The organism is Streptomyces sp. NPDC005181, from assembly GCF_040608395.1.
GTDB lineage: Bacteria > Actinomycetota > Actinomycetes > Streptomycetales > Streptomycetaceae > Streptomyces.
Window position 1 is genome coordinate 113,679 of record NZ_JBEXID010000007.1, and the last position, 57,242, is coordinate 170,920.

General features: G+C 70.4%; 53 protein-coding genes and 1 riboswitch (2 of these 54 cut by a window edge). Of the genes, 19 read left to right on the forward strand and 34 right to left on the reverse strand.

The window, feature by feature from the left end; translation table 11 throughout:
• The 3 genes in view from ABZV38_RS07430 to ABZV38_RS07440 are tightly spaced (at most 59 nt apart) and all read right to left on the reverse strand, a layout consistent with a single transcriptional unit that may run on beyond the window.
• Positions 1-310 carry the 5' portion of an RluA family pseudouridine synthase gene (locus ABZV38_RS07430; protein ID WP_356325506.1) on the reverse strand. Its footprint begins 632 nt before the window's first position, so the window shows 310 of its 942 coding nt (coding positions 1-310); it begins with the start codon at positions 308-310; its stop codon lies beyond the left edge, outside the window.
• A gap of 23 nt (positions 311-333) precedes the next feature.
• Positions 334-918 (reverse strand): signal peptidase II, encoded by a 585-nt coding sequence (gene lspA / locus ABZV38_RS07435; RefSeq protein WP_356325508.1) that lies wholly within the window; start codon positions 916-918, stop codon positions 334-336.
• A 59-nt stretch (positions 919-977) separates the two neighbouring features.
• Positions 978-1,754 carry a TraR/DksA C4-type zinc finger protein gene (locus tag ABZV38_RS07440; protein ID WP_356325510.1) on the reverse strand — a complete coding sequence of 259 codons (777 nt, stop codon included), beginning with the start codon at positions 1,752-1,754 and terminating at the stop codon, positions 978-980.
• A gap of 538 nt (positions 1,755-2,292) precedes the next feature.
• Here ABZV38_RS07440 and ileS point away from each other — a divergent pair.
• A complete protein-coding gene (gene ileS, locus ABZV38_RS07445) occupies positions 2,293-5,442 on the forward strand; it encodes an isoleucine--tRNA ligase (RefSeq protein WP_356325513.1) in 3,150 nt (1,049 codons plus the stop codon).
• Positions 5,443-5,717: 275 nt separating this feature from the next.
• Here the strand turns inward: ileS and ABZV38_RS07450 are convergent, their stop codons facing one another.
• From ABZV38_RS07450 to rsmH, 16 genes are all read right to left on the reverse strand, one after another.
• Positions 5,718-6,869, reverse strand: a complete 1,152-nt coding sequence (locus ABZV38_RS07450) for a DivIVA domain-containing protein (protein WP_356325515.1) — start codon at positions 6,867-6,869, stop codon at positions 5,718-5,720.
• Positions 6,870-6,918: 49 nt separating this feature from the next.
• Entirely contained in the window at positions 6,919-7,203 is a 285-nt protein-coding gene (locus tag ABZV38_RS07455; RefSeq protein ID WP_037697102.1) for a YggT family protein, read from the reverse strand.
• 71 nt (positions 7,204-7,274) lie between these two features.
• Complete coding sequence (gene sepF / locus ABZV38_RS07460; protein ID WP_356325517.1) at positions 7,275-7,892, reverse strand: cell division protein SepF; 618 nt, start codon at positions 7,890-7,892, stop codon at positions 7,275-7,277.
• Between the two features lie 125 nt (positions 7,893-8,017).
• Positions 8,018-8,737 (reverse strand): YggS family pyridoxal phosphate-dependent enzyme, encoded by a 720-nt coding sequence (locus tag ABZV38_RS07465; RefSeq protein WP_356325519.1) that lies wholly within the window; start codon positions 8,735-8,737, stop codon positions 8,018-8,020.
• Between the two features lie 6 nt (positions 8,738-8,743).
• Positions 8,744-9,481, reverse strand: a complete 738-nt coding sequence (gene pgeF / locus ABZV38_RS07470; RefSeq protein ID WP_356325521.1) for a peptidoglycan editing factor PgeF — start codon at positions 9,479-9,481, stop codon at positions 8,744-8,746.
• A 17-nt stretch (positions 9,482-9,498) separates the two neighbouring features.
• Positions 9,499-10,716, reverse strand: coding sequence for a cell division protein FtsZ (gene ftsZ, locus ABZV38_RS07475; protein ID WP_356325523.1), 1,218 nt, complete (start codon positions 10,714-10,716; stop codon positions 9,499-9,501).
• Positions 10,717-10,992: 276 nt separating this feature from the next.
• Positions 10,993-11,781, reverse strand: coding sequence for an FtsQ-type POTRA domain-containing protein (locus tag ABZV38_RS07480; RefSeq protein WP_356325525.1), 789 nt, complete (start codon positions 11,779-11,781; stop codon positions 10,993-10,995).
• Between the two features lie 50 nt (positions 11,782-11,831).
• Complete coding sequence (gene murG / locus ABZV38_RS07485) at positions 11,832-12,926, reverse strand: undecaprenyldiphospho-muramoylpentapeptide beta-N-acetylglucosaminyltransferase (protein WP_356325527.1); 1,095 nt, start codon at positions 12,924-12,926, stop codon at positions 11,832-11,834.
• Positions 12,927-12,932: 6 nt separating this feature from the next.
• The gene (gene ftsW, locus ABZV38_RS07490) at positions 12,933-14,393 is read right to left on the reverse strand and encodes a putative lipid II flippase FtsW (protein ID WP_356325530.1); all 1,461 of its coding nucleotides are present in this window, start codon (positions 14,391-14,393) and stop codon (positions 12,933-12,935) included.
• A 113-nt stretch (positions 14,394-14,506) separates the two neighbouring features.
• Entirely contained in the window at positions 14,507-15,934 is a 1,428-nt protein-coding gene (murD, locus tag ABZV38_RS07495) for a UDP-N-acetylmuramoyl-L-alanine--D-glutamate ligase (RefSeq protein WP_356325532.1), read from the reverse strand.
• Entirely contained in the window at positions 15,931-17,001 is a 1,071-nt protein-coding gene (gene mraY / locus ABZV38_RS07500) for a phospho-N-acetylmuramoyl-pentapeptide-transferase (protein WP_355759250.1), read from the reverse strand. Before mraY ends, murD begins: the two co-directional genes overlap by 4 nt.
• A complete protein-coding gene (gene murF / locus ABZV38_RS07505; protein WP_356325534.1) occupies positions 16,998-18,404 on the reverse strand; it encodes a UDP-N-acetylmuramoyl-tripeptide--D-alanyl-D-alanine ligase in 1,407 nt (468 codons plus the stop codon). Before murF ends, mraY begins: the two co-directional genes overlap by 4 nt.
• 4 nt (positions 18,405-18,408) lie before the next feature.
• Positions 18,409-20,001 (reverse strand): UDP-N-acetylmuramoyl-L-alanyl-D-glutamate--2,6-diaminopimelate ligase, encoded by a 1,593-nt coding sequence (locus tag ABZV38_RS07510; RefSeq protein WP_356325656.1) that lies wholly within the window; start codon positions 19,999-20,001, stop codon positions 18,409-18,411.
• Between the two features lie 164 nt (positions 20,002-20,165).
• Positions 20,166-22,151, reverse strand: coding sequence for a penicillin-binding transpeptidase domain-containing protein (locus ABZV38_RS07515; RefSeq protein WP_356325536.1), 1,986 nt, complete (start codon positions 22,149-22,151; stop codon positions 20,166-20,168).
• A 4-nt stretch (positions 22,152-22,155) separates the two neighbouring features.
• Positions 22,156-22,716, reverse strand: a complete 561-nt coding sequence (locus tag ABZV38_RS07520) for a septum formation initiator (RefSeq protein ID WP_356325538.1) — start codon at positions 22,714-22,716, stop codon at positions 22,156-22,158.
• Positions 22,717-22,765: 49 nt separating this feature from the next.
• Positions 22,766-23,731, reverse strand: a complete 966-nt coding sequence (gene rsmH, locus ABZV38_RS07525) for a 16S rRNA (cytosine(1402)-N(4))-methyltransferase RsmH (RefSeq protein WP_356325540.1) — start codon at positions 23,729-23,731, stop codon at positions 22,766-22,768.
• A gap of 381 nt (positions 23,732-24,112) precedes the next feature.
• On the opposite strand from rsmH, the gene ABZV38_RS07530 reads away from it, so the two are divergent.
• The 4 genes from ABZV38_RS07530 to ABZV38_RS07545 all read left to right on the forward strand — a co-directional run bounded on the left by ABZV38_RS07530 (position 24,113) and on the right by ABZV38_RS07545 (position 29,758).
• Positions 24,113-24,676 (forward strand): carbonic anhydrase, encoded by a 564-nt coding sequence (locus ABZV38_RS07530; RefSeq protein WP_356325542.1) that lies wholly within the window; start codon positions 24,113-24,115, stop codon positions 24,674-24,676.
• A gap of 240 nt (positions 24,677-24,916) precedes the next feature.
• Positions 24,917-25,969, forward strand: coding sequence for a MoxR family ATPase (locus ABZV38_RS07535; RefSeq protein WP_356325544.1), 1,053 nt, complete (start codon positions 24,917-24,919; stop codon positions 25,967-25,969).
• Positions 25,969-27,342 (forward strand): DUF58 domain-containing protein, encoded by a 1,374-nt coding sequence (locus ABZV38_RS07540; RefSeq protein WP_356325546.1) that lies wholly within the window; start codon positions 25,969-25,971, stop codon positions 27,340-27,342. Before ABZV38_RS07535 ends, ABZV38_RS07540 begins: the two co-directional genes overlap by 1 nt.
• Positions 27,343-27,352: 10 nt before the next feature.
• Positions 27,353-29,758 carry a DUF3488 and transglutaminase-like domain-containing protein gene (locus ABZV38_RS07545; RefSeq protein WP_356325548.1) on the forward strand — a complete coding sequence of 802 codons (2,406 nt, stop codon included), beginning with the start codon at positions 27,353-27,355 and terminating at the stop codon, positions 29,756-29,758.
• A 257-nt stretch (positions 29,759-30,015) separates the two neighbouring features.
• Here ABZV38_RS07545 and ABZV38_RS07550 read toward each other — a convergent pair whose 3' ends face one another.
• From ABZV38_RS07550 to ABZV38_RS07560, 3 genes are all read right to left on the reverse strand, one after another.
• Positions 30,016-30,408: a DUF3040 domain-containing protein gene (locus tag ABZV38_RS07550; protein ID WP_356325550.1), complete on the reverse strand. Its 393-nt coding sequence runs from the start codon at positions 30,406-30,408 to the stop codon at positions 30,016-30,018.
• Positions 30,409-30,724: 316 nt separating this feature from the next.
• Positions 30,725-31,483, reverse strand: coding sequence for a methyltransferase (locus ABZV38_RS07555; protein ID WP_356325552.1), 759 nt, complete (start codon positions 31,481-31,483; stop codon positions 30,725-30,727).
• 102 nt (positions 31,484-31,585) lie between these two features.
• On the reverse strand, positions 31,586-32,131 hold the full coding sequence (locus tag ABZV38_RS07560) for an SAV_6107 family HEPN domain-containing protein (protein ID WP_356325554.1): 546 nt from the start codon (positions 32,129-32,131) through the stop codon (positions 31,586-31,588).
• Positions 32,132-32,297: 166 nt separating this feature from the next.
• On the opposite strand from ABZV38_RS07560, the gene ABZV38_RS07565 reads away from it, so the two are divergent.
• From ABZV38_RS07565 to ABZV38_RS07585, 5 genes are all read left to right on the forward strand, one after another.
• Complete coding sequence (locus ABZV38_RS07565) at positions 32,298-33,167, forward strand: ATP-binding cassette domain-containing protein (protein ID WP_356325556.1); 870 nt, start codon at positions 32,298-32,300, stop codon at positions 33,165-33,167.
• Positions 33,139-35,226, forward strand: coding sequence for a YhgE/Pip domain-containing protein (locus ABZV38_RS07570; RefSeq protein WP_356325558.1), 2,088 nt, complete (start codon positions 33,139-33,141; stop codon positions 35,224-35,226). The genes ABZV38_RS07565 and ABZV38_RS07570 overlap by 29 nt, the downstream gene beginning before the upstream one ends.
• 29 nt (positions 35,227-35,255) lie before the next feature.
• Complete coding sequence (locus ABZV38_RS07575) at positions 35,256-35,867, forward strand: TetR/AcrR family transcriptional regulator (RefSeq protein WP_356325560.1); 612 nt, start codon at positions 35,256-35,258, stop codon at positions 35,865-35,867.
• Between the two features lie 367 nt (positions 35,868-36,234).
• The gene (locus ABZV38_RS07580) at positions 36,235-36,852 is read left to right on the forward strand and encodes a DUF4126 domain-containing protein (RefSeq protein WP_356325562.1); all 618 of its coding nucleotides are present in this window, start codon (positions 36,235-36,237) and stop codon (positions 36,850-36,852) included.
• A gap of 31 nt (positions 36,853-36,883) precedes the next feature.
• On the forward strand, positions 36,884-38,404 hold the full coding sequence (locus ABZV38_RS07585) for an NAD(P)/FAD-dependent oxidoreductase (protein WP_356325563.1): 1,521 nt from the start codon (positions 36,884-36,886) through the stop codon (positions 38,402-38,404).
• 124 nt (positions 38,405-38,528) lie between these two features.
• On the opposite strand, the gene ABZV38_RS07590 is transcribed toward ABZV38_RS07585, so the two are convergent.
• From ABZV38_RS07590 to ABZV38_RS07615, 6 genes are all read right to left on the reverse strand, one after another.
• Positions 38,529-39,497, reverse strand: coding sequence for a hypothetical protein (locus tag ABZV38_RS07590; RefSeq protein WP_356325565.1), 969 nt, complete (start codon positions 39,495-39,497; stop codon positions 38,529-38,531).
• A 52-nt stretch (positions 39,498-39,549) separates the two neighbouring features.
• Positions 39,550-40,467: a methylenetetrahydrofolate reductase [NAD(P)H] gene (metF, locus tag ABZV38_RS07595; protein WP_356325658.1), complete on the reverse strand. Its 918-nt coding sequence runs from the start codon at positions 40,465-40,467 to the stop codon at positions 39,550-39,552.
• Between the two features lie 135 nt (positions 40,468-40,602).
• On the reverse strand, positions 40,603-41,256 hold the full coding sequence (gene thiE / locus ABZV38_RS07600) for a thiamine phosphate synthase (RefSeq protein WP_356325568.1): 654 nt from the start codon (positions 41,254-41,256) through the stop codon (positions 40,603-40,605).
• 157 nt (positions 41,257-41,413) lie between these two features.
• Positions 41,414-41,779, reverse strand: a complete 366-nt coding sequence (locus ABZV38_RS07605; protein WP_356325570.1) for an Rv2175c family DNA-binding protein — start codon at positions 41,777-41,779, stop codon at positions 41,414-41,416.
• A 104-nt stretch (positions 41,780-41,883) separates the two neighbouring features.
• Positions 41,884-43,143 carry an FAD-dependent oxidoreductase gene (locus ABZV38_RS07610; protein ID WP_356325572.1) on the reverse strand — a complete coding sequence of 420 codons (1,260 nt, stop codon included), beginning with the start codon at positions 43,141-43,143 and terminating at the stop codon, positions 41,884-41,886.
• A 28-nt stretch (positions 43,144-43,171) separates the two neighbouring features.
• On the reverse strand, positions 43,172-43,513 hold the full coding sequence (locus ABZV38_RS07615) for a hypothetical protein (protein WP_356325574.1): 342 nt from the start codon (positions 43,511-43,513) through the stop codon (positions 43,172-43,174).
• A 51-nt stretch (positions 43,514-43,564) separates the two neighbouring features.
• A riboswitch (TPP riboswitch) is annotated at positions 43,565-43,677 on the forward strand.
• Here ABZV38_RS07615 and thiO point away from each other — a divergent pair.
• The 6 genes from thiO to ABZV38_RS07645 all read left to right on the forward strand — a co-directional run bounded on the left by thiO (position 43,675) and on the right by ABZV38_RS07645 (position 49,508).
• Positions 43,675-44,895, forward strand: coding sequence for a glycine oxidase ThiO (thiO, locus tag ABZV38_RS07620; protein WP_356325576.1), 1,221 nt, complete (start codon positions 43,675-43,677; stop codon positions 44,893-44,895). (Overlaps the previous riboswitch by 3 nt.)
• Complete coding sequence (gene thiS / locus ABZV38_RS07625; protein WP_356325578.1) at positions 44,892-45,110, forward strand: sulfur carrier protein ThiS; 219 nt, start codon at positions 44,892-44,894, stop codon at positions 45,108-45,110. Before thiO ends, thiS begins: the two co-directional genes overlap by 4 nt.
• Before the next feature lie 2 nt (positions 45,111-45,112).
• Positions 45,113-45,907, forward strand: a complete 795-nt coding sequence (locus tag ABZV38_RS07630; protein WP_356325579.1) for a thiazole synthase — start codon at positions 45,113-45,115, stop codon at positions 45,905-45,907.
• 46 nt (positions 45,908-45,953) lie between these two features.
• The gene (pknB, locus tag ABZV38_RS07635; protein ID WP_356325660.1) at positions 45,954-47,984 is read left to right on the forward strand and encodes a Stk1 family PASTA domain-containing Ser/Thr kinase; all 2,031 of its coding nucleotides are present in this window, start codon (positions 45,954-45,956) and stop codon (positions 47,982-47,984) included.
• Between the two features lie 6 nt (positions 47,985-47,990).
• Positions 47,991-48,848: a deoxyribonuclease IV gene (locus tag ABZV38_RS07640; protein ID WP_356325582.1), complete on the forward strand. Its 858-nt coding sequence runs from the start codon at positions 47,991-47,993 to the stop codon at positions 48,846-48,848.
• Positions 48,849-48,932: 84 nt separating this feature from the next.
• Positions 48,933-49,508, forward strand: coding sequence for a DUF4396 domain-containing protein (locus ABZV38_RS07645; RefSeq protein ID WP_356325662.1), 576 nt, complete (start codon positions 48,933-48,935; stop codon positions 49,506-49,508).
• A gap of 30 nt (positions 49,509-49,538) precedes the next feature.
• Here the strand turns inward: ABZV38_RS07645 and ABZV38_RS07650 are convergent, their stop codons facing one another.
• The gene (locus ABZV38_RS07650) at positions 49,539-50,171 is read right to left on the reverse strand and encodes a sulfite oxidase-like oxidoreductase (RefSeq protein ID WP_356325584.1); all 633 of its coding nucleotides are present in this window, start codon (positions 50,169-50,171) and stop codon (positions 49,539-49,541) included.
• Between the two features lie 154 nt (positions 50,172-50,325).
• Between ABZV38_RS07650 and bfr the strand changes: the two genes are divergently transcribed.
• Positions 50,326-50,805 (forward strand): bacterioferritin, encoded by a 480-nt coding sequence (gene bfr, locus ABZV38_RS07655; RefSeq protein WP_356325586.1) that lies wholly within the window; start codon positions 50,326-50,328, stop codon positions 50,803-50,805.
• A 17-nt stretch (positions 50,806-50,822) separates the two neighbouring features.
• On the opposite strand, the gene ABZV38_RS07660 is transcribed toward bfr, so the two are convergent.
• Both ABZV38_RS07660 and ABZV38_RS07665 read right to left on the reverse strand, forming a co-directional pair.
• On the reverse strand, positions 50,823-51,137 hold the full coding sequence (locus tag ABZV38_RS07660) for a (2Fe-2S)-binding protein (protein WP_356325588.1): 315 nt from the start codon (positions 51,135-51,137) through the stop codon (positions 50,823-50,825).
• A gap of 170 nt (positions 51,138-51,307) precedes the next feature.
• Positions 51,308-52,654, reverse strand: a complete 1,347-nt coding sequence (locus tag ABZV38_RS07665; protein WP_356325590.1) for a class II 3-deoxy-7-phosphoheptulonate synthase — start codon at positions 52,652-52,654, stop codon at positions 51,308-51,310.
• A 102-nt stretch (positions 52,655-52,756) separates the two neighbouring features.
• On the opposite strand from ABZV38_RS07665, the gene ABZV38_RS07670 reads away from it, so the two are divergent.
• Together ABZV38_RS07670 and ABZV38_RS07675 are read left to right on the forward strand one after the other, a co-directional pair.
• Positions 52,757-52,813: a trp operon leader peptide gene (locus ABZV38_RS07670; RefSeq protein WP_356325664.1), complete on the forward strand. Its 57-nt coding sequence runs from the start codon at positions 52,757-52,759 to the stop codon at positions 52,811-52,813.
• A 90-nt stretch (positions 52,814-52,903) separates the two neighbouring features.
• On the forward strand, positions 52,904-54,790 hold the full coding sequence (locus ABZV38_RS07675; RefSeq protein WP_356325592.1) for an anthranilate synthase family protein: 1,887 nt from the start codon (positions 52,904-52,906) through the stop codon (positions 54,788-54,790).
• A gap of 37 nt (positions 54,791-54,827) precedes the next feature.
• Here the strand turns inward: ABZV38_RS07675 and ABZV38_RS07680 are convergent, their stop codons facing one another.
• The 3 genes from ABZV38_RS07680 to ABZV38_RS07690 form a co-directional block, all read right to left on the reverse strand.
• A complete protein-coding gene (locus ABZV38_RS07680) occupies positions 54,828-55,832 on the reverse strand; it encodes a 2-hydroxyacid dehydrogenase (protein WP_356325594.1) in 1,005 nt (334 codons plus the stop codon).
• A 67-nt stretch (positions 55,833-55,899) separates the two neighbouring features.
• A complete protein-coding gene (locus ABZV38_RS07685) occupies positions 55,900-56,928 on the reverse strand; it encodes a 6-phosphofructokinase (RefSeq protein ID WP_356325596.1) in 1,029 nt (342 codons plus the stop codon).
• Between the two features lie 153 nt (positions 56,929-57,081).
• Positions 57,082-57,242 carry the 3' end of a response regulator transcription factor gene (locus tag ABZV38_RS07690; protein WP_356325666.1) on the reverse strand. It continues 484 nt past the right edge of the window, so only the last 161 of its 645 coding nucleotides appear in the window; the start codon falls outside the window, past its right edge; the stop codon is at positions 57,082-57,084.

Below are 57,242 nucleotides of genomic sequence, written 5' to 3' on the forward strand. Positions count from 1 at the left end.
CCACCCCGACCGGCTTCATGATCACAACGATGTCGTCGTCGTCGTGCACGATCTCCATGCCCTCGACGGGCTCGGCGACGATCTGCACCGGCGCGGGTGCCTGCGGCATCTCCACTTCCAGCCAGGCGCCACCCTGCACGCGTTCGGACTTCCCGACCAGGGCGCCGTCCACCTGCACCTTCCCGGCAGCGGCCAGCTCGGCGGCCTTGGTGCGGGAGAAACCGAACATCCGGGAAATGGCGGCGTCGACACGCTCGCCTTCCAGGCCATCCGGTACGGGCAGGGTGCGGACCTCGGGATACGTACTCACCTGTCGAGTATGCCTTGCGCCCGCTAGTCCTTGTGCACGGTGCCGTCGGGGTCCAGACCCTTGAAGGAAAGGATCACGATCAGGATGCCGCCGCAGACGATGGCGGAGTCCGCGAGGTTGAAGACGGCGAAATGCGCGGGGGCGATGAAGTCCACCACCGCGCCCTTGAAGAGGCCGGGCGAGCGGAAGATCCGGTCGGTGAGGTTGCCGAGCGCTCCGCCGAGCAGCAGGCCGAGCGCGATGGCCCACGGCAGGCTGTAGAGCTTGCGGGCGAGCCGGGCAATGACCACGATCACAGTCGCCGCGATGACGGTGAAGATCACCGTGAACGCCTCGCCGATGCCGAACGCGGCGCCCGCATTCCGGATCGCGTCGAACCGCAGCCAGTCGCCGAGGACCTCGATGGGCTCGTGGTGCTCCAGCTTCGCGACCACGATCATCTTGCTGATCAGGTCGAGCAGATAGGCGAAGACGGCCACGGCGAAGAGCACCATGACCTTCCGCTTGCCCTTGCCCCGGACCTCGTCCTGCCCCTTGTCCCCGGCCCCCTCGGTCCCCTCAGCTTCAGGGATGTCCGGCGTACCGATGATGCGCTCCGCCTCTGCCACGTGAGTCCCTCAACCTAGGTTCCTGACCGAAGACGAGGGTACGACACGCCCGCCGCGGATCAACCTCGGCGCTCCTGCTTCTGTTTGTCCTCGACACAGAGAGTGGCCCGGGGAAACGCCTGCATCCGCGCCTTGCCGATCGGCTGGCCGCAGATCTCGCACAGTCCGTACGTCCCCGCGTCGAGCCGGGCCAGCGCCCGCTCGGTCTGCTCCAGCATCTCCGTGGCATTGGCGGCGAGCGCCATCTCGTGCTCGCGGGTGATGTTCTTCGTGCCGGTGTCGGCCTCGTCGTCACCGGCCCCATTGCCGGAGTCCCGCATCAGCCCGGCGAGCGCGACCCCTGAGGCCTCCAGCTCGCTGCGCAGCCGCATGATCTCGCTCGTCAGCTCGGCCCGCGCCTCCGAGACCTCCTCCGGCGTCCAGGGGTCCTCGCCGGGCCGTACGGCCAGCTCCCCGGGCGCTGTCGCGGCGGCCCGGGCGGGCGGTACGGGCGCCGCGCCCTTGCCGGCCGTGCGGGTCCGGGCTGCGCTCTTCTTGGCTACCACCGTGTGGGCTCCCGTCTCCTCGGCGGCCTCGGCCGCCCCCGTGTCCGCCGCAGCGGCCTTCTTCGAAGCCTTCTTGACCGCGCTCTTCTTCGCAGTGGCCTTCTTGGCCGGGGCCTTCCCCACGGCCTTCTTCGCTGCCGCTTTCTTCGTCGCCGTGCTCTTCGCCGCGGCCTTCCTCGGACGCGGCTCCGCAGCGGTCTGCGAGCCCGCCCCTTCGGTCGTCACCTCGGCCGCCGCGCCCGTGGATCTCGCTGACGCCGACTTCTGTTCGGCGGTCTTCTTCGCCACCATGGCCGCGGCCCCTTCACATATTGTGATCTTGCACGCGAATCGTGCTGGGACGATAAATCGACCCCAGCCCGGCGGCAACGGGGCACGCCGCCGAATCGCCCCTCCCCGTGCCGGATCACCGCGCGCCTGAGACCGTTGTGCCCAGCTCCCCGCCCGGTAATCCGCCTCCCGGCCCCCGCCAGGACTGCGTACGCCCCGTCGCGCCATTCGGGTCACGGTCGCACCCACCGGATAAACCGGTCGGCCGTCGCCCGTACGGGCCCGTACACTGGCCCCAGCGAGAGGCATGGATGGGACGAGTAGCGTCGTAGGCAGCCAGGAGCGACCCGGGGACGGTGAGAGCCCGGGGGCGAGCGCGTCGTGAAAATCACCCGGAGCCGTCGGAAGAACGCCGCAAGGCAAGTAGAACCGGCATCGCGACCCCAATGAGGGGGCCACGGGCGCACACTCGGGGCCAAGGAGGGTGGTACCGCGGGAGCCGGCACGGTTCTCGTCCCTCCGACGGAAGTGGAAAACGTCCGCCGGAGGAATCTCGCCCATGACATCGCCGCAGTACCGCCAGGTACCCGCCCAGGTCGACCTTCCCGCGCTGGAGCACGCCGTGCTCGACTTCTGGCGCGAGAGCAAGGTCTTCGCCAAGAGCCTCGAACAGTCCGAGGGCCGCCCCGAGTGGGTCTTCTACGAGGGCCCGCCGACCGCCAACGGGATGCCCGGCGCCCACCACATCGAGGCCCGCGTCTTCAAGGACGTCTTCCCCCGCTTCCGCACCATGCAGGGCTACCACGTGGGCCGCAAGGCCGGCTGGGACTGCCACGGACTGCCGGTCGAGCTCGCGGTCGAGAAGGAGCTGGGCTTCAACGGCAAGAAGGACATCGAGGCGTACGGCATCGCCGAGTTCAATGCCAGGTGCCGCGAGTCCGTGACCCGCCACACCGACGCGTTCACCGAGCTCACGACCCGGATGGGCTACTGGGTCGACCTGGACGACGCGTACCGCACGATGGACCCGTCGTACGTCGACTCCGTCTGGTGGTCCCTGAAGGAGATCTTCAACAAGGACCTGCTGGTCCAGGACCACCGCGTCGCGCCCTGGTGCCCGCGGTGCGGCACCGGCCTCTCGGACCACGAGCTGGCACAGGGTTACGAGACGGTCGTCGACCCCTCGGTCTTCGTACGCTTCCCGCTCACCTCCGGCCCGCTGGTGGGCGAGGCCGCGCTGCTGGTCTGGACGACCACCCCGTGGACGCTGGTCTCCAACACCGCGGTCGCCGCGCACCCCGACGTCACGTACGTCGTCGCGACCAACGGCGAGGAGAAGCTCGTCGTCGCCCAGCCCCTCCTGGAGAAGGCACTCGGCGAGGGCTGGGAGCTCACCGGCCAGTCGTTCACCGGCCGCGAGATGGAGCGCTGGACGTACGAGCGCCCGTTCGCCCTCGTGGACTTCCCGGCCCCGGCGCACTACGTCGTCAACGCCGAGTACGTGACGACCGAGGACGGTACGGGTCTGGTCCACCAGTCCCCCGCGTTCGGTGAGGACGACCTCAAGGTCTGCCGCGCCTACGGTCTGCCGGTCGTGAACCCGGTCCGCCCCGACGGCACCTTCGAGGAGAACCTGCCGCTGGTCGGCGGTGTCTTCTTCAAGAAGGCCGACGAGGCGCTCACCGAGGACCTGGCCGCCCGCGGCAAGCTCTTCCGCCACGTCCCGTACGAGCACAGCTACCCGCACTGCTGGCGCTGCCACACCGCGCTGCTCTACTACGCGCAGCCGTCCTGGTACATCCGGACGACCGCCGTCAAGGACCGGCTCCTCGAAGAGAACGAGAAGACCAACTGGTTCCCGGAATCGGTCAAGAACGGCCGCTTCGGCGACTGGCTGAACAACAACGTCGACTGGGCGCTGTCCCGCAACCGCTACTGGGGCACCCCGCTGCCGATCTGGCGCTGCGAGGACAACCACCTCACCTGCGTCGGCTCCCGCGCCGAGCTGACCGAGCTCACCGGCGCCGACCAGTCGGACCTGGACCCGCACCGTCCGTTCATCGACGCGATCACGTTCACCTGCACGCAGGAGAACTGCCAGCTGGAGGCGTACCGCGTCCCGGAGGTCATCGATGCCTGGTACGACTCGGGTTCGATGCCGTTCGCTCAGTGGGGCTACCCGTACAAGAACAAGGAGCTCTTCGAGAGCCGCTACCCGGCACAGTTCATCTCCGAGGCCATCGACCAGACCCGCGGCTGGTTCTACACGCTGATGGCCGTCGGCACACTGGTCTTCGACAAGTCGTCGTACGAGAACGTGGTCTGCCTGGGCCACATCCTCGCCGAGGACGGCCGGAAGATGTCCAAGCACCTGGGCAACATCCTCCAGCCGATCCCGCTCATGGACCAGCACGGCGCGGACGCGGTCCGCTGGTTCATGGCGGCGGGCGGCTCCCCCTGGGCGGCGCGGCGCGTAGGCCACGGCACGATCCAGGAGGTCGTGCGCAAGACCCTCCTCACGTACTGGAACACGGTCGCCTTCCAGGCCCTGTACGCCCGTACGTCGAACTGGGCGCCGTCCGCGGCCGACCTGGCCCCGGCGGACCGCACGGTCCTGGACCGCTGGCTGCTCAGCGAGCTGAACGCGCTGGTGGACCAGGTCACGCAGGCACTGGAGGGCTACGACACCCAGCGCGCCGGCAAGCTCCTCTCCGCCTTCGTGGACGACCTGTCCAACTGGTACGTACGCCGTTCCCGCCGCCGCTTCTGGCAGGGCGACAAGGCGGCGCTGCGCACCCTGCACGAGGTCGTCGAGACGGTCACCCGGCTGATGGCGCCGCTGACCCCGTTCCTCACCGAGCGGGTCTGGCAGGACCTGGTCGTCCCGGTCACCGCGGACGCCCCCGAGTCGGTCCACCTCTCCACCTGGCCGAAGGCGGACCTCACGGCCATCGACCCGGCCCTCTCCAGCCAGATGGCGCTGGTACGCCGCCTGGTCGAGCTCGGCCGCGCCACGCGCGCGGAGTCGGGCGTCAAGACCCGTCAGCCGCTCTCCCGGGCGCTGGTCGCGGCGTCGGGCTTCGACACGCTCTCCCCCGATCTGCACGCCCAGATCACGGAGGAGCTGAACGTCTCCTCGCTGGCCTCCCTCTCCGAGGTCGGCGGCTCGCTGGTCGACACGACGGCGAAGGCGAACTTCCGGGCGCTGGGCAAGCGGTTCGGCAAGGGCGTCCAGGCGGTCGCGAAGGCCGTCGCGAACGCCGACGCGGCTGCGCTCTCGCTGGCCCTGCGCGAGGGCACGGCGTCGGTCGAGGTGGACGGCCAGGAGGTCACCCTCTCCCCCGACGAGGTGATCATCACCGAGACGCCGCGCGAGGGCTGGTCGGTGGCGTCCGACTCGGGCGCGACGGTCGCCCTGGATCTGGAGATCACCCCGGAGCTGCGACGTGCGGGGCTGGCCCGTGACGCGATCAGGCTGATCCAGGAGGCCCGCAAGAACAGCGGCCTGGACGTCGCGGACCGCATCGCCGTCCGCTGGACGTCCACGTCGCCCGCGACGGTGGAGGCGCTGACCGAGCACTCGGCGCTGATCGCGGACGAGGTGCTGGCACTGGACTACGCGGAGGGCGAGGCGGACGAGGCGTACGGCGCACCGTTCACGGACGAGGGCCTGGCGCTGACGTTCCGCCTGCGCAAGACAGAGCAGTAACCCACACCACGAGGGGCCCGGCCGGACACGTTCCGGCCGGGCCCTTTCGCTGTTCCCGGGACCGGGGGCGGTGCGCGGCACCATCGAGCCCGCCCGGCGATGGAGGGCATCGTTCAGCCCGTCGAGGGGGTTCTCATGCCTTCAGGGCTGCGGGGGAGTGAGGGCACCCCCGCCGCAGACGCATCCGCCCACGGCAAAGGGCCGGGCCCCGGGGAAAACCCCGGGGCCCGGCCCTCAGCCTGCCGACGGCTACGCGCTCAGCGCGCGCAGGCCGCTCAGTTGTCGTCCTCGTCGATAAGGAAGCCACGCATCGGCGAAGGCGCCTGCTGCATCGGCTGCGGCGCCTGCGGCCGCACCGGTGCCATCGGCTGCGTCATGGCCGGCGACATCTGCTGCTGGCCACCGTACGTCGGTCCACCCATGGACTGGTTGCCGCCCATCTGCGGGCCACCGTGACCACCGTGGTTGCCACCCATGGTGTGTCCCATGGCACTCGCACCGGCCGGAGCCAGCGAGGGCGACGGCGGCAGCGAAGGGGCAGCCGGGGTCCGCGGCGGGGCAAGCGAGTCGTCGGCCTGGGTCTCCAGCTGACGCAGCTGGCTCTCCAGGTAGGACTTCAGCCTGGTCCGGTACTCGCGCTCGAAGCCACGCAGGTCCTCGACCTTGCGCTCCAGCGTCGCGCGGGCCGACTCCAGCGAGCCCATCGCCACGCGGTGCTTCTCCTGCGCGTCCCGCTCCAGCGCGTCCGCCTTGGCACGCGCATCGCGCTCCAGGCCCTCGGCACGGCTCCGCGCCTCGCCGACGATCTTGTTGGCCTCGGAACGGGCCTCCGCGATCGCCTGGTCGGCGGTCTGCTGTGCGAGGGAGAGGACACGGGCGGCGCTGTCGCCACCGGGGCCCTGACCGGGCTGCTGCATCTGCTGCATCTGCGGCGGCTGCATCTGCTGCATCTGCGGCGGCTGCATCTGCTGCATCTGCTGCGGCGCGTGACCCATGGGACCGCCCATGGGACCGCCCTGCATCGGGCCGGGGCCGTGCTGGCCCTGCGGACCGGGACCGTGCTGACCCTGGGGACCAGGACCGTGACCGCTGGGACCGGCGGGCAGCTGCGGAGCACCACCGGGCAGCTGGGGGGGACCCATCTGCGGGGGCTGCTGCTGGACCGGCGGACCCGATATGGCGGCGGGCACGGGTGCCCCGGGCCGGTCCTGCGGCTCCGGCTTCCGCATGCCCTGCTGCTGGTTCTGCGCGGCGGCACGCGTGGCGGCGGCCAGCTTGGCGCGCAGGTCCTCGTTTTCACGGAGCAGGCGGGTCAGCTCGGATTCGACCTCGTCGAGGAAGGCATCGACCTCGTCCTCGTCATAGCCTTCTCGGAGGCGGACGGTCGTGAACTGCTTGTTCCGCACGTCCTCGGGGGTCAGCGGCATCTCTTCTTCACCTCTACGTAGTCGTCGGCAGTCGGCAAGACCGTATCGTTCACAGCCTGGTCACAATCGAGATCAGGATGTAGACGATGATCATCAGAACGAAGAAGGACAGGTCGAGTGCCACGCCCCCGAGACGCAGCGGCGGAATGAACCGCCGCAGAAGCTTGAGCGGTGGATCGGTGACAGTGTAGGTGGCCTCAAGAAGCACCACCATCGGCTTGCCGGGCTGCCATGAACGTGCGAACTGGAAGACGTAGTCCATGACCAGCCGGAAGATCAGCACGATGAGGAAACACATCAGCGCGATATAGACAACCTGCAGTGCGACGCCCATTTCGCGCTTCCCTCTCCCCTGGCTCTCGTAGCTCCGGCCTCGCGGCCGGGGTTGTTCCCGGTGTCGTGTTCTCAGCTCTGGTTGAAGAATCCGCCCTCAGCGATGCGGGCCTTGTCCTCCGCCGTGACATCGACGTTAGCAGGCGACAACAGGAACACCTTCTGCGTCACCCGTTCAATGCTGCCATGGAGACCGAAGACGAGTCCTGCGGCAAAGTCGACAAGTCGCTTCGCGTCCGTATCGTCCATCTCCGTGAGATTCATGATCACCGGAGTGCCCTCACGGAAGTGTTCCCCGATGGTACGGGCCTCGTTGTAGGTCCGGGGGTGCAGCGTGGTGATCCGGTAGGGCTCCCGCTCGGACACGACCTTGGGCATGATCACCGGTGCGTTCTTCTCCATGTTGGGGCGTTCAGGTGTGATGGATGCCACGGGTGCGATTCGGGCGGGTCGCGCGCTCTCGGCCGGGATCTGGACGGGCTCCCGCTGCGCGGGCGGCTGCACCACTCGTACCGGTTCGTCCCGCTCGCGATCCCGCTCCACCTGATGCGCGGGCTGGTGCCGCCGCCGGTCACGCTCCGGCTCCGGCTCGGGTTCGAATTCGTCGTCGGGGTCGAACCCCGGACCGTCGTACCCATCGTCCTCCACGAGGCCGAGGTAGACCGCCATCTTGCGCATCGCGCCGGCCATGCTCTGAGTCCTCCGCTCTGTGGTGGATCGGAACCTGTCACCAAGTGCCCGCGATCCACTCAGGCCTGCCCGCCAAAGGCGGGAATGACCATATTTTCTGCTGTGGTCCGACTTGCTTGGCGACGTTACCCGAGCCCGGGTCGGACTCCGAGTACCGCAGTACCGACGCGCACATGTGTCGCTCCGGCCGCAACCGCTTCCTCGAGGTCCGCGCTCATCCCTGCGGAGACCATGTTCGCAGCCGGATGGTTCCCGCGCAGGCGGGATGAGAATTCCATCAGCCGGTCGAATGCCGCGCGTTGCCGCCCGGCGTACGGTCCGGCGAGTGGCGCCACGGTCATCAGACCGTCGAGCCGGAGCCCCGGCGCAGCGGCCACCGCGGCGGCCAACTCCTCGATCCCGTCCGGCGCGACGCCTCCCCGGTCACCGCGTTCGCCGCTCTCCGCGTCGAGCGCGACCTGGATGAGACACCCGAGTTCGCGCCCGCCGCGCACAGCGGCCGCCGAGAGAGCCGTGACCAACTTGGTCCGGTCAACCGACTGCACGACATCGGCATAACTCGCCACGGAACGAACCTTGTTCGTCTGCAGTTGTCCGACAAAGTGCCATGTGAGCGACAGATCGGCGCAAGCGGCTGCCTTCGGTGCCGCGTCCTGGTCACGATTCTCCGCGACATGACGCACACCGAGTTCATGCAGGATCCGCACATCGCTCGCGGGATAGGTCTTCGTGACCACGATGAGGGTCACTTCTTCCCTTTTGCGACCGGCGGCGGCACAGGCCGAAGCAATGCGTTCCTCCACCTGTGCCAGATTTTCGGCGAGTTGAGTTCTACGGTCCGTCATGCCCTATCAGTCCAACCAGACATATCCGGCGAGCCGCCCGGTCGTGCGGTCGCGGCGGTACGAGAAGTGGTCGCCGGATTCCAGGGTGCAGGCAGGCGACTTGTGCCGGTCCCGGACCCCGAGGGATTCGAGCTGAGCATGGACCCCGGCGGTGACATCCACGGCCGGCGTTCCCCAGCTGGTCTCGGACCACGATCCGGGGACCGCCTCGGCGACCTCGGACCGCATCACCGCCGGGACTTCGTAACACCGTCCGCAGACGGCCGGGCCGGTGTGCGCGGTGATCCGGGACGGCTCCGCGCCGAGCGTCACCATGGCCTCGACCACGGCGGGGACGACTCCGGCGACCAGACCGGGGCGGCCGGCGTGTGCCGCCGCCACGATCCCGGCGACCGGGTCCGCGAGGAGTACGGGGGTGCAGTCGGCGGTGAGCACGGCGAGCGGGAGTCCCCGTTGCGCGGTCACCACGGCGTCCACCGCGGGAATCTCACAACCGTCCGGCCAGGGCCCGTCGACCACGGCCACGTCCCGCCCGTGCACCTGGTTCATCCAGACGATCTGCGCCGGGTCGAGACCGAGGGTGCGGGCGGCGCGCTCGCGATTGGCGAGAACGGCGGCGGAGTCGTCCCCGACCGCGCCGCCGAGGTTGAGCTCCTCGTACGGAGCGGCGCTCACCCCGCCCCACCTGTCGGTGAAGGCGAAGTGAGCGCCACCCCCCGAGGACACAGAGGACACTGCGGTCACTGCGTGGTGCTGGCCTATCACTTCAAGAAGTCCGGAACATCCAGCTCTTCGGCCTGGGAGTCCTGGTAGGAGGGACGGGCCGGCGGGACGTGCGGCGGGGAGACCGGCGACCTCGAGGTCTCGTTCGCCACCGGTACGGACTCGACCGGAGCCGGGGACTCCTCGCGCACAGGCACAGAACCGAGCCCGCCGGACTGGCGCACCGGCTCGGCGGCCCGGACCGGCGAAGTCTGCTCCTCGCGCTTGTTGGCGCCCGCACCGAGGACGTTCTCGCGACGGGCCGGCGGCTGTCCGCCGTCGAAGCCCGCGGCGATCACGGTGACCCGCACCTCGTCGCCCAGTGCGTCGTCGATGACCGCACCGAAGATGATGTTCGCCTCGGGGTGGGCCGCCTCGCTCACCAGCTGGGCGGCCTCGTTGATCTCGAAGAGACCGAGGTCGCTGCCGCCGGAGATGGAGAGCAGGACACCACGGGCGCCGTCGATGGACGCCTCCAGGAGCGGCGAGGAGATCGCCATCTCGGCCGCGGCCACCGCGCGGTCGTCGCCGCGGGCCGAGCCGATGCCCATGAGCGCCGATCCTGCCTCGGACATGACCGACTTGACGTCGGCGAAGTCCAGGTTGATCAGACCCGGGGTGGTGATGAGGTCGGTGATGCCCTGGACACCCGAGAGCAGTACCTGGTCGGCCGACTTGAACGCGTCGAGCACGCTGACCTGGCGGTCCGAGATGGACAGCAGTCGGTCGTTGGGAATGACGATGAGGGTGTCGACCTCTTCGCGGAGCTCGGCGATGCCGTCCTCCGCCTGGTTGGCGCGACGCCGGCCCTCGAAGGTGAACGGGCGGGTGACCACGCCGATCGTGAGGGCGCCGAGCGAGCGCGCGATGTTGGCGACGACGGGTGCGCCGCCGGTTCCGGTGCCGCCGCCTTCTCCGGCGGTGACGAAGACCATGTCGGCCCCCTTGAGGACCTCCTCGATCTCCTCACGGTGGTCCTCTGCCGCCTTACGACCGACGGCCGGGTTGGCCCCGGCGCCGAGGCCGCGGGTGAGTTCACGGCCGACGTCGAGCTTGACGTCGGCGTCGCTCATCAACAGGGCTTGCGCATCAGTGTTGATCGCGATGAACTCGACGCCCTTGAGACCGACCTCGATCATTCGGTTGATGGCATTGACACCACCGCCGCCGACACCGATGACCTTGATGACTGCGAGGTAGTTCTGCGGTGCTGCCACGTCGAAGGCCTCTCGCCTCGAGTTACGTGTCGTCGCTTCGCGGATCTCCCGCGGCGACGACTGATGCCGATTGGGACGGTCCGAACGCCGACCCAAACCCTAACGTTGAAGTTTAGGGTTACCAGTGTGTCTGCTTCTTGGACTCTTCCGAACAGGACACTAAGTCGACAAGTGGCGCACGTTCAACGAACACGCCGAACCTCCCGTTTTTCTTTTCACCCTATGTGATCACCCGTAGCGCTGACCAACCAGGGTGCTGGCCAGGCCAAATGCGCGTCACCTGCCCGACACCGCAGGAGCGGTGGGTGCACTCACGTCGAAGTGTCCCGCTTTGGGAGCCGCTTTCATGAGAGCGGTGAGGACTCTTGCCTTCACCGGCCCCTCCTCGCCGCTGCCCCAGACCACCGTGCGGTCCCCGGTCAGCTCCAAGGTGATCGAATCGTACGAGGTGACCCGCACGACCTGGGTGTCCTTGGCAACCGCACCGGGGAGTTCGCCCGCGACCCGGACGGCTTCCCGCACCAGCCGGCCGCTGCCGAAGCGGCGCAGACTCGCTGACTGATCGGGAGTCAGTTCCAGCAGCGGCACGCGCTTCGGCGGTCTGTCCGCCGTGGCGAAACGGACACCTTTCACGTCCACTTCAATGAACTTTGTTCCCTTTTTCATCAACAGAACCGGTTTGCGTTCGGTCACTTTAAGTCCGATGTCGTGCGGCCATGACCGCACGACATCCACCGAGTCGATACGAGGCAACTTCTGGCGCAACCGGTCCGCGATGGCGTCCGTGTCCACGGCGATCATCGGGGCCCCGATCGGCACCGCAGCGGCGGCCTCCACCTCGGCCGGGGTCAGTACGGCGACCCCGGTGGTGGTGACCTGTTCGGCCCGGAGCCAGGACGAGCCGTAGAGCGCCCAGACGGAGCCCGAAGCGAGCAGCAGGATGCCGACGGCGATCACGATCAGCAGTCTGCGCCTGGGCAGTCTGCGCCTGGTGGGGCGCGGCGGGCGGGCCGGGTCGTCCTGCTGCTGCCCTGCACCGCGCCGGGCGGTCGTCGGTCCGGCCACGCTCGCTCCTTATGCCGGGTCCGGGGGCACCGCCCCCGGACCCGCCCGCCTCACGCGTTGCGACGTGCGGCAATCGCCTCGTACACCATGCCGACGAGCAGGTCGTCGGCATCCCTGCGGCCGAACTCGGCGGCAGCACGGGACATTTCGTACAACCGGTGCGGATCCGCAAGCACCGGGAGGACGTTGCCCTGCACCCACTCGGGGGTGAGCGCAGCGTCGTCCACCAGCAGACCGCCGCCGGCGTTGACCACCGGCTGGGCGTTGAGCCGCTGTTCGCCGTTGCCGATCGGCAGCGGGACGTAGGCGGCGGGAAGCCCGACGGCGGAGAGTTCGGCGACGGTCATCGCGCCCGCGCGGCAGAGCATCATGTCGGCCGCGGCGTACGCGAGGTCCATCCGGTCCACGTACGGTACCGGGATGTAGGGCGGCATCCCGGGCATGTTGTCGATGCGCGGCAATTCGTTCTTCGGGCCGACCACGTGCAGAATCTGGATCCCGGAGCGCTGCAGCAGCGGGGCGACCCGCTGGATCACCTCGTTGAGGTGGCGGGCGCCCTGCGAACCGCCGGAGACCAGCAGTGTCGGCAGATTGGGGTCGAGACCGAACGCGTCGCGCGCCTCCGGGCGGACCCGGGCCCGGTCCAGGGTGGCGATGGTGCGGCGCAGCGGGATGCCGATGTAGCGGGCACCGCGCAGCTTGCTGTCCGGGGTGGATACGGCGACCCCGTGCGCGTACCGGGAACCGATCTTGTTGGCCAGGCCCGGCCGCGCGTTGGCCTCATGCACGACGATCGGCACCCCGACCCGCTTGGCCGCCAGATAGCCGGGCAGGGCGACATAGCCGCCGAAGCCGACCACGCAGTCCGCCTTGGTGCGCTCCAGGATCTGCTCGGCGGCCTTGATGGTGCCGCGCAGCCGTCCCGGGACGGTGATCAGTTCGGGGGTGGGCTTGCGCGGCAGCGGGACGGCCGGGATCAGCGCCAGTTCGTACCCCCGCTCGGGTACGAGCCTGGTCTCGAGTCCGCGCTCCGTGCCCAGGGCAGTGATTCCCACGCTCGGGTCCTGCCTGCGCAGGGCATCCGCGAGGGCAAGCGCGGGCTCGATGTGGCCGGCGGTCCCCCCGCCGGCGAGTACGACATGCACCGAAATTCACCGCTCTCCGGACGGACGCTTCTTGACGCGCCGTCTCATCGTCTTCCATCTCACCCCGGGCCTCCGCATGGCCAGGGCCGCCTTCGCGGCGGGTTCCTCCCGCGCGAACGCGATCAGTAGCCCGACAGCGAACATGGTCGGCAGCAGGGCCGATCCTCCGTAGGAGAACAGCGGGAGCGGGACCCCGGCGATCGGCAGCAGGCCGAGCACCGCACCGATATTGATCACGGCCTGAACCATGATCCAGGTGGTCACACCTCCCGCGGCGTACCTCACGAAGGGGTCCTCCGTGCGTCCGGCCACGCGGATACCCGCATAGCCTAGAGCCGCGAAGAGGGCGAGCACCGACAGCGTCCCCGCCAACCCCAGTTCCTCCCCGGTGATGGCGAAGATGAAGTCGGTGTGAGGTTCAGGCAGTTGGCCCCATTTTTCCACACTCGCACCCAACCCGGATCCGAACCATCCGCCGGACGCCAGAGCATAGATGCCGTGCACTGCCTGCCAGCACGAGCCGTCGGGGCCTGGTTCGCTGACCCCCATGCAGCTGAGGCGTGACATCCGGTTCGGACTGGTCTTGATCAGCAGGTAGGCCAGGACTCCCGCGACGGCGAGCACCCCGGCGAAGAGCCGGGTGGGCGCCCCGGCCAGCCAGAGCAGGCCGAAGAGGATCGCGGTGAGAATCATCGCAGTTCCCATGTCGCCGCCGAGCATGATCAGCCCGAGGAGCATGAAGGCGACCGGGACGAGCGGCACCAGCATGTGCTTCCACTGCGCCAGCAGCCGTTTGTCCTGTTTGCGCGCGAGCAGATCGGCGCCCCAGAGGATCAGGGCCAGCTTGCCGAACTCGCTGGGCTGGAGCTGGAAGGGGCCGCCCAGGTAGAGCCAGTTCTGGTTGCCGTGGACCGACATCCCTATCCCCGGCACCTGGACCAGCACCATCAGGAAGACCGTGCCCATGAGCAGCGGGTAGGCGAGCGCCCGGTGGAGTTTGACGGGCATCCGGGAGGCGATCACCAGCAGTGCGGAGCCGATGACGGCGGCGAGGAACTGTTTACGGAAGAAATACGTGCCGGGTTTGTCCAGTTCCAGTGCCTTGATCATCGAGGCGGAGTAGACCATCACCAGGCCGAGCACGGTGATCAGCAGGCCGGCGCCGAGGATCAGGTAGTACGCGGTCAGCGGGCGGTCCCAGGCCCGGCGTGCCTGCTCGTACATCCGCCGCACACCGCCGCTGCGGGGGGTGCGCGGGCCGGGGCCGTCGTGGCCCCTGGAGCGCGGCACCGCGGGCCGCCGGCCGGCACCCGTCGCCAGCCTGCCGCGCAGGGCGAGGCCGGCAGGCGCCGGGGGCCCTGCCAGGCGGGCGGAGGCCAGGAAAAGCGGGGCGAGCGCCCGGCTGATCGCCACGGTCGGCTGTGAGCGGTCTGTGCCGCGCGCGGCGGAGCTCTCATCGGCCGGCATTGTCGCTGTCCCCTCCACTGCTCGTGCCCGGGGCTGCTGCCAAGGGCCGGGGTGTGCGGCGGAGCCGCCCGTCCCCGGTTGTCCGGGACAGTACGGCGCGGCGGCCGGGCCCGTCAGGCGCTCTCTTCGGCGAGTGCGCGGACCGCGTCCGCGAATGCCTCGCCCCGCTTGTTGTAATTGGCGAACATGTCCATCGAGGCGCAGGCCGGGGCCATCAGTACGGTGTCTCCCGGCCGGGCGAGCCGTGCCGCCTCGCGGACCGCCTCGGACATCGCCCCAGTGTCGGTCCGGTCGAGGTCGACGACCGGGACCTCGGGGGCGTGTCGCGTGAGGGCTTCGCGGATCAGCGCCCGGTCGCGGCCCATCAGCACGACGCCACGCAGCCGCTTCACGGCTCCGCTCACCAGCTCGTCGAAGGTGGCGCCCTTGGCGAGGCCGCCGGCGATCCAGACGATCGGGTCGTACGCCGCGAGGGAGGCCTCCGCGGCATGGGTGTTGGTGGCCTTGGAGTCGTCGATGTACGCGACCTCGGCGACGTCCGCGACATGCTCGATACGGTGCGCGTCGGGACGGAAGGCCCGCAGCCCGTCCCGTACCGCCCTGGGCTCGACGCCGAACGCGCGGGCGAGCGCCGCGGCCGCCAGGGCATTGGCGATGTTGTGCGGGGCGGGCGGGTTGACGTCCCCGACCTCGGCGAGCTCCTGGGCCTGCTTCTGCCGGTTGGTCACGAAGGCCCGGTCGACGAGGATGCCGTCGACGACGCCCAGCTGGGACGGGCCCGGGGTGCCGAGGGTGAAGCCGATGGCGCGGCAGCCCTCCTCGACGTCCGCCTCCCGGACCAGGTCCTCGGTGGCCTTGTCGGCCGCGTTGTAGACACAGGCGATCCGGTTGCCCTCGTAGATCCGGCCCTTGTCCGCGATGTACGCCTCCATGGAGCCGTGCCAGTCGAGATGGTCGGGCGCCAGGTTGAGGACGACCGCGGAGTGGGCGCGCAGCGAGGGCGCCCAGTGCAGCTGGTAGCTGGAGAGCTCGACGGCGAGTACGTCGTACGTCTCGTCGCCGAGCACCGCGTCCAGCAGGGAGACCCCGATGTTGCCGACGGCCGCTGTGCGCAGCCCGGCCGCCTCCAGGATCGAGGCGAGCATCCGTACGGTCGTGGTCTTGCCGTTGGTGCCGGTGACTGCGAGCCAGGGGGCCGGTTCCCTGCCGTCCCGGCCGCGCAGCCGCCAGGCGAGCTCGACGTCGCCCCAGACCGGGACGCCCGCCTCGGCGGCTGCTGCGAAGAGCGGCTTGTCGGGCTTCCAGCCGGGGGTGGTGACGATGAGCTCGGTGGACTCGGGCAGGGTCGCCCCGTCGCCGAGGCGCACGGTGATTCCCTGCGCCTCCAGCTCGGCGGCCTGTGCACGGGAACGCTCGTCGTCCCCGTCGTTGACCACCGTGACGACGGCGCCGAGGCCGTGCAGGACACGGGCAGCGGGGATACCGCTGACACCGAGCCCGGCGACGGTGACGTGCTTGCCCTGCCAGTCCTGGTTGCTCACTTGGCGGCTGCCCACCCTGCGTAGAAGAGACCGAGTCCTACGATCACGCACATGCCCTGGATGATCCAGAAACGGACCACGACAAGGACTTCGGACCAGCCCTTGAGTTCGAAGTGATGCTGGAGCGGCGCCATCCGGAAGACCCGCTTGCCGGTCATCTTGAAGGAGCCGACCTGGATGACCACGGACATGGTGATCATGACGAAGAGGCCGCCGAGGATGGCCATCAGGAACTCGGTGCGGGAGCAGATCGCGAGACCCGCGAGCGCGCCGCCGAGTGCCAGCGAACCGGTGTCGCCCATGAAGATCTTGGCGGGCGAGGTGTTCCACCACAGGAAGCCGAAGCAGGCGCCCATCAGCGCGGAGGCGACGACCGCGAGGTCGAGCGGATCGCGGACCTCGAAGCAGGCGTTGGGGTTGGTCAGGGAGACCGCGTTGGCGCAGGACTCCTGGAACTGCCACAGCCCGATGAAGGTGTACGCGCCGAAGACCATCACGGAGGCGCCGGTGGCCAGACCGTCCAGGCCGTCCGTCAGATTCACGCCGTTGGACATGGCGAGGATCATGAACAGCGCCCAGACGACGAACAGCACCGGGCCGATCGACCAGCCGAAGTCCGTGACGAACGACAGCTTGGTGGAGGCCGGGGTGTTGCCGCGGCCGTCGGCGAACTGGAGCGACAGCACCGCGAAGGCGATGCCGACGATCAGCTGGCCGGCCATCTTCGCCTTGGCCCGCAGGCCGAGCGAACGCTGCTTGACGATCTTGATGTAGTCGTCGAGGAACCCGACCAGACCCATACCGGTCATCAGGAACAGGACCAGCACCCCGGAGAATCTGATCGGCTCGCCGGTGATCACCTTCGCCAGGACGTACGCCATCAGCGTGGCCAGGATGAAGGCGATGCCGCCCATGGTGGGCGTGCCCTTCTTGCTGCCGTGGCTGCGCGGGCCGTCGTCGCGGATGAACTGCCCGTATCCCTTGCGGGCCAGGAGCTTGATCAGCAGCGGGGTACCGACCAGGGTCAGGAAGAGCCCGATGGCCCCCGCGAAGAGGATCTGCCTCATCGGCCGGTGACCTCGCCCTCGGTCGAGTTCTCCAGCAGTGCCTGGGCGACCTTTTCCAGGCCGGCCGACCGGGACGCCTTCACCAGCACGACGTCTCCCGCGCGCAGTTCACTGCGCAACAGGTCGACGGCCGCCTGTGCGTCGGACACGTGCACCGACTCCTCACCCCACGAACCCTCGTTGTATGCGCCCAGTTGCAGCCAGGAGGCTTCTCTGCCCCCGACCGCGACGAGCTTGCTGACGTTGAGCCGGACGGCGAGCCGTCCGACCGCGTCGTGCTCGGCGAGCGAGGCGTCGCCGAGCTCAGCCATGGGGCCGAGCACCGCCCACGTACGCCGGCCCTTCCCCATGGCGACCAGCGCGCGCAGCGCTGCTCGCATGGATTCGGGGTTCGCGTTGTAGGCGTCATTGACGAACGTCACGCCGTCCGGACGCTCGGTGACCTCCATGCGCCAGCGGGAGAGGGTGCCCGCCTCGGAGAGCGCCACGGCGATCTCATCTGCGGACAGGCCCAACTCATGGGCGACGGCGGCCGCGGCGAGCGCGTTCGACACGTGGTGCTCACCGTACAGGCGCATGGTCACATCGCTGCACCCGGTGGGTGTGTGGAGCGTGAAAGCGGGGCGGCCGTCGTCGGTGAGACGGACCTTCTCTCCCCGTACGTCCGCATCCGCGGCTTCACCGAAGAGCAGCACCCGGGCCTTCGTACGAGAGGACATGGCACGCACGAGCGGGTCGTCGGCGTTGAGAACGGCGACCCCGTTTTCGGGAAGCGACTCGACCATCTCGCCCTTGGCGAGGGCAATCTGCTCGCGGCCGCCGAACTCGCCGATGTGTGCGGTGCCGACGTTGAGGACGAGGCCGATCCGCGGCGGGACGAGGCTGGTGAGGTAGCGGATGTCGCCGATGTAGCGGGCACCCATTTCGAGGACGAGGTGCTCGGTCTTCTCGGTGGCGCGCAGGGCGGTGAGCGGCAGCCCGATCTCGTTGTTGAGATTGCCGGCAGGGAAGACGGTGGGGCCCTTGCGCTCCAGGAGCTGGGCGATCAGGTCCTTGGTGGAGGTCTTGCCCGCGGAGCCGGTGAGGGCGACGACGACGGTGCCGAGGCGTCCGACGACGGCCCGGGCGAGGGCGCCGAGCGCGGCCATGACGTCGTCGACGACGATCGCCGGGACACCGACGGGGCGGGCGGCCAGTACGGCTGCCGCGCCCGCCTCGACGGCGCGCTGCGCATAGTCGTGGCCGTCGACCCGTTCACCGGCGAAGGCGACGAACAGGCTGCCTTGCTCCACCGCTCGGGAGTCGATGACGACAGGCCCGCTGACGGTCGCTGCCGGATCCGGTATGTCGTACGACTGCCCGCCGACGATTTCGGCGATCTCGGCGAGGGTAAGGGCGATCACTTGGTCATCCCTGACTGTTGTTCTCGTGGGTGTGGGCAAGGTCCGGGGCGCCCGCGGGGGCATCGTCGGCGCTCTCTTGCCCCAGGGACCGGGCGATGGCCGCGCGCAGCACCGTACGGTCGTCGAAGGGGCGCACCACTCCGTGGATGTCCTGGCCCTGTTCGTGGCCCTTGCCGGCGATCAGCACGGTGTCACCGGGCCGGGCGCGGGCGACCGCGGTGGCGATGGCTGCGGCCCGGTCGGCGTCGACCAGGACGTCGCCGCGCTCGTGGACGGGCACCTCGGCGGCGCCCGAGAGCATCGCGGCGAGGATGGCCAGAGGGTCCTCGGAGCGGGGGTTGTCGGAGGTCAGCACGGCGGTGTCGGCGAGCCGGGCAGCTGCCGCCCCCATCGGTCCGCGCTTCGTCGTGTCGCGGTCGCCGCCGCAGCCGAGCACGATGTGCAGTCTGCCCTCGGTGACCTTGCGCAGGGAGCGCAGGACGGACTCGACGGCGTCGGTCTTGTGCGCGTAGTCGACGAGCGCGAGGTACGGCTGTCCGGCGTCGACGCGTTCCAGCCGGCCGGGGACTCCGGGGACGGCGGCGACCCCGTCGGCCGCAGTCTGCGGGTCGATGCCCGCGACGGCGAGGGTGACGATCGCGGCGAGGGTGTTGGCGACGTTGAACGGGCCGGGCAGCGGGGCCCTGGCGGTGATCCGCTCGTCCTTGGGGCCGACCACGGTGAAGGTGGAGCCCAGCGGGCCGACTTCGACGTCCTCGGCACGCCAGTCGGCGTCCAGGTGGCCCTCGGCGGAGAAGGTGACGACCGGAACGGACGCCCCCGTGATCAGCCTGCGGCCGTACTCGTCATCGAAGTTGACGACGCCCCGCCGGCTGCGCTCGGGGGTGAACAGCTGCGCCTTGGCCTCGAAGTAGTCCTCCATGCCGGAGTGGAACTCCATGTGCTCCGGGCTGAGGTTGTTGAAGACGGCGACGTCGAAGACACAGCCGTCGACCCGGCCGAGCACCAGCGCGTGGCTGGAGACCTCCATGGTGACCGCGTCGACGCCTCGCTCGCGCATGACGGCGAACAGGGCCTGGAGGTCGGTCGCTTCGGGGGTGGTGCGCTCGGATTTCATGCGCTCGTCGCCGATCCGCGTCTCGACGGTGCCGATCAGCCCGGTGCTGCGTCCGGCGCCTCGGAATCCGCCCTCGATGAGGTACGCGGTGGTGGTCTTCCCGGACGTTCCGGTGATGCCGATCTGCAGGAGGTCGGCGCCGGGCCGCCCGTAGATCTCGGCGGCGAGTTCGCCCATCCGGCCGCGCGGGTTCTCGGTGACCAGCACCGGCAGTCCGGTGGCGGCGGCGCGCTCGGCGCCCGTCGGGTCGGTGAGGACCGCCGCCGCGCCGAGGCCAGCGGCCTGGGTGACGAAGTCGGCGCCGTGGAGGCGGGCGCCGGGCAGCGCCGCGTACACATCGCCGGGCCGTACCGCCCGCGAGTCATGGGTGATGCCGGTGACCTCGCCGGATCCCGGCGATTCGACTCCCAGCCGGGCTGCCAGCTCGCCGAGGGTGGTCGGCCGGAGCCGATCCGGGCGGGGCGCTCCCGGGTAGTTCACAGGGGCGTCCTTCTGGATGGTTTGGGACTGTTCAGCGTGGGGCACGGCGGTGAGCGTACCGGGCGCACCCGGCCTCTCGCGAAGCGAGGGGGCCGCGCCCCGGTGGTTCCCGTTCCGGTTCCCGGGATCGGGCGTGATGGTTGTCACTGGCTGTTACCCCGAGTTCACTCGCCGGGCTTGAAGGACACCGGCAGCCGGGCGGATTCGCTGCCGGACGGTGCGGTCTGGAGCGTCTTCAGCGCGAACTCCATGACCTGTTTGTAGATGGGACCGCAGATCTGGCCGCCGAAGTAGCTGCCCTTCGTCGGGTTCTGGATCGCGCAGTAGACAGTGATCTGCGGGTTGTCGGCGGGCGCGAAGCCCGCGAAGGACGCGGTGTAGCCGTGGTATCCGCCGCGGACCGGATCGACCCGGTTGGCCGTGCCGGTCTTGCCCGCGACCCGGTAGCCGGGGATACGGGCCTTGATGCCGGTGCCCTCCTCGTCACCGACCACCGACTCCAGCATGCCCGCGAGCGATTTCGCGGTCTTCTCGCTGATCACCCGGGTCTGTTCGGGGGTGGTCGCGGGGGTGAAGCGGCCGTCGGCGCCCCTCGTGCCGCGGACGAGGGTGGGCTGGATCCGGACACCGCCGTTGGCGATCGTCGAGTAGACCGAGGCAGCCTGCATGGCGTTGAGCGAGAGGCCCTGGCCGAACGGGATCGTGTACTGCTGCGAGGTCGACCAGTCCTGCGGCTTGGCGAGGATGCCGGGCGTCTCGCCCGGGTAGTCCAGTCCGGTCGGGCTGCCGATGCCGAATTTGCGCAGGTACGAGTAGAGGACCTTGTTGGCCTCTGTCTGCGTCCTGCCGAGCTGTCCGGTGGCCAGGATGGTGCCGATGTTGCTGGACTTGGCGAGTACGCCGTTGAGCGTCAGGTACCAGGTGGCGTGGTCGATGTCGTCCTTGAAGAGCCGGTCGCCGCGGTGCAGCCGGTTGGGGACGGTGACGTGGGTACCGGGGGTGGCCGCACCCTCCTCCAGGACGGCGGCCATGGACATGACCTTGCTGGTGGAGCCGGGTTCGTACACGTCCTGCAGGGCCGCGTTGCCCAGCGATGCCGCGTCGGCCTGCGAGAGGTCGTTGGGGTCGAAGCCGGGGGCGTTGGCCATGGCGAGGACCTCGCCGGTCCTGGTGTTCTGCACGATCACATAGCCGCGGTCCGCCTTGGACTTCTTCACCTGGTCCGAGATGGCCTTCTGGGCGGCCCACTGGATGTCCCGGTCGATGGTCAGCTCGATGTCGGAACCGGCGACGGCCGGGACCTCCTTGGTGCCCGCGGTGGGCACCCGGCGGCCGCCGGACTGGGCGTACTTGATCTTGCCGTCCTCGCCCGCGAGCTCCTTGTCCAGCTGCGATTCGAGGCCGCCCGCGCCCTTGCCCTCGGCGTTGACGTAACCCAGTATCCCGGCGGCCAGCCCACCGTTGGGGTAGACCCGTTTGGTGGTCGCCTCCTGGAAGACGCCGGCCAGCACATTGGCTCCGGGGCCGCCATTGGCCTTGTCCTTCTGGGCCTTCTCGGCGAAGACGGACTTGAGGTCCTTGATCTGCTTCCAGACCTGCGGGGTCTGGCGGCGGGCCAGGACGGCGTACCGGCTCTTCGGCTTCGACAGCTTCTTCGTCAGCTCCCCGGCGTCGACGCCGAGGATGGGGGCGAGGAGGGCTGCGGCCTGCTGCGGTGCGTCCTGGGCCTTGCTGTCCTCGGGCGTGAACATCTTGGGGTCGGCGGTGATGTCGTACGCGTCGACGCTGGTGGCCAGGGCGATGCCGCTGCGGTCGGTGATCTCACCGCGCTCGGCGGAGATCTTGTACTCGAGGTAGCGGTTCTTCTCGGCCTTGGCCGCGTACGCACTGGCGTCGACGGCCTGGACCTGAAGGAGCCGGACGACGAACGCCAGCATGACGAGCGTCAGCGCCAGGCTGACCAGGCGGAGCCGGGGGCGCGGGCTGCCGAGGCGCAGCGGGCGCGCCGACGGTCCCCGCGGGGCGCGGCCGCGCGGGACCGGCGCCGACGGGCGGCGGGCAGCGGGCCGGGGGCGGCCCGAGCCGGCTGCGGCGCGGCGGGGCTGCGCGGGGCCGGGGACCCGGCGGCGCGGCGGTTCCTTCGAGGGCACTGCGTCACCTGCCGGGGCTGGTCGAGGACTGGTGTGCCGGGGTACGCGGCTGCGCGGGCGGGGCTGCCGAGGTGCTGGGCTTCGTGGTGGGCGGGGCCGAGGACGTGGCGGAAGCGGACGGCGGGGCCGATGGCGGTGCGGATTTCGACGGCGAGGAGCTGGCGGGTGGCGCGGCAGCGGGCGCGTGGGTCTGCGGGGCGATGGCCTCGGAGGGGACGCCGCGGACCGTACCGTCCGGGTTGAGGAAGGCGGGACTGCCACCGGGCACCATGCCGAGCTTGCGGGCGCGCCGCTCCAGTGCGTCCGGCTCGGAGCGGCCGTCGACATCGCGCTGGAGGGCCTGCTGCTCGTCGGTGAGATCGGTGGTCCGCTTCCTCAGTTCGCTCAGTCTGAACGATCCTTCGTTGAGTGCGGAGTTCAGCAGCAGCAGGGTGATCAGGCCGCCGCCGAGGAGCAGCACGACCAGCAGGACGAAGGGCGTACGGGCCGCGCTGCTGGACCCTGAGGGCATCAGCCGGGCGAGCCGTGCGGCCCGCCCCTTCAACTGTCCGGCCGGTCCGCTCACCGCGTCACCTCGGCCTCTCCCGGTGCCGTACCGGCCGGGTCGGCTGCGCTCATCGTTCCTCCTCGCGGATCCGCTGGGCGCCGCGCAGCCGGGCGGGGGCGGCGCGCCGGTTCTCGGCGACCTCCTCCTCCGTGGGCAGTTCCGCGCCGCGGGTCAGGAGCTTCAGCCGGGGCTGGTAGCGCTCGGGGACGACGGGCAGTCCGGGCGGCGCCGTGTTGGCCGCGCCTGCCGCGAAGACCTGCTTGACCAGCCGGTCCTCCAGCGAGTGGTACGAGAGGACGGCGATCCGGCCGCCCACGGCGAGGGCCTGCACGGCGGCCGGGATCGCCCGCTCCAGGACGCTGAGCTCGCCGTTGACCTCGATGCGCAGCGCCTGGAAGGTGCGCTTGGCGGGGTTGCCGCCGGTGCGCTTGGCGGCCTGCGGCAGAGAGTCACGGATCAGCTCGACCAGCCGGGCGCTGTTGCTGAACGGCTCCTTCTCGCGCTCGCGCACGATCGCGGAGACGATCCGCTTGGCCTGCTTCTCCTCGCCGTACGCACGCAGGATCCGGACGAGCTCGCCCGGCGGGTAGGTGTTGAGCACCTCGGCCGCGCCGATGCCGGTCGTCTGGTCCATCCGCATGTCGAGCGGGGCGTCCTGGGCGTACGCGAACCCGCGGTCGGCCTCGTCCAGCTGCATGGAGGAGACACCGAGGTCGAACAGGATGCCCTGGACCTTGGGGACACCGAGCCGGGCGAGCACCTCGGGCAGCTCGTCGTAGACGGCGTGCACCAGCGTGGCCCGGTCACCGTACGGCGCGAGCCGCTCGCCGGAGAGCCGCAGCGCCTCCTTGTCCCGGTCCAGCGCGATCAGCCGGACGGACGGGAAGGCGGCGAGGAGGGCCTCGCTGTGGCCGCCGAGACCGAGGGTGCAGTCGACGACCACGGGCTGTTGTGGACTCGGCGCCTCCAGAGCCGGGGCCAACAGGTCCAGGCATCGCTGGAGCATCACCGGGACGTGTCGGGTGTGACTCATGCGCCCTCTCAGGCTCAGGTCCCGTGTGGCTGCACGTACGGCCTGGTCCCCGCCCGCTCGGAAGGGGAGGTCCGCCGGCGCCGGGGAAGTGGCGTCGGCCGACCGGCGAGCGGGAGAGGGCCGGGCCGTACGTACGCCGCGCACACAGGGGAAATCTTCGGAAATGTGCAGGGTGTCGGTAACTTCCCGTCACTTTAGTCCACCCTGCCATTCGATCGATTCCCGATCAATCAACCCGGCAGCGCGTCGCCCCGCCCGCTCTTCACTCGGCCGAGTGACCTGGTGTGAGGCTTGTGGGTTACCTCACAACAAGCCTCGTTGACGTTCTTTGTCCCCCCTCACAGCACGCCAAGGCGATCCGCGACAGCTAACGTCATATGCATGTCGACTTCCGCGCAGTCCCCTGCTGAGCACTCCGCACCTGCTGCCGGCCAGGCCCGCACCGGCGGCACGGTCACCGACCACCTGGTCGAGGCGAATATCCGTTACGCGGCCCAGTTCAACGATCCCGGTATGGACGCGCGTCCGGTGCTGCGGGTCGCCGTGGTCGCCTGCATGGACGCCCGGCTCGACCTCCACGACGCGCTCGGCCTGGCACTCGGCGACTGCCACACCATCCGCAACGCGGGCGGCGTGGTCACCGACGACGTGATCCGCTCGCTGACCATCAGCCAGCGGGCGCTCGGAACCCGCAGCGTCATACTCATCCACCACACCAACTGTGGCCTCGAGTCGATCACCGAGGAGTTCCGCCAGGAGCTGGAGGTGGAGGTCGGCCAGCGGCCGGTCTGGGCCGTGGAGGCGTACAAGGACGCGGATCAGGACGTACGGCAGTCGATGCAGCGCGTCCGCACCTCGCCGTTCCTTCTGCACACCGATGACGTCCGCGGCTTCGTCTTCGACGTGACCAGCGGCTTGCTGCGCGAGATCCTCCCCGTCACCTGACACTCGCGAGATTTTGCCGGGCACCGAAAATGCCCCCGACCCTGACATTTCACACCCACTTATCCACAGGCGAGTGACACGACGCGGTAACGGCAACAAGAATGCGGGTGTGACATCCCTCCGGACCGTTCCGGAGGGGGGTCCGTATTTCGGGGTGGCCGGGCCAACTACAGCGCATCGGCCCGTGAATGGGGTATCCCCTGCTCCTTGAGAGCGTGGGGCAGGGCCGAGGAGGGCCGGGTGACGACCTATGACGATCGAGCGAGCCTCACAGATCTGACGACCACAGCGGAGCGGGTGCGCAGGTCGGTGGAGGCTGTGATCGAGGGCAAGCCTGAGGTCGTACGGCTTTCGCTGACCGTGCTGCTCGCAGAGGGGCATCTCCTCATCGAGGATGTCCCCGGGGTGGGCAAGACCATGCTGGCCAAGGCGCTCGCGCGGTCCATCGACTGCTCGGTGCGGCGCATTCAGTTCACACCGGACCTGCTGCCTTCGGACATCACCGGTGTGTCCATCTTCGACCAGCAGCGGCGCGACTTCGAATTCAAACCGGGCGCGATCTTCGCCCAGATCGTGATCGGCGACGAGATCAACCGCGCCTCGCCGAAGACCCAGTCCGCGCTGCTGGAGTCGATGGAGGAGCGCCAGGTCACCATCGACGGGCACAGTTACGAGCTGCCCGACCCGTTCATGGTGGTGGCCACCCAGAACCCGGTGGAGATGGAGGGCACGTATCCGCTGCCCGAGGCCCAGCGCGACCGGTTCATGGCCCGGGTGTCGATCGGCTATCCCAGCGCGGAGGCCGAGCTGCAGATGCTCGATGTGCACGGCGGGGTCTCGCCGCTCGACGATCTGCAGCCGGTGGCGCACGCCCACGACATCGTGAAGCTGATCGAGGCGGTACGGACGGTCCATGTGGCCGAGTCCGTGCGGCGGTACGCGGTGGAGCTGGTCGGGGCCACCCGTGTCCACCCGGATCTCAGGCTCGGCGCCTCGCCGCGCGCCACACTGCATCTGCTGCGCGCGGCGAAGGCCTCGGCGGCGCTGAGCGGGCGGGACTACTGCCTGCCCGACGATGTGCAGGCGCTGGCGGTCGCGGTGCTCGCGCACCGGCTGCTGCCCACTGCGCAGGCCCAGTTGAACCGTCGTACCGCGGAGCAGGTCGTGCTGGAGATCCTGCAGCAGACGCCGGTGCCGACCGCGGGTGGCGGTACGGGCGTCCCGGCGCCGCAGCACCAGCCGGGCCCCGCGATGTACGGCCGGCAGCAGCCGCCCGGCGTGCGGCGGGTGTGATGGCAGCAGGGGGGCCGGCCGCGATGAACGACGGCGACGACAAGGGCGGTCTGCGGGCCGCGCTGGGCGGGCTCACCACACGCGGGCGGTCCTTCCTCGCGGCCGGGATCGCGGCCGCGGTCTGCGCGTATGTGCTGGGTCAGGGCGATCTGCTGCGGGTCGGGCTGCTGCTCGCCACGCTGCCTCTGGTCTGCGTAGCGGTGCTGTTCCGCACCCGCTACCGGGTCGCGGGCACCCGGCGGCTCTCCCCGTCCCGGGTGGCCACAGGCGCCGAGGCGCGGGTGCACCTGCGGATGGAGAACGTGTCGCGGCTGCCCACCGGCCTGCTGATGCTGCAGGACCGGGTTCCCTATGTGCTCGGGCCGCGGCCCCGGTTCGTGCTGGACCGGGTGGAGGCGGGCGGCCGACGCGAGGTGTCGTACCGGGTCCGGTCGGATCTGCGCGGACGGTATCCGCTCGGACCGCTGCAGCTGCGGCTGAGCGATCCGTTCGGCATGTGCGAGCTGACCCGCTCGTTCAGCGCGTACGACACCCTGGTCGTCATCCCGCGGACCGAGCCGCTGCCACCGGTCCGGCTGGCGGGCGAGGCCTCCGGCTACGGCGAGGGGCGGCAGCGCACGCTGGCACTGGCCGGCGAGGACGACGTGATTCCGCGCGGCTACCGGCACGGCGACGATCTGCGCCGGGTCCACTGGCGCTCCACCGCGCGCTACGGCGAGCTGATGGTGCGCCGCGAGGAGCAGCCGCAGCGGGCCAGATGCACGGTGCTGCTGGACACCCGGCGGATCGCCTACCACGGGACCGGGCCCGACTCGGCCTTCGAATGGGCGGTGTCGGGGGCCGCATCCGCGCTGGTGCACATGCTGGAGCGAGGCTTCGCGGTGCGGCTGCTGACCGACGACGGCAGTTCGGTGCCGGGCGAGGGCGCGGGCGGCTTCGCCGGATCGACGCAGGAGTCCGCCGATTCTGCGGGACTGATGATGGACACGCTGGCGGTCGTCGACCACTCCGACGGGGGCGGCCTGTCGCGCGCGTACGACGTGCTGCGCGGCGGCAACGAAGGGCTGCTGGTCGCCTTCTTCGGCGATCTGGACGAAGAGCAGGCGGCGGTGGCGGCCCGGATGCGGCAGCGCAGCGGCGGCGCCGTCGCGTTCGTGCTGGACAGCGGGACCTGGGTGCAGGGAGAGTCGCACGGCGCAGCGCTCACGGGGGCGGAGGAGCGGCTGCGGCTGCTTCGCGAATCCGGCTGGACAGCCCTCCGGGTGGAGCCCGGGGCCGATCTCGCCAAGCTGTGGCAGCTGGCGGGGCAGCAGAGCGCCGTGACGCAGTCCGCCCTGGGCGGTACGACAGGTTTCACCGGGGGATGGTCATGAGGGGACGGTCATGAGCGGTCGTGGTCGGCTGGCGCTGTGCGCCTTTGCGGCGACGCTGTTGGCGGCGGGGTCGATGCTGCCGCTGGTCGACCCGGCCGCCTGGATCGTGCAGGCCGCGTTCCTGCTGGCGATCCAGAGCGGGGTGGGCGCACTCGCCCGCCGGGTGCCGTTGCCTCGGCTGCTGATCGTCACGGTGCAGTTCCTGATCTCTCTGGTGCTGCTGACCGTGGTGTTCGCCCGGGGGCAGGCCCTGGTCGGTTTCCTGCCCGGTCCCGAGGCCGTCCAGCGGCTCGCGGACCTGATCACCGCGGGTGCGGACGATGTCGGGAGGTATGCCATCCCGGCGCCCGCGACGGACGGCATCCGGCTGATGCTGGTCGGCGGTGTGGTGCTGATCGGTCTTGCCGTGGACACTCTCGCGGTGACATTCCGCAGCGCGGCTACGGCCGGGCTGCCGCTCCTCGCGCTCTACTCCGTCGCCGCGGGACTGTCCGGCGGTGCGGGCTGGCTGTGGTTCCTGCTGGCAGCGTCCGGCTATCTGCTCCTGCTGCTGTCCGAGGGCCGGGACCGGATCTCCCAGTGGGGGCGGGTCTTCGGCGGCGCGGGCCGGTCACCGGACGGTCCGGCGGCGGGTCTCGACATGTCGGGCGGCCGGCCGCTCGCCCCGGTTCGCACCGGGCGGCGCATCGGTGCGCTGGCGCTGGGGATCGCCCTGGCCGTACCGGCGGCGCTGCCCGCGCTGGACGGCGGCCTGCTGGCCGGTTCGGGGAACGGGTCCGGCAAGGGCGGCGGCGGCGGCACGATCTCAGCGGTGAACCCGCTGGTCTCGCTGCAGAACGATCTGAACCAGCCGGAGAACCGGGAGGTGATGTCGTACCGGACCAATTCCGGCAGCCCGCAGGAGTTCTATCTGCGGATCCTGGCCCTGGACCAGTTCACCGGGGCCGAGTGGCGGCCCTCGCGGCGCAGCCTGCAGGACGTGCCGAAGCGGCTCCCCACCCCGCAGGGCCTGGCCCCGGGCGTCGCCGTCACGGAGATCAGGTCGAACATCTCCGCGTCCCGTTCGTACCAGCAGACCTATCTGCCGCTCCCCTACCCGGCGACCGAGATCAAGATCGGCGGGCACTGGCGGTACGAGCTCGCGGGACGCACCCTCGTCGGCGACCGCGGGCAGACGACCCGCGGGGCGCAGTACGGGGTCTCCAGCCTGGTGGTGCAGCCGACCGCGGATCAGCTCGCCGCGGCGGGCCCGGCGCCGGCCGCGATGCGACGGGAGTACACCCAGGTCCCTGGCTCGCTGCCGAAGGTCGTCAAGGAGACGGCGGACCGGGTGACGAAGGGCGCTGCCAACAACTACGAGCGGGCGGTGAAGCTGCAGAACTTCTTCGCCTCGGAGGGCGGCTTCAGCTACGACACCTCGGTGAACTCCGGCACCGGCTCGGCCGCGATCGGCCGGTTCCTGAAGGCCAAGCGCGGCTTCTGCGTCCACTTCTCGTTCACGATGGCCGCGATGGCGCGGACGCTGGGTATTCCGGCCCGGGTCGCGGTGGGCTTCACGCCCGGCACCGGGCAGTCGGACGGTTCGGTGTCGGTGGGGCTGCGCGATGCGCACGCCTGGCCCGAGCTGTACTTCGAAGGCATCGGCTGGACCCGCTTCGAGCCGACCCCGACGCGGGGCAGCGCGCCCGAGTACACCCTGCCGGATGCCCCCGCGGGCGACACGGCCAACCCGAGCCGTCCGCAGGCGAGTGCCTCGGCCGCGCCGTCGGCCGCGCCGTCCGCGTCGGACAGCTGCCCGCCGCAGCTGCGCAAGCAGGGCGAGTGCGGCTCGTCGACGGCGCCGGGCGCCGTGGTTCCGAAGGGCCCGGGGACGCCGACGGGCACCATCGTCTGGGTGGTTCTGGCAGCCCTGCTGGTGCTCGCGCTGCCGCTGCTGCCACTGTTCTGGCGGATTCGGGTGCGTACGCACAGGCTGAACTCGTCCGCGGGGCGTACCCCGGCGGATACGACGGGCAGGACGCTCGCGGCCTGGCGGGAGATCACTGACACGGCGTGGGACCACGGCATCGGCCCCGACGATTCGCAGACCCCGCGCAAGGCGGCGGCGCGGGTCGTACGGCTGGGGCGGCTGGACCCTGACGAGGCCGCTGCCATGCACCGGGTGGCGGGGGCGGTGGAACAGGTGCTGTACGCCCCGCAGCCCCGGGCAGCCACCGGGCTCCCCGAGGACGTGGAGACAGTGCGGAACGGGTTGCGGGCCTCCGCCGACCGCTTCAACCGGATCCGCGCGGTGGTGGCACCGCGCTCGGCCGTTCGGGTGATGTGGGCGGCGTCCGAACGCTGGTCCGGGTTCACCGGCCGGTGGGCGGCGCGGTGGAGCGGATTGCCGCGGTGGCCGTCCCGCCAGCGGGGCTGAGGAGGGAGCGTGGCCTCCGGGCCACGCTCTGTCCTCGATCACCGGACGGACGCGCTTGATTTCGGCCCGTCCGGCGGTCAGGAACGGACGTCGTGAGCGGCATGGGCGCAGCCCGTCGAGCGAACCCTCCCCTGTCCTTGGGGCCGTCGGGGAGGTCGAGGACGGTGCCGCCAGGCACCACAGGGGGCGTGCAGACATGGGTGAGGGGCGGCCGCAGGGAATGCGGCCGCCCCTCACCCACGCACGTTCAGAAGCGCTTACTGACCCTGCTCGTCACGGCGGCGCTGCCACCGCTGCTCGATCCGGTTCATCACGGTTCGGCGTTGCTTGGGGTGTCGGCGTTCGCCTTTGCCCCCGGCGGCCTGCTGCTCGCCGGGCTTGGGCGCTTTGCGCCAACCAGTGACCGCAAGGACCGCGCAGCCCAGCATGACGAGGAATCCCACCACGCTGATCCAGATCTGCTGGGCGACCATTCCGGCCATGAGGAGCGCGATACCCACCAGGAAGCCTGCGACCGCCTGGTAGACCCGTCGCCGGGTGTACGTACGCAGCCCGCTTCCCTCGAGCGCTGTCGCGAACTTGGGATCTTCGGCGTACAGCGCTCGCTCCATCTGCTCGAGCATTCGCTGCTCGTGCTCCGAGAGCGGCACGGAGTCCTCCTCGTCGTCGGCCGCGGGGGGCGACCGGTATGCGGCCCTTCCAGGATAGGCAGGGATTCGCCCCCGTGAAACCCGCCCTGTTCGCCAATCAGCCAGTCCGGGCCGCCACAACGGCTCAGCTGCTGAGGCGTAGATTCCCCAACCTCCGATCCGTCATGCCGGATGGTGTCCCCCGATCATACGGTGACTGCGCCCCGATCGGGGGGCCTGTGGCGTACTCCATCTGCAGCTGCGTCGCTGATCAGCCACGCTGCCGCCGCGCTTCGGCCCGGTCCTGCACTGTCCGCGGCCGGGCCCCGGTCGCGGTTCAGGCGCGCTTCGTGCCCAGGACGTGCAGTTGGGTCGCGACCGAGCGGAACGCGGGCAGTTCCGCAACCGCGGCCTCCAGCTTGAGCAGTGCCTCCATCGCGCCGGGCTCGGTGTCCACCAGAACACCCGGTACGAGGTCGGCGAAGACCCGTACACCGTGGACCGCACCGACCTCGACGCCGGCCGCGGAGACCAGCTCGGTGAGCTGCTCCGCGTTGTACCGCCGGGGCACCGGGTCACCTGCACCCCAGCGGCCTGCCGGGTCGCTGAGCGCCTGCCGGGCCTCGGTGAAGTGGCCCGCGAGCGCCCGGGCCAGCACGGCGCCACCGAGTCCGGCGGCGAGCAGGCTGAGCTCACCGGACGGGCGGAGCGCGTCGACCGCGTTCCGCACGCCCTCGGCGGGGTCGTCGACGTACTCCAGGACGCCGTGGCACAGCACCGCGTCGTAACCGCCGCGCTCGACCACCTCGAACAGGCCGAGGATGTCGCCCTGGACTCCGCGGACGCGGTCGGCGACCCCGCCCTCGGCGGCGCGGCGCTCCAGTGCGAAGAGCGCGTTGGGGCTGGGGTCGACGACGGTGACCCGGTGGCCGAGACGGGCGACCGGCACCGCGAAGTTCCCGGTGCCGCCGCCGGTGTCCAGGACGTCCAGGGCGTCCCTGCCGGTCGCCTTGACCTGGCGGTCGAGAGCATCCTTCAGGACCTCCCAGACCACGGCGGTACGGAGGGAGGCGCGGGGGCGCAGCTGGTCCGACACGGCAGTTGACTCCTCGGCACGATGCCGCCACTGACGGCGGAGCGTGAACGGTGCAGGTGATGCAGGTGCTGTCCACCCTATTGCCTCGGGCCACCGCAGCCGTCATCCCGCGTCGGGCCGCTCCTGCCTGGCCTGCGGGAGCGTCGGCTGGAGCACCAGGAGCCGCTCGACCAGACGCAGGAACATGGCCGCGTCGCGCAGCAGATCGTCCGCGTCACGGCTGCTGGCCGCCCCCGGTATGCCCGCTTCCGCCCTGGCCCTGCGACGCGCGCCCGAGGCGAACAGGGCGCTCCATTCGGCGAGTTCCGGGGCGATCTCCGGGAGGACTTCCCAGGCGCTGCGGATCCTCTCCCTGCGTCGCCTGGTCGTTTCGGGCCGGCCGCGGGCGGCGAGCACGGCGGCGGCGGTGCGCAGTGCGGCGAGATGGGCGGTGGCATAGCGCTCGTTCGGCACGGCGAGAACAGCGGCCTCTTCGAGGCCACCGCGGGCCTGGGCCAGCAGGTCGAGAGCGGCGGGCGGCGCGGTGGTGCGGCGCAGCACCGGATGGACGTCGTTCGCCGGACCACTCGACGAGGCGGGGCCGGTCGGTGAGGGGGCAGGGCCGCCTGCGCGGCGCCGAGAGGCGGCTGCTGCGGACGAGTTGGCCATGACGAACCTCCTGTCGTCGTGTGACGGCTCCGTGGCCGTATGCATCCATCGTGGGGGCGACCACTGACAATGGACCTCGTTCGGGCCCTGACCTGGCCTTTTGTCTCGTCCGCAAGTTCGAGCTATCTTTTTGTACTGACCAGTCAGTTCAAAAAGGGGAGAGTCTGTGGACAGCCCGCACGGGGCAGCTGTCACCGCCGAGGACTTCGGGCTCAAGGGACCGCGCGGCTGGGCCTTCCGGGGCGTACGGCTCGACGCCCCACCCGGCGCCCTGGTCGCGATCGAGGGTCCGTCCGGCTCCGGCCGCACCTGCCTGCTGCTCGCCCTGACAGGCCGGATGCGCTCCTCCGAGGGCCGTGCCGAGGTGGGCGGTCTGCGCCTGCCACGCCAGATGGCCGCCGCACGCAGGATCAGCGCGCTCGGCCCGGTGCCGGGGGTGAGCGAGCTCGACCCGGCCTTCACCGTCGCCGAGCACCTGCGCGAACGCGCCCTGCTGCAGCGCCGCTTCGACGGTTCGCTGCGCGCTCTGCTCCGCCCCCGCGCCGAGCGTGCCGCCACGGCCCGCTCCCGGATCGACGCGGCGCTGGACGCCGCCGGACTCGACCCGGCAACCCTGCCCAAGGCCGAGCGGACCTCCGTACGCGATCTGGAGCGGCTGGAGGCGCTGCGGCTGTCCGTCGCCCTTGCGCTGATCGGCCAGCCGCGACTGCTCGCCGTGGACGACACCGATCTCAAGCTCTCCGATGCCGAGCGCGCCAAGGCCTGGAAGCTGCTGCGCTCCGTCGCCGACAGCGGAACGACCGTGCTCGCCGTCTGCAGCCAGGCGCCCGAGGGCGCCATCACCGTCCGCACGGACAACGCGGCCGCCACCGCCACCAAGAGCGCCACAAACGTCCCAAAAACCGCAGACGTCACAGAGACCGCGGACGCCACAGAGACCGATGCAACAGACGCCTCCGAGCCCGCACAGGCCCCCGAGGCGACGACGACCGAGAAGGGGACGGCCGATGCGTTCGCCGAAACTGGCCGCGCTTGAGCTGAAGCGTTTCGGCAGGGGCAAGCTGCCCCGCGCCGCACTCGTCGCGCTCCTGCTCCTGCCCCTGCTCTACGGCGCCCTGTACCTGTGGTCCTTCTGGGACCCGTACAGCCGCCTCGACAAGATCCCTGTCGCCCTGGTCAACGACGACAAGGGCGCCACCGCCGCCGGAAAGCGCATCGCGGCCGGCGACGAGATCACCGGCGAGCTGCTCGACTCCAAGATTTTCGAGTGGCACGAGGTGAGCTCCGCCCAGGCCGACCGGGGCGTCGAGGACGGTACGTACTACCTCTCCCTGACCATGCCGGCGGACTTCAGCAAGCGCATCGCGTCCAGTTCGGGTGACGCCCCGGAGACCGGTGCGCTCCAGGTGCGGACGAACGATGCCAACAACTACATCGTCGGGCAGATCTCCCGGACGGTGTTCTCCGAGGTCCGCACCGCCGCGTCCACCCATGCCTCGCGCGGCTTCCTCGACCGGATCTTCATCTCCTTCTCCGACCTCCACGACGCGACGGCGAAGGCCGCGCAGGGCGCCGACGACCTCGAGGGCGGGATCGGCAAGGCGAAGAAGGGCTCGAAGGATCTCGCGGACGGACTGAAGGACGCCAAGTCCGGCAGCGGCCGGCTGGAGAGCGGGATCGCCAAGCTGAACAAGGGTGCCGGCGATCTCGAAACCGGGTCCCGGCAGGTCGCCGACGGCACCCAGCTGCTCGCCGACAAGGTCAACGGGGTGGCAGCCGACGTCCGCCCGTTCCTGAAGGACAACGGCAGGACCATCGGCGACACGGCCCGGCTGGTCGCCGATTCCTCGCGGACCGTGCGGGGCAACCTCGACCTGCTCGTGCAGGCGGCGCCGACCGCGGCGACCGCCGCCCACAGGGCCTCCGACGATCTGGACGACGTCTACCGGACCCGCTGCACGGAGCAGTTGCTCCCCGACCCCACCGTCTGTCCCCCGCTGAAGCGCGCCATGACTGCCGCAGGCGATGTCGCGAAGGTCGCCGACGATGTGAACGTCCTGGTAAAGGACCAGAACGGGGACCTGAAGAAGCTGCGCGCACAGCTGGCCACCCTGCAGAAGCAGGCCGACGCCCTCGCTGCACGGTCCCCGCACCTGGACGAGGACCTGAAGTCCGCCGTCGCGAAGGTCAACGCGCTCAACACCGGTGCCCACAAGGTCGCCAAGGGCGCGGACGAGCTGCACACCGGCCTGGCCACCGCAAGGACCGGCTCCGTCGATCTGAACACCGGCGTCGGCGAGCTGAAGAAGGGTGCGACCAACCTGGACGGCGGGCTGATCCGGCTCGGCGACGGTTCGGCCTCGCTCGCCCAGGGGCTGAACGACGGCGTCGGCAAGATCCCCGACTACGACGAGCAGGACCGCGACCGGCTCACCGATGTGATGGCCGACCCGGTGAAGCTCGCCTCCCAGTCGCTGCACAAGGCCCCCAACTACGGCACCGGGTTCGCCCCGTACTTCATCCCGCTCTCCCTCTGGGTCGGCGCGATGGTGGCGTACATGCTGATCCAGCCGCTCAACCGGCGGGCACTCGCCGCCGGGGCCTCCGCCTGGCGGATCGCCTTCGCGGGCTGGCTGCCGGTGGCCGCGATCGGTCTGCTGCAGGTCGCCGCCCTGATGTCCGTGCTGCACTGGGGGCTGGGACTGCAGATGGCCCACGCCGCCGGAACGATCGGCTTCCTCGCCCTGGTGACCTGCTGCTTCGGCGCGATCGTGCAGTGGCTGAACGCACGGTTCGGCGCGGCGGGACGGATCCTCGTACTGGCCGTGCTGATGCTCCAGCTGACCTCGGCCGGGGGTACGTATCCCGTCCAGACCAGCCCGGGCTTCTTCGGTGCGATCCATCCGTATCTGCCGATGAGCTACATCGTGGAGGGGTTGCGCAGGTTGATCACGGGCGGCGGGCTCGGACCGGTCTGGCAGGGTTGTGCGGTGCTCCTGGCGTTCACGGCAGGAGCGCTGGCCCTGACCGCGGTGGCCGCGCGCCGCAAGCAGGTGTGGACGCTGGACCGGCTGCATCCGGAGCTGAGTCTGTGAGCGCGCCGGGACCTGTGAGAATCGACCGCATGGAAAGCAGTAGCACCACGCGTCGCCAGGCCACCCGGCAGAAACTCTACGAAGCGGCCGTCACTCTCATCGCGGAGAAGGGTTTCTCGGCGACCACGGTCGACGAGATCGCCGAGCGCGCCGGGGTTGCCAAGGGCACGGTCTACTACAACTTCAAGAGCAAGACCGAGCTCTTCGAGGAACTGCTGCGGCACGGCGTCGGACTGCTGACCGCATCACTGCGGTCCGCGGCCGAAAACACCGAGGAGCGCGGCGGCACCCGGGTCGAGGCCCTGGACGCGATGATCAGGGCCGGTCTGGTCTTCATCGACCGTTATCCGGCCTTCACCCAGCTCTACGTCGCCGAGCTTTGGCGCACCAACCGTGCCTGGCAGGCGACCCTCCTGGTGGTACGTCAGGAGGCCGTCGCCGTGGTCGAGGACGTGCTCCGGGAGGGCGTCGGAAACGGGGAGCTCAGCCAGGAGATCGACATCCCGCTGACGGCGGCCGCGCTGGTCGGCATGGTGCTGGTGGCGGCGCTGGACTGGCAGGCGTTCCAGCCCGAGCGGTCCATCGACGATGTGCATTCGGCGCTGTCCCTGCTGCTGCACGGCCGGGTCAGCGGACACTGACACGCCCTCCTCCCCGAGAGCGTGCGCACACACAGAAGCGCCGGTCCCACGAGGCTCGATCCCCCCGAGCCTCGTCCGACCGGCGCTTCCCGTGCTGCCGGAGAGCCTTCCCCTGTGACCCCCGTGTTCCCCCGTGGTCCCCGGGCCCTCCGTGGTGCACCCCCGTTCCGGAAGGAGTGCCGTGCCTGTTCCGCCGCCCCGTGTCGGCGGTACCGGCGCTGCGCCCCTTCCGTGGTCTCCACTCTTCCGTCTGCGCAGGTGGCAGCCCATCCGCGTACCTACTCATCTCGTTCACCAGGTACGGATACTCAGAGCTGCGCACCCGACCCCACCCGCAGCGCCGCACCACCTGGTTACGATCACGTCCGTGTCCGTACTCCCCCTGGTGTTCACGAGTGGCTGGGCGAGCGGGATCAACGCCTACGCCGTGGTCCTGTTGCTCGGCATCTTCGGCGCGACCGGCATCAGCGACGAGGTGCCCGCATCGCTGCAGCGCACCGATGTGCTCGTGGTGGCCGGCGTGCTGTTCCTGTGCGAGGCGGTGGCGGACAAGATCCCGTACGTGGACTCGCTCTGGGACTCGGTGCACACCGTCATCAGGCCGCTCGCCGGGGCCGTCGTGGCGGCGCTGCTGGCCGGTGAGAGCGGTTCGCTGCCGGAGCTCGCGGCCGGGGCCGTCGGCGGTTCCACCGCGCTGATGAGCCATCTGGTGAAGGCGGGCACCAGGATGGCGGTGAACACCTCGCCCGAGCCGTTCAGCAATATCGCGGTGAGTACCGCCGAGGACCTGGGCGTCGCCGGGATCATCACGTTCGCGATATTCCATCCGCTACCGGCCGCGATCATCGCCGCGACGCTGCTGGTGCTCGGCATCGTGATACTGGCCTTCCTGGCCTCCCGGATCCGCCGGTTCCTGCGCCGCAGGGCCCAGCGGCGCGAGGAGAAACGCCTGGCCGGGACGGGTTCGCACTGGCCTCCCGGCTGACTTGTCGGCGGTGGCCGTTAAGGTCACTGACATGGCACGTATTGCGGTGATCGGCGCCGGGATGGGCGCAATGGCGGCAGCTGCCCGGCTGGCCGTGGCAGGGCACCGGGTGACGGTGCACGAGCGGTCCGGGACGTACGGCGGCTCGGTCGGCCGGTATACGCGTGACGGCTTCGCGTTCGACACGGGTCCCTCGCTGCTGCATCTGCCCGCCGTCTACCGCGATCTGTTCGTCAAGACCGGCAAGGAGCCGCTGGAGCGGTGCGTCACGATGACGCAGGTCGATCCGGCGAGCCGTCATCTCTTCGCCGACGGCACGGCGGTCTCGCTGCCGAACGCCTCGCGGGCCGGGGTGGTCGCCGCCCTGGACGGCGCGCTGGGGACCGGTGCGGGCAGCAGGTGGGGCGAGTTCCTCGACCGGGCCCGGGATGCGTGGGACCGGTCCCGGCGGCCGCTGCTGGAGGAGCCGTTGCGCGCCGACTGGCAGGTGCTGGGCCGCGATCCGTATCCGGCGCTCCGCCAGCGCCGGCTGCTGCGGGCCGCCCGGCAGGCGGGCACGGTGGCGGAGGTCGGCGCCTGGGAGCTGACGGACCCCCGGCTGACCGCGCTGCTCGACGGATCCGCACTGTCGTACGGCCTCGATCCGCTGCGGGCACCGGCGAGCGCGTCCCTGCTGCCGTACATGGAGGAGACGTTCGGCAGCTGGTACGTGGCCGGAGGGATGCGGGCACTGGCACAGGCGGTGTACGAGCGGTGCCTGGCCCGGAAGGTGGAGTTCGTGTTCGGCGCCGAGGTGGCCCGGGTGGTGGAGAAGGACGGCCGGGCGGCGGGGGTCGAGCTGGCGACGGGGACGGTCACCGAGGCCGATCATGTGGTGCTCGGGGCCTGGCCGCGCCCGGGGCTGGTACCGGGTCAGGGGCCCTGGCAGGAGGGCGATGTGACGGCTCAGCCGCGGCCCGGGGACGGAGCGACGGTGCCGGGCCGGTTCCAGGTTCTGCTGTCGCTGCGCGGCGGCCGGCCCGCGGGGACGGTGTACCGGACCGTGGTGCACGGCGCGGACGGGGCGGCGGAACGAGAGGCGGTGTTCGGCGGCCGGCTCGCCGGGCGTCCCACGGTGACAGTGATCCGCCCGGACGATCCGTCGACCCGCCCGGACGACGCGCACGAGGCCGTGACGGTGACGGCGACGGTCGCCCCGCACGGCGCGGTGAACTGGACGGACGGGGCGCTGCGCGAGCGGTATGCCGACACCGTGATCGAGGCGGCCGGCGCTGCCGTCCCCGGCCTGCGTGAGCGGCTGCTCCACGCCGAAGTGCGGACGCCCGCCCACACGGCGGCCGACACCGGCGCCGAGGGCGGCTCGGTGCCCGCACCGGCGCTGGCCGGGGCCGGGGGCGCGTATCTGCATCCGGGAAACCGCACGCGGCTGCCGGGTCTCTACCTCGCGGGCGGCTGGTCCCACCCGGGCGGCGGGCTCGCGCACGCCGGGATGTCGGGGACGCTCGTCGCCGGGCTCATCGTGGAGGGGGACGGCTTCCGCGGCTCCCAGTGAGCGGGACCGGTAGCGAGAAGGCACGGGTACGGGGGCCGGGCGCGCGGGATGCCGCCTCGTCCTCGGTCTCCCCCACGGCCGCACGGGCATGGGAGGTCAGGACCGGGTCCCGGACGGCGGTCCGTCAGTAGCGGTACTGCTGTTCGTTGTAGCCGCCGTCGTAGGCATTCGGATACGGGGCGGGCTGCTGCTCCGGCGGGTACTGCTCGCCCTCGCGCTGCTGCGGCACCCAGACGCCGCCCGGCGGGGTCTCGGAGGTGTACTGCTGGGCGTAGGGGTCCGCCACATACTGCTGCTGACCGCCGTAGCTGTCGTAGTTCGCGTAGCTGTCGTGCGCGCCGTACTGCGGGGAGCCGTCGGTGGTGCCGGTGCCGATGTACGGGTCGGAGTACGCGGCGTACTGCTGCTGGCCCGTGCCGTAGTCGTACTGCCCGGCGTAGCTGTCCTGGCCTGCGTGGCTGTCCTGACTGGCGTGGCTGTCCTGACCGGCGTACGTCTCCTGAGCGGCGTACGTGCCCTGCCCGCCGTAGCTGTCCTGGCCGGGCACACCGCCGTACGTGGAGTAGTCGGCGTACGGGTCGTACGCCGCGTACTGGGGCTGCCCCTGGGCCTGCTGGGACTCCTGCTGCGGGACGGGATCGGTGTAGATGCCGTACTGCCCGGTGTCGTCCGGCAGCGGTTCCGGCGCGTAGACGGCGGCCGCAGGTGCGGGTGCGGCGCCCTCCGCCTCGTCCTGGCCCGCCCGGTCGTACTCCACCTCCAGCTCCGACACTTCGAGCGTGGGCTCCCGGCGGGTGTCCCGCTCACCGCTGCTTCGACGGCGGCGGCTCTCGCCCGGGCTGCCCCCTATGGCCCAGCCGGTCGAGAAGCCGCGCCGGAAGGAGAGCGTGACGTACGTCTGGCCGATGGCGAACGCGATCGCGCCGACGGCGATGACGGGCACGGACGGCATCAGCACGCCGACGACCACGGCCGCGAAGCCGGTGAAGGCGAGCAGGCGCCAGCGCAGCCGCGCCTTGTACTGCAGGAGCACCTCGCCGAGCAGCCACAGCGCCACGATGCCGAACGCGATGTAGAGGACCGTCCAGCCCATGCCCGCCCCCATTTCTACGGCCGCCGCCCGGGATCATGGCGGGTACGGCCGGTCACGACTGCTTGTGCAGTCCGAGATTCTCGTAGATTTCGAGCGTTGCCGTCGAGTTGTTGAGCGTGATGAAGTGCAGTCCGGGCACACCCTCGGAGCGCAGCCTCGCACAGAACTCCGTCGCGAACTCGATGCCAATGGAGCGTACAGCGGCTGGATCGTCCTTGACGGCAAGGATGCGTTCTTTCAGGGACGAGGGCAGAGTCGCGTTGCTGAGCTGCGGAAACCGCTCCAACTGCTTGACGCTGGTGAGCGGCATGACCTCGGGGATGACAGGTGTGTCGCAACCCGCAGCTACCACGCGGTCACGCATCCGCAAATAGTCGTCCGGATTGAAGAACATCTGCGTGATCGCATAGTCGGCACCCGCGCGGCACTTGTCCACGAAATGCCGGATTTCGGTGTCCCAGTCGGTCGAGCGCGGATGCATCTCGGGAAATGCCGCGACGCCCACGCAGAAATCGCCGGACTCCTTGATGAGCCGGACGAGATCGGCCGCGTACTGCACGCCCTCCGGGTGCTCGACCCATTCGCCCATCGGGTCGCCCGGCGGGTCGCCGCGCACGGCGAGGATGTTCCTGATCCCGGCGTCGGCGTACTGCCCGATCATGTTGCGCAGTTCGGCGACGGAGTGATTGACGGCCGTGAGGTGCGCGACCGGGGTGAGGGTGGAGTCGGCAGCGATCTGCTGGGTGGCTCTGACCGTCCCGGCCCGGGTGGAACCGCCGGCCCCGTACGTCACGGAGACGAAGCTCGGGCCCACCGCTTCGACCCGGCGCAGCGCATTCCAGAGATTGCGCTCGCCCTTCTCGGTCTTGGGCGCCCAGAACTCGAACGAATACGAAGTCTTGCCGGTCGCGAGCAGCTCACGCACCGTGCGTGCGTGATCCGTCCTGGTAGAGGGAGTGCCAAGGGCCATACTGCAGGTTAACCAGGGCTCGACGGTCCCCCAACCAGACCAGCGGCAATTGCCCGAATTGACTGGTGGTTTGTCCACCCATCGGACAGTCCCCTGACGTTCTTCGGATGATCTGTGATTTCCCTGACGCGCCTGTCAGCCGTCGGCGCGCGCCCTGATCCGCTTCGCCAGCTCTGCGGTGGCCGCCGCCGGGTCGTCGGCCTCGGTGATCACCCGTACGACGACGATCCTGCGCGCTCCCGCGTCCAGCACCTTGTCGAGGTTGCCGGCGTCGATCCCGCCGATGGCGAACCAGGGGCGCGGCTGGGCGAGTGAAGCGGCGTACCGCACGAGGTCGAGGCCGGGGGCGTGCCGGCCGGGCTTGGTCGGGGTGGGCCAGCAGGGTCCTGTGCAGAAGTAGTCCACGCCCGGCTCGGCGACGGCGGCGTCGACCTCGGACTCGGCGTGCGTGGAGCGGCCGATCACCACGTCGTCGCCGATGATGGCGCGGGCGGCGGGGACCGGCAGGTCTCCCTGGCCGAGGTGGAGCACATCGGACCCGATGGCGTGGGCGACATCGGCCCGGTCGTTCACGGCGAGGAGCTTGCCGTGGCGCCGGCAGGCATCGGCGAGAACCGCCAGGTGCTCGAGCTCCTCGGCCGCCTCCATGCCCTTGTCGCGCAGCTGGACGATGTCCACCCCGGAGGAGAGCACGGCGTCGAGGAAGGCGGGCAGGTCGCCCTGGCGCCTGCGGGCGTCCGTGCACAGGTAGAGCCGGGCGTCGGACAGCAGCTCACGAGGCGTGGGCATGATGCGGTTCCCCCTTGATACAGCTGTACGGAATACAGCGGCGGCACGACATGGTCGGGCTGGTACAGCGGTACGGCGTGATGCGGAGGTACGGGCCGGGCCGGGCCGTTCGGAACGGCCCGTACCCGTGCCCGTACCCCGCGTGCGGTTGTCCCGGTCAGACGGCGAGCGCCTGGGCGCGGCGCTTCACCTCCGTGCCGCGATTCTCGCTCAGCGCCTGCGCGGGGGTACCCGGCAGGGACGGGTCGGGGGTGAAGAGCCACTCCAGCATCTCTTCGTCGGTGTAGCCGTCGTCCCTCAGGAGCGTCAGGGTGCCGGAGAGGCCCTTGACCACCTTGTTGCCGTCGATGAAGGCAGCAGGCACCTGGAGCGTCCGGTTCTCACCACGTCGTACGGCGATCAGCTGGCCCTCCTTGACCAGCTGCCGCACGCGCGTCACCTCGACATCGAGCATTTCGGCGATGTCGGGAAGGTGGAGCCAGGCAGGGACGAGAGCATCGATCTTTGCGTCAATCTCGGTCACGGAGACAAGCGTGCCATCCCGGACCGACAGTCGGTACTCGGACCCGACCGGACGGGGGTCACCCCAGTGGCCGCAAGGGCTCCTGAAGTGCTGCGGGCGAGCCGCTACGGGGCATCGGCCCTGGCCGACTTCAGCGGTACGGCGGGGTCGGCCGCCCGCACCGGATCGAGCCGCGCCCCCGCCTCGATGAGTCTGCGCCCCTGGGCCAGGTCGCGCGGCCGGCCGACGGCGAGGACGGCGACCAGTGCGCCGTCCCGCAGCCAGCACACGGACCAGGCGGGTTCGGCCGGGTCGCCGCGCCAGAGCAGGGTGTCCGCGCCACCGTGATGGCCCGCGTACTGCACGAAGCGGTCGAACTGCTCGGACCAGAAGTACGGCACGGGGTCGTACGTCAGGGGGTGCGACGCCCTGTCCATGCCGGCGCCGATGATGTTGGCGGCGGCGGTCCGCGGCCCTTGGACGGCGTTGTCCCAGTGGTGGACGAGGAGCCGTGTGCCGTACCGCGCGGAGGGGAAGGACGCGCAGTCCCCGACCGCGTACACATCGGGCAGCGAGGTGCGCAGCGCTTCGTCGGCGGTCACCGATCCGTCCGGACCGAGGGCGATGCCGGAGCCGGCCAGCCAGTCGGTGGCGGGCCGGGCGCCGATCCCGACAACCACCGCTCCGGCGGCGAGCGTGCGGCCGTCGGCGAGGACCACGCTGCCGGGCTCGATGCGGGCCACCGGGGCGCCGGTCAGGAGTTCGGTGCCGCTCTGCGCGTACCAGCGGGCCATCGGGGCGGCGACCTCGGCGGGCAGGACACCCGCGAACGGCCGGTCGGCGGCCTCGACGACGGTGACCTCGCAGCCCGCGGCGCGGGCGGCGGTGGCGAATTCGGCGCCGATCCAGCCCGCGCCGACGACCACGACGGTGTGCTGCTGGTCGAGGACCGGCCGCAGCCGCGCGGCGTCGTCGAGGGTGCGCAGCAGATGGACGCCGGGCACCCCCTCGGAGCCGGGCAGCACCACCGGTTCGGCTCCGGAGGCGATGACCAGGACGTCGTACGGGACGGGGCCGGCCAGGGTGTCCAGTTCGTGCACGTCGGCCCGTACGCCGGTCACGTCTCGGCCCAGTTGCAGCTCGATGTCCAGCTCTTCGAAGTCGATGTCGAAGGCGGAGCCCTCGGCCGTGCCGAGCAGCACCGCCTTGGACAGCGGGGGGCGGTCGTACGGCTGGTGGGGTTCGGCGCCGATCAGGGTGACCGGGCCGGTGAAGCCCTGCTCCCGCAGGGCCACCGCGGTCTGCACGCCGGCCATGCCCGCACCGACGATGACGACGCGGCGCTCTGTCCGCCGGCCCGGCTGCTCTGTCTGCTGCTCGCTCACCTGTCCACCTTAAGCATTTGACGATCCGTCAGGTTGCAAGTTCCTCGACCACACTGGTCCCACTACCCTCCTGCGACTCCCACTCCCAGCGCTCCTCCAGCCGCACCCGGCCGTCCGCAAGACCGACGACGGTGGAGACGCAGTGCCCGGAGGAGGTCGTTCCGTCCCGCTTCAACTGGACGTACCGGAAGTCGAGTCGATCGCCGGTGCGGGTGCCGACGAGTTGGCCCCGGACCACATCCCCGCCCGCGTAATCGGCCCAGATCACCCCCTTCTCCTCGTGGTACGTGAAGCGGGTCCGGGTACCGACCTGACCCGGCGCCTGGTCGGCGACCGGCGAGAGGACGATTCCGTCGAGCGAACGGGCCACGGTGGCTGCTCCCTTACTGGGTCCGGGTGACGGGGTTTAGGGTGGCCAACGTAAAACACTCGCGGGAGCCCGGACGCACCGGGCTGAGAGGGAGGCTGGGCGGCCTCCGACCGTACGAACCTGATCCGGGTCATGCCGGCGAAGGGAGGGGCTGGACGCCCATGCATTCCTCCGGGAGCACCTCAGTAGACGGATCCGACGTCCTCGTCATCGGGGGCGGAATCATCGGTCTGGTGACCGCCTGGCGGGCGGCGCAGCGCGGCCTGCGCACCGCGGTCGTCGACCCCGAACCGGGCGGCGGGGCCGCCCAGGTCGCGGCCGGCATGCTCGCCGCCGTCACCGAACTCCACTACGGCGAGCAGCTGCTGCTCGGCCTCAATGTCGCCTCCGCCGCGCGCTACCCGGCCTTCGCGGCCGAGCTGGAGACGGCGAGCGGCCAGGACATCGGCTTCCGGGCCTGCGGCACCCTCGCGGTCGCCCTGGACTCCGACGACCGCGCCCATCTGCGGGAACTGCACGCGCTCCAGCACCGTTCGGGGCTGGAGTCGGAGTGGCTCACCGGCCGCGAGTGCCGCCGCCTGGAGCCGATGCTGGCGCCGGGTGTGCGCGGCGGTCTGCGGGTCGACGGCGACCACCAGGTCGACCCCCGTCGGCTGGCCGCTGCCCTGCTGACGGCCTGCGAGCGGGCGGGGGTGGTCTTCCACCGTGACTGGGCGGCACGCCTGGTGGTGGCACGGGACCGGGCCGCCGGGGCCGTGCTCGCAGCCGGTACGGAGCTCGCGGCGGACCAGATCGTGCTCGCCGCGGGCAGCCTCAGCGGGCGGCTCGCGGGACTGCCGGACGAGGTCGTGCCGCCCGTCCGGCCGGTGAAAGGGCAGGTGCTGCGGCTGACCGTGCCCGCCGCGTACGCGCCGTTCCTCACCCGGACCGTGCGGGCCGTGGTCCGCGGCAGCCATGTCTATCTCGTCCCGCGCAAGAACGGCGAGCTGGTCGTCGGCGCCACCAGCGAGGAAATGGGCTGGGACACCACGGTCACGGCGGGCGGGGTGTACGAGCTGCTGCGCGACGCCCACGAGCTGGTGCCCGGCATCACCGAACTGCCGCTCACCGAGACCCGGGCCGGCCTGCGCCCCGCGTCCCCCGACAACGCCCCGCTGCTCGGCCCCACCGCCCTGCCCGGTCTGCATCTCGCCACCGGCCACCACCGCAACGGGGTGCTGCTCACCCCCGTCACCGGTGACGCCATGGCCGAGCTGCTGACCACCGGCGAGCTGCCCGCCGTGGCCCACCCGTTCGCCCCCGGGCGGTTCGCGCCCGCCGCCGTACCGCCGCCCGCCGCGTCCCCCGACGCCGCCTCCGTACGTCAGGAGCAGCCCGCATGACCGACTTCGTCGCGCTCTCCGTGTCCGTGAACGGTGATCCCCGCTCGATCGCCGCCGGCACCACGCTGGAAGCCCTCGTCGCCACCCTCACCACGGCGCCCTCCGGCGTCGCGGCCGCCGTCAACGAGACCGTCGTCCCGCGCAGCCGGTGGTCCACCGCGACGCTCGCCGACGGCGACCGGATCGAAGTTCTCACCGCGGTCCAGGGAGGCTGACCATGTCCGACGATCTCTTCACCCTCGGCGACACCGTCTTCGGCTCCCGGCTGATCATGGGGACGGGCGGGGCACCCAGCCTCGACGTGCTGGAACGCTCACTGACCGCGTCCGGCACCGAGCTGACCACCGTCGCGATGCGCCGCCTCGATCCGACCGTGCAGGGTTCGGTGCTCTCCGTGCTGGAACGGCTCTCGATCCGCGTCCTGCCGAACACGGCGGGCTGCTTCACCGCGGGCGAGGCCGTACTGACCGCGCGGCTGGCCCGCGAGGCGCTGGGCGCCGACTGGATCAAGCTGGAGGTCGTGGCCGACGAGCGGACCCTGCTGCCCGACCCGATCGAGCTGCTGGACGCCGCGGAGACGCTGGTGGACGACGGCTTCACCGTCCTTCCGTACACCAATGACGACCCGGTGCTGGCCCGGAAGCTGGAGGACGTGGGATGTGCGGCGATCATGCCGCTCGGCTCCCCCATCGGCTCCGGTCTCGGCATCCGCAACCCGCACAACTTCCAGCTGATCGTCGAGCACGCCCGGGTACCGGTGATTCTCGACGCCGGCGCCGGGACCGCATCGGACGCGGCGCTCGCGATGGAGCTGGGGTGCGCGGCGGTGATGCTGGCGTCGGCGGTGACCCGGGCGCAGGAGCCCGAACTGATGGCGGCGGCGATGCGGCACGCGGTGGACGGCGGGCGGCTGGCGTACCGCGCGGGCCGGATCCCCCGGCGCCACTTCGCCGAGGCGTCGTCACCGATGGAGGGGCGGGCGGCACTGGACCCGGAGCGGCCCGCGTTCTGAGCACCCGTACGCCCGCGGTGCGCAGGGTGCCGTACGTGTGACGCGCATGTCCCTGTCACGGCTCGGCTGCAGTACGGCTCCGGGATCGCCCGGCCCGTCGGCCAGGTCCGCGGCGACTCGTAGACTCGCTTGCGTGGATACGACCCTCCAGGACCCTTCCCCAGCCTTCGGCCAGGGGGACCCCATCGTCGGGCAGCTGCTCGACGGCCGCTATCGCGTCGATGCCCGCATCGCCGTGGGCGGGATGGCCACGGTCTACCGGGCTGTGGACACCCGGCTCGACCGGGTGCTCGCCCTCAAGGTGATGCACCCGGCCCTCGCGACCGACGCCTCGTTCGTCGAGCGTTTCATCCGCGAGGCCAAGTCCGTGGCCCGGCTCGCGCACCCCAATGTGGTCGCGGTCTTCGACCAGGGCGCCCAGGGGGCGTACGTCTACCTGGCGATGGAGTACGTGGCGGGCTGCACGCTCCGCGACGTCCTGCGCGAGCGCGGCGCCCTGCAGCCGAGAGCCGCACTGGACATCCTGGAGCCGGTCCTCGCCGCGCTCGGCGCCGCACACCGGGCAGGCTTCGTGCACCGCGACATGAAGCCGGAGAACGTCCTCATAGGGGACGACGGCCGGGTGAAGGTCGCGGACTTCGGTCTCGTGCGGGCCGTGGGATCCGACACCAACACCACCGGAACCGTCCTCGGCACCGTCTCCTATCTCGCCCCCGAGCAGATCGAGCACGGCACGGCGGACACCCGCACCGATGTGTACGCCTGCGGTGTCGTGCTGTACGAGATGCTGACGGGCGCCAAGCCGCACACCGGTGACTCCCCCGCCCAGGTCATCTACCAGCACCTCAACGAGGACGTGCCGGCGCCGTCGGCCGTCGTCCCGGGGCTCGCGGCCGAGCTGGACGAACTGGTCGCGAGCGCCGCCGCCCGCAACCCCGAGGTCCGTCCGTTCGACGCCGTGGCTCTGCTCGCCGAGTCCCGCACCGCGCGCGCCGCGCTCACCGACGCCCAGCTGGACGCCGTACCGCCGCAGGCGCTCGCCGAGGCGCACGACGACGCCGAGGACCGGACGAGCGTGATCCCCCGGGTCCTCCCGGCCGGCCAGGGCACCGCCCATCACACCAGCCGGCTGGAGATGCCCCCGCCGCTGCCGCCCGAGCCGGCCCGGAGCGGGCCGCTGCGCGGCGGTCCGCGGCGGGGGATGCTCGCTGCGATCGTCGCCGTACTGCTGGTGCTGGGGGTCGGCGCCGGTGTCTGGTACATCAACTCGGGACAGTTCACCCGGGTCCCCTCGCTGCTCGGCCAGACCGAGAAGGCGGCCCGCCAGCGGCTCTCGGACTCCGGTCTCGAGCTGAAGGGCGTCGAGCGGGCCTACAGCGACAACGTCGAGCGGGGCAAGGTCATCAGCAGCGACCCGAGGTCGGGCGCCCGCATCCGGGGCAACGGATCGGTGACGATCGTCGTCTCGCGCGGCCCTGAGATCGTGAAGGTCCCCTACGTCGAGGGCACCGGGCTCGCCGAGGCCAGGCGCGCACTGAAGAAGGTGGGCCTGGTGCCCGGCATGGTCACCAAGGAGTTCAGCGAGGGCATCGGGCAGGGCGAGGTCATCCGTACGGATCCCGGAGCGGGCGCGGAGCGCCACCCCGACTCCGCGGTCGCCCTGGTCGTCAGCAAGGGCAGTCCGGTCGACGTCCCCGACCTGACCGGGCTGTCGGTCCAGGACGCGACCGAGGCGCTGGACGAGGAAGGCCTGACGGCCGAGGTGCTGCCGGGCCGGGTCAATTCGCCCGAGGCCGCGGGCCACATCGCACGCCAGTCCCCGGGCGGGGGCGACCGGGCAGCGGAGGGCGACACCATCACGCTCACCGTCTCCAAGGGCCCGCGGCTGCTCAAGGTCCCGGACGTCACCGGCAAGGACGTCGACGAGGCCACGCGCCTGCTGAAGGACGCGGGCTTCGAGGTCGAGGTCGACCGCCCGTTCCTCTCCTTCAGCGACACGATCGCGAGCCAGTCCGTCAACGGCGGCGACCGGGCTCCCGAGGGCAGCACCATCACCATCAAGACCAAGGGACTCTAGATCCGTATGCGCAACCCAGTCGGCGGCCATGTTCCCGTGGCCGGCGGCCTCGCCAAGGTCGGCCTGCCCTACGCCCGCGAGATGGGGGCGGAGGCCGTCCAGGTCTTCGTCGCCAACCCGCGGGGCTGGGCGACGCCGGCCGGGAACCCGGCGCAGGACGAACAGTTCCGTGCCGAGTGCGCCGCCGAGTCGATACCGGCGTACGTCCACGCCCCGTATCTGATCAACTTCGGCTCGCACACCGAGGCCACCGTCGAGAGGTCCGTGGAGTCGCTGCGCCACTCCCTGCGCCGGGCCCGCGAGATAGGGGCCCTGGGCGTCGTGGTGCACACGGGCTCCGCGACCGGCGGCCGGCCGCGTGCGGAGGCCCTGGCCCAGGTGCGCAGACACATGCGGCCGCTCCTCGACGAGCTGACCCACGACGACGACCCGTATCTGCTGCTGGAGTCGACCGCCGGACAGGGGTTCTCACTCTGCTCACGGACCTGGGACTTCGGCCCGTACTTCGAGGCGCTGGACGCCCACCCCAAGCTCGGCATCTGCCTCGACACCTGCCACATCTACGCGGCGGGCCACGACCTGGCGGGCCCGGCGGGCATGAGGCAGACCCTGGATCTGCTGGTGGAGACGGTCGGTGAGGGCCGGCTGAAACTGATCCATGCCAATGACTCCAAGGACGTGGTGGGAGCCCACAAGGACCGGCACGAGAACATCGGCGCCGGGCACATCGGCGAAGATCCGTTCCGGGAGTTGTTCTCGCATCCGGCGACGGCCGGGGCGCCGCTGGTCATCGAGACGCCGGGCGGCAAGGAAGGCCACGCCGCGGACGTGGCGCGACTGAAGGTACTGCGCGACCTGGGCTGAACTCGCCAGGGCATGGGGAATACCCCTAGGGGGTATATGGTTCCTGTTGTCGACGGGAACCGCTACCGGCATCGGGGGATCGCCATGCAGCACGAGACGCGCGACGAACAGCACGAGCAGCAGGGCCGGCACGAGCACCAGGAGCACCACGGCCACGGCAGCCGGCACGCAGATCACACGGACCATTCAGCTCACGCCGGCCACACGGCGCACGCCCCCGGCCAGGCAGGCTGGCCCATGGCGGCACGGGCCACGCTGCACTGCCTCACCGGATGCGCCATCGGCGAGATCCTCGGCATGGTGATCGGCACGGCGCTCGGCTGGGGCAACGCGGAGACGATGGTCCTGGCGATCGTCCTGGCCTTCGTATTCGGCTACACGCTGACGCTGCGCTCCATCCTCACGACAGGCGTCGACTTCCGTACGGCGTTCCGGGTCGCCCTCACCGCCGACACTCTCTCCATCGCGGTGATGGAGCTGATCGACAACGGCGTGATCGTCCTCTGGCCCGGCGCCATGGACGCGCAGCTCGCCGACGCGCTGTTCTGGGGAGCCCTCACACTGTCGCTGGCCGTCGCCTTCGTCGTCACCACGCCGGTCAACAAGTGGATGATCGGCCGTGGCAGGGGGCACGCAGTGGTGCACCGGTACCACCACTGAGAGCGGGCCCGCGACAACGGGGCCGACAGGTCAGAGCTCGGGGCCGTCCCCGGGCTCCTCCTGGTAGGAGTAGCGCTGCTCTCTCCACGGGTCGCCGATGTTGTGATAGCCGCGCTCCTCCCAGAAGCCCCGGCGATCGGCGGTCATGTACTCGACGCCACGGACCCACTTGGGGCCTTTCCAGGCGTACAGATGCGGGACGACGAGGCGCAGCGGGAAGCCGTGCTCGGCGGTGAGCAGTTCGCCGCCCTGGTGAGTGGCGAAAAGTGTTCGGTCCGAGGTGAAGTCGGCGAGCCGCAGGTTCGAGCTGAATCCGTACTCGGCCCAGACCATCACATGGGTGACCTGGGGTGCGGGCGGCGCGAGTTCGAGGATCGTACGGGCGAGGACCCCGCCCCATTCGGCACCGATCATGCTGAATTTGGTGACGCAGTGCAGATCGGCGACGACCGAGGAGAACGGCAGGGCCGAGAACTCCTGATGGTTCCAGCAGTGCTTCTCGCCGTCCGCCGTGGCCCCGAAGACCCGGAACTCCCAGCGGTCAGGCTTGAACTTGGGAACGGGCCCGTAGTGGGTAACCGGCCAACCGCGCTGCAGTCGCTGACCCGGCGGAAGCTCGGACTGCTCTGATTCGCGGTATTCCCGGCTTTCCGGCTGACCCATGACTCCATGGTGACAGACAGGCAGGGGTGGTCATGACCAGGGCAGAGGCTATTCGGGCAACTCCTACTAAGCGTGTACTTACTGGACGACCGGAGGGTGCGGTGCGAGGATGCGGCCAACTTGCCCAGTTCACCGGTTGGAAGGAGCCTCTGCGATGCAGGGCGACCCTGAGGTCATCGAGTTCCTGAACGAACAGCTGACCGCCGAATTGACTGCCATCAACCAGTACTTCCTGCATGCAAAGATGCAGGAGAACTTCGGCTGGACGAAGCTGGCGAAGTACACGCGCTCCGAGTCGTTCGACGAGATGAAGCACGCCGAGATCCTGACGGACCGCATTCTCTTTCTCGACGGACTCCCCAACTACCAGCGGCTCTTCCATGTGCGGATCGGCCAGACCGTCACGGAGATGTTCCAGGCCGACCGCCAGATCGAGGCGGAGGCGATCGACCGGCTCAAGCGCGGTGTCGAGTTGATGCGCGGCAAGGGTGACATCACGTCCGCAAATATCTTTGAGTCGATCCTGGAGGACGAGGAGCACCACATCGACTACCTCGACACCCAGCTGGAGCTGATCGAGAAGCTCGGCGAACCGCTCTACATCGCGCAGCTGATCGAGCAGCCGGAGAGCTGAGCTCCCGAGCTCCGGGTTCAGGCCGCGTCGGGGAGCCGGATGCCCGGGACTCTGCCGGGGGCGATGCCCGGCACCCTGTCCGGGTCCGCATCGGGGGCCGCGCCGGGCGCGAGCGGCCGCTCGGGGACGCCACCGGGGCTCAGCTTCTGGTCGAGCAGCTCGCCACGAGCACAGGCGCCGCGGCCCAGCATCGCCTGGATCCTGCGGACACAGCCGCCGCAGTCCGTGCCCGCCTTGCAGGCGGAGGCTATCTGGCGGGGGGTGCACGCCCCGGCGTCCGCATGCTGCTTGACCTGCTGCTCCGTAATGCCGAAGCACGAACAGACGTACATGCGGTTCACCTCCCGACGGGGTCGATCGTTGGCGCCGTCCCGAATAATCGGTGAGGCTAACCTAACCTTACCCGGCACTCCACTCCCGTAAAGCCCCGGTACGACTGTGGGGCACGGATCACATCGATCCGTGCCCCACAGTCGTACGTGCCCTACCTGGGGTGACCGCCCTACTGGTCCCGGTACATCTCGGCGACCAGGAAGGCCAGGTCCAGCGACTGGCTGCGGTTGAGGCGCGGGTCGCAGGCCGTCTCGTAACGCTGGTGCAGGTCGTCCACAAAGATCTCGTGGCCACCGCCGACGCACTCGGTGACATCGTCACCGGTGAGCTCGACGTGGATGCCGCCCGGGTGCGTACCGAGGCCCTTGTGCACCTCGAAGAAGCCCTTGACCTCGTCCAGGACGTCGTCGAAGCGACGGGTCTTGTGGCCGGAGGCCGCCTCGAAGGTGTTGCCGTGCATCGGGTCGGTGACCCAGGCGACGACCGCACCGGAGGTGGTGACCTTCTCGACCAGCGCGGGGAGCTTGTCGCGGACCTTGTCGGCGCCCATCCGGACGATGAAGGTCAGCCGGCCGGGCTCGCGCTCCGGGTCGAGGCGGTCGACGTAGCCGAGCGCCTCGTCGACGGTGGTCGTCGGGCCGAGCTTGATACCGATGGGGTTACGGATCTTCGCAGCGAACTCGATGTGCGCGCCGTCCATCTGACGGGTGCGCTCACCGATCCAGACCATGTGGCCCGAGGTGTCGTACAGCCGGCCGGTGCGCGAGTCGGTGCGGGTCAGCGCCGACTCGTAGTCCAGCAGCAGCCCCTCGTGCGACGAGTAGAACTCGACCGCCTTGAATTCGGCCGGGTCCGTGCCGCACGCCTTCATGAAGTTCAGCGCGTTGTCGATCTCGCGGGCCAGCGCCTCGTAGCGCTGCCCGGACGGGGACGACTTCACGAAGTCCTGGTTCCAGGCGTGCACCTGGCGCAGGTCGGCGTAACCGCCCGTGGTGAAGGCGCGGACCAGGTTCAGCGTGGAAGCGGATGCGTGGTACATCTGCTTCAGCCGCTCAGGGTCCGGGATCCGGGCTTCCTCGGTGAAGGCGAAGCCGTTGACGGAGTCGCCGCGGTAGGTCGGCAGGGTGACGCCGTCGCGGGTCTCGGTCGACTTGGAGCGCGGCTTGGAGTACTGGCCGGCGATCCGGCCCACCTTGACGACGGGCACCGAGGCCGCGTAGGTCAGGACGGCGCTCATCTGGAGCAGCGTCTTCAGCTTGGCCCGGATGTGGTCGGCGGACACGGCGTCGAAGGCCTCGGCGCAGTCGCCGCCCTGCAGCAGGAACGCCTCGCCCTTGGCGACGGCTCCCATGCGGGCGCGCAGCTGGTCGCACTCGCCCGCGAAGACGAGCGGCGGATACGACGCGAGGTCCGCGAGTACATCGCGCAGAGCCTCGGCATCGGGGTACTCGGGCTGCTGCGCCGCGGCAAGGTCTCGCCAGGTGTTGCCACCGGCGACGGAGGTATTGGCGTTCACGGTCACATCCACAACATTACGGGGTCGCACGGGGCGTCCATCCGTAGGCTCAACAGATGAGACGCGCGTCTCGACGGACTGCCGTCCGGTAGGGTGCGGAACATGTTCGCGCAGACGCACCAGAACTGGTGGTGGACCGCTCAACCGGCGGCCCGCTGATTCATCGCGCGACAGACCACGCGAAGGCCGCCCGAGGGGCGGCCTTCTCTGCGTTTCGGGAGCCGTTCCTCCATTCGGAAGGAACACCTCATGCCCGACCCCACCGAGCTCGTCCTCCAGCGGCTCCTGACGGACGACTGCCCGCCGTTCGCACTGCTGCGCAGGCGCACCCCCGGCCGTGATCACGACACCGTCGAGGTCCTGATCGGCCGGGTGCGGGAGGTGGACCGGCTCGCCGGTCTGCCCGTCGGTCCGCAGCCGTCGCTCGCCCTGGTGCCCTTCCGGCAGATCGCCGAGCGCGGATTCGACGTGCGCGACGACGGGACACCGCTGTCCGTGCTGACCGCGGACGAGACGTACGAGCTGCCGCTCGCCGCCGTGCTCGACGTGCTGCCCACCCATGACGTCCGGGTCGAGGGCGGGGCCTTCGACGTGCCCGACGAGGAGTACGCCGGGATCGTCCGGCGGGTCATCGAGGACGAGATCGGACAGGGCGAGGGCGCGAACTTCGTCATCCGGCGGACCTTCCAGGGCGAGATCCCCGGATTCGGGCGGGCCGATGCACTGGCGCTCTTCCGGCGGCTGCTGGCCGGTGAGCGGGGCGCGTACTGGACGTTCGTCGTACACACCGGCGAGAGGACGCTGGTCGGCGCCAGCCCCGAGGTGCATGTGCGGATGTCCGGCGGGACGGTCGTGATGAACCCGATCAGCGGAACGTACCGCTACCCCGCCGAGGGGCCGACCGCCGAGAGTCTGCTGGCCTTTCTCGGTGACCGCAAGGAGACCGAGGAGCTCTCCATGGTGGTCGACGAGGAACTGAAGATGATGTGCACCGTGGGTGACATGGGCGGGGTGGTGATCGGGCCACGGCTCAAGGAGATGGCCCATCTCGCGCACACCGAGTACGAGCTGCGCGGGCGCTCCTCGCTGGACGTACGGGAGGTGCTGAAGGAGACCATGTTCGCGGCGACGGTCACCGGCTCGCCCGTGCAGAACGCCTGCCGGGTCATCGAGCGCTACGAGTCCGGCGGCCGCGGCTACTACGCGGGCGCGCTGGCCCTGCTGCGGCAGGAGCCGGGCGGGGCGCAGACCCTCGACTCGCCGATCCTCATCCGTACCGCCGACATCGCGGCCGACGGACGGCTGCGGGTGCCGGTCGGGGCGACGCTCGTACGCCACTCCGATCCGGCGAGCGAGGTTGCCGAGACCCATGCGAAGGCAGCCGGGGTGCTGACCGCGCTGGGAGTGCGGGCCGGGCGGCCACGGGCCGGGAAGACGTGTCCGCGGCTGGCCGGCGATCCGCGGGTGCGGGCCGCGCTGGACGCCCGGCGGGACGGGCTCGCGCCGTTCTGGCTGCGGATGCAGGAGCGTACGCAGGAGCTCTCCGGCCATGCGCTGGTGATCGACGGCGAGGACACCTTCACCGCCATGCTGGCGCATCTGCTGCGCGCCTCGGGCCTGGAGGTGTCGGTGCGGCGCTACGACGAGCCGGGGCTGCGCGAGGCCGTGCGGGCACACCTGGGCCCGGTCGTGCTGGGCCCCGGGCCCGGGAATCCGGCCGACACCGCCGATCCGAAGATGCGGCTGCTGCGCGAGTTCGCCGCGGAGCTGGTCCGCGACCACCGGCACGGGCTGCTCGGGGTCTGCCTGGGCCATGAGCTCATCGCGGCGGAGCTGGGTCTGGGGATCGTCCGCAAGACCGTGCCGTACCAGGGCGCGCAGACCCGGATCGAGCTGTTCGGGCGCCCGGAGACGGTCGGCTTCTACAACAGCTTCACCGCTCGCTGCGACGACGAGACGGTCACCGAGCTGGCCGCACACTCCATCGAAGTGAGCCGGGACGCGGCCACCGGCGAGCTGCACGCGCTGCGCGGGGACGGGTTCGCGTCGGTGCAGTTCCACCCGGAGTCGGTGCTGACGCTGCGCGGGGCGTCGATCGTCGCCGAGCTGCTGGCCGGGCTGCCCGTGCACAGCTGACGGCGGACGCGGGCGAGCCCCGGAGGAGATCCGGGGCTCAGTCCTCGGGGAGCGCGGGGACGAGGACGTTGTCGCTGCGGCGGCCGGCCAGGTAGTCGGCGACGTTCTGCTCGGTGGCGTCGATGATCTGCGCCACGGCGTCCTCGGTGTAGTACGCCTGGTGCGAGGTGACGACGACGTTCGGGAAGGTGACGAGGCGGGCCAGGGTGTCGTCGTCGATGCCCTCCAGGGACTTGTCGAGGAAGAAGAGCCCGGCCTCCGCCTCGTACACATCGAGTCCGATGCCGGTGAAGCGGCCCGCCCGCAGTTCGGCGACCAGGGCCGTGGTGTCGACCAGTCCGCCGCGGCTGGAGTTGATCAGGATCGCGTCGTCCTTCATCAGGGACAGGGCGTCCTTGCCGATGATGCGGCGGGTCGCGGGCAGCAGCGGGACATGGAGGCTGATGAGGTCGGCCTCGGCGAAGAGCTGTTCCTTCGCGACGTACGCCATGCCGAGCTCGACGCAGGCCGGGTTCTCGACGATGTCCCAGCCGAGCAGCCGCATTCCGAAGCCATGGGCGATGCGGGTGAAGGCCTCGCCGATCTTGCCCGTTCCGACCACGCCCACCGTACGGCCGTGCATGTCCCGGCCGAGGAGGCCGTCGAGGCGGAAGTCGAAGTCGCGGGTGCGGCTCGCGGCGCGGATGATCCGCCGGTTGACCGCCATGGCGAGCGTCCAGGCGAATTCGGCGACCGAGTACGGCGAGTAGGAGGAGACCCGGGCGACCCGCAGCGCGAGTCGTTCGGCGACGTCCAGGTCGATGTTGTTGAAGCCGGTGGAACGCTGGGCGATCATCTGCGTGCCGCCAGCGGCGAGGGTCTGCAGCACGCTGCTGCCCAGATCGGCGTTGACACTGGTGGAGATGATCTCGTAGCCCGCCGCGATGGGCGCGGTGTCCTTGTTGAGGAAGACGTCCAGGCAACGGACCTCGTGCTGTCCGGCGAAGGCCTTCTCGATCAGCGGCTTCTCGTCGGACTGCACACCGAATGCCAGGATTTCCACGATTTCTCCCGAAAGGCAGGGTACGGGCCGGACAGTCGCGAATATACGGCCCGTGCCCCCGCCGTGCTCAGCCGAAGAAGACGCCAACCTCTGCGTAGAGCGCCGGGTCGACCGTCTTGAGCCGGGCGGTCGCCTCCGCGATCGGCACCCGCACGATGTCCGTGCCGCGCAGAGCGACCATCACGCCGAAGTCGCCGTCCCGGACGGCTTCGATGGCGTGCAGCCCGAAGCGGGTGGCCAGCCAGCGGTCGAAGGCGCTGGGGGTGCCGCCGCGCTGGACATGGCCGAGCACCGTGGTCCTGGCCTCCTTGCCGGTGCGCCGCTCGATCTCCTTGGCCAGCCATTCGCCGACGCCGGACAGCCGGACATGGCCGAAGGAATCGTGGGATGCGTCCTTGAGGATCATCTCCCCCTCGGCGGGCATGGCGCCCTCGGCGACGACGACGATCGGGGCGTAGCTCGCCCGGAAGCGGGAGGTGACCCAGGCGCAGACCTGTTCGACGTCGAAGCGCTGCTCGGGGATGAGAATGACGTTCGCGCCGCCGGCCAGCCCGGAGTGGAGCGCGATCCAGCCCGCGTGGCGGCCCATCACCTCGACGACGAGGACCCGCATATGGGACTCGGCGGTGGTGTGCAGACGGTCGATGGCCTCGGTCGCGATGCCGACCGCCGTGTCGAAACCGAAGGTGTAATCGGTGGCGGAGAGGTCGTTGTCGATGGTCTTGGGAACGCCGACGCACGGGATGCCGTACTCGTCGGACAGGGTCGCGGCCACGCCGAGCGTGTCCTCGCCCCCGATCGTGACGAGTGCGTCGACCTCGTACTTGGCGAGGTTGTCCTTGATCCGGCGGACGCCGTGCTCCGCCCCCAGGGGGTTGGTGCGCGAGGAGCCGAGGATGGTGCCGCCGCGCGGCAGGATGCCGCGCACCGCCGGGATGGAGAGCGGGACGGTCTCCCCTTCCAGCGGGCCGCGCCAGCCGTCTCGGAAGCCGATGAAGTCGTAGCCGTACTCCTGCACGCCCTTGCGGACGATGGCGCGGATGACCGCGTTGAGCCCGGGGCAGTCGCCGCCCCCGGTCAGTACTCCGACCCGCATGGAAGCATCCCTTCGCCGAAGTGAGCTCGCTACGAACACGCTAATGGTGATCCAGGTCACTCAGGGATGGGTCGGAAGGTCAATTCCCACGCAATAAGCCGGAGTTGATCACGGGCGCCGCCCAGGCGCAGTCGCTCTCAGGCGTTCCCGGTCTCAGGCGTCGTCGAGGCCGCGTTCGATCGCGTACCGCACGAGCTCCACCCGGTTGTGCAACTGGAGCTTGCCCAGGGTGTTCTGGACGTGGTTCTGGACGGTGCGGTGCGAGATGACGAGCCGCTCCGCGATCTGCTTGTACGAGAGCCCCTTGGCGACCA

Bases quoted from the DNA above. Each gene is read 5' to 3' on its own strand.
- sepF (WP_356325517.1), bottom strand. From the start codon at position 7,892: ATGGCCGGCGCGATGCGCAAGATGGCGGTCTACCTCGGCCTCGTGGAG.
- ABZV38_RS07650 (WP_356325584.1), bottom strand. From the start codon at position 50,171: ATGGGTCAGCCGGAAAGCCGGGAATACCGCGAATCAGAGCAGTCCGAG.
- pknB (WP_356325660.1), top strand. From the start codon at position 45,954: ATGTCCCTGTCACGGCTCGGCTGCAGTACGGCTCCGGGATCGCCCGGC.
- thiO (WP_356325576.1), top strand. From the start codon at position 43,675: ATGCATTCCTCCGGGAGCACCTCAGTAGACGGATCCGACGTCCTCGTC.
- ABZV38_RS07570 (WP_356325558.1), top strand. From the start codon at position 33,139: ATGCGTTCGCCGAAACTGGCCGCGCTTGAGCTGAAGCGTTTCGGCAGG.
- ABZV38_RS07660 (WP_356325588.1), bottom strand. From the start codon at position 51,137: ATGTACGTCTGTTCGTGCTTCGGCATTACGGAGCAGCAGGTCAAGCAG.
- ABZV38_RS07465 (WP_356325519.1), bottom strand. From the start codon at position 8,737: ATGACGGACCGTAGAACTCAACTCGCCGAAAATCTGGCACAGGTGGAG.
- ABZV38_RS07590 (WP_356325565.1), bottom strand. From the start codon at position 39,497: ATGGGCTGGACGGTCCTCTACATCGCGTTCGGCATCGTGGCGCTGTGG.
- ABZV38_RS07630 (WP_356325579.1), top strand. From the start codon at position 45,113: ATGTCCGACGATCTCTTCACCCTCGGCGACACCGTCTTCGGCTCCCGG.
- rsmH (WP_356325540.1), bottom strand. From the start codon at position 23,731: ATGAGTCACACCCGACACGTCCCGGTGATGCTCCAGCGATGCCTGGAC.
- ileS (WP_356325513.1), top strand. From the start codon at position 2,293: ATGACATCGCCGCAGTACCGCCAGGTACCCGCCCAGGTCGACCTTCCC.
- ABZV38_RS07675 (WP_356325592.1), top strand. From the start codon at position 52,904: ATGCCCGACCCCACCGAGCTCGTCCTCCAGCGGCTCCTGACGGACGAC.
- ABZV38_RS07585 (WP_356325563.1), top strand. From the start codon at position 36,884: ATGGCACGTATTGCGGTGATCGGCGCCGGGATGGGCGCAATGGCGGCA.
- ABZV38_RS07440 (WP_356325510.1), bottom strand. From the start codon at position 1,754: ATGGTGGCGAAGAAGACCGCCGAACAGAAGTCGGCGTCAGCGAGATCC.
- ABZV38_RS07545 (WP_356325548.1), top strand. From the start codon at position 27,353: ATGAGCGGTCGTGGTCGGCTGGCGCTGTGCGCCTTTGCGGCGACGCTG.
- ABZV38_RS07685 (WP_356325596.1), bottom strand. From the start codon at position 56,928: ATGCGGGTCGGAGTACTGACCGGGGGCGGCGACTGCCCCGGGCTCAAC.
- ABZV38_RS07450 (WP_356325515.1), bottom strand. From the start codon at position 6,869: ATGCCGCTGACCCCCGAGGACGTGCGGAACAAGCAGTTCACGACCGTC.
- thiE (WP_356325568.1), bottom strand. From the start codon at position 41,256: ATGCCCACGCCTCGTGAGCTGCTGTCCGACGCCCGGCTCTACCTGTGC.
- ABZV38_RS07560 (WP_356325554.1), bottom strand. From the start codon at position 32,131: ATGGCCAACTCGTCCGCAGCAGCCGCCTCTCGGCGCCGCGCAGGCGGC.
- ABZV38_RS07455 (WP_037697102.1), bottom strand. From the start codon at position 7,203: ATGGGCGTCGCACTGCAGGTTGTCTATATCGCGCTGATGTGTTTCCTC.
- thiS (WP_356325578.1), top strand. From the start codon at position 44,892: ATGACCGACTTCGTCGCGCTCTCCGTGTCCGTGAACGGTGATCCCCGC.
- mraY (WP_355759250.1), bottom strand. From the start codon at position 17,001: ATGAGGCAGATCCTCTTCGCGGGGGCCATCGGGCTCTTCCTGACCCTG.
- metF (WP_356325658.1), bottom strand. From the start codon at position 40,467: ATGGCCCTTGGCACTCCCTCTACCAGGACGGATCACGCACGCACGGTG.
- ABZV38_RS07530 (WP_356325542.1), top strand. From the start codon at position 24,113: ATGTCGACTTCCGCGCAGTCCCCTGCTGAGCACTCCGCACCTGCTGCC.
- ftsW (WP_356325530.1), bottom strand. From the start codon at position 14,393: ATGCCGGCCGATGAGAGCTCCGCCGCGCGCGGCACAGACCGCTCACAG.
- ABZV38_RS07540 (WP_356325546.1), top strand. From the start codon at position 25,969: ATGGCAGCAGGGGGGCCGGCCGCGATGAACGACGGCGACGACAAGGGC.
- bfr (WP_356325586.1), top strand. From the start codon at position 50,326: ATGCAGGGCGACCCTGAGGTCATCGAGTTCCTGAACGAACAGCTGACC.
- ABZV38_RS07645 (WP_356325662.1), top strand. From the start codon at position 48,933: ATGCAGCACGAGACGCGCGACGAACAGCACGAGCAGCAGGGCCGGCAC.
- ABZV38_RS07575 (WP_356325560.1), top strand. From the start codon at position 35,256: ATGGAAAGCAGTAGCACCACGCGTCGCCAGGCCACCCGGCAGAAACTC.
- ABZV38_RS07640 (WP_356325582.1), top strand. From the start codon at position 47,991: ATGCGCAACCCAGTCGGCGGCCATGTTCCCGTGGCCGGCGGCCTCGCC.